Annotated in this window: 47 protein-coding genes and 1 tRNA gene; 22 read left to right on the top strand and 26 right to left on the bottom strand. The window is 71.5% G+C overall.

Translation table 11 applies throughout. From position 1 onward, the window contains the following. Positions 1–67 precede the first annotated feature (67 nt). Positions 68–1,369: a cytochrome P450 gene (locus AB0M30_RS44835; protein ID WP_364597971.1), complete on the bottom strand. Its 1,302-nt coding sequence runs from the start codon at positions 1,367–1,369 to the stop codon at positions 68–70. A 38-nt stretch (positions 1,370–1,407) separates the two neighbouring features. Beyond that, positions 1,408–1,743 (bottom strand): hypothetical protein, encoded by a 336-nt coding sequence (locus tag AB0M30_RS44830; protein WP_364012312.1) that lies wholly within the window; start codon positions 1,741–1,743, stop codon positions 1,408–1,410. Positions 1,744–1,934: 191 nt separating this feature from the next. Between AB0M30_RS44830 and AB0M30_RS44825 the strand changes: the two genes are divergently transcribed. Continuing rightward, positions 1,935–3,200, top strand: a complete 1,266-nt coding sequence (locus tag AB0M30_RS44825; protein ID WP_364597968.1) for a cation:proton antiporter — start codon at positions 1,935–1,937, stop codon at positions 3,198–3,200. A gap of 87 nt (positions 3,201–3,287) precedes the next feature. Further along, a complete protein-coding gene (locus tag AB0M30_RS44820) occupies positions 3,288–3,470 on the top strand; it encodes a CsbD family protein (protein ID WP_364012123.1) in 183 nt (60 codons plus the stop codon). Between the two features lie 82 nt (positions 3,471–3,552). Here AB0M30_RS44820 and AB0M30_RS44815 read toward each other — a convergent pair whose 3' ends face one another. Beyond that, a complete protein-coding gene (locus AB0M30_RS44815; RefSeq protein WP_364597965.1) occupies positions 3,553–4,326 on the bottom strand; it encodes an SDR family NAD(P)-dependent oxidoreductase in 774 nt (257 codons plus the stop codon). 125 nt (positions 4,327–4,451) lie between these two features. Between AB0M30_RS44815 and AB0M30_RS44810 the strand changes: the two genes are divergently transcribed. The 3 genes from AB0M30_RS44810 (at position 4,452) to AB0M30_RS44800 (ending at position 7,190) form a co-directional block, all read left to right on the top strand. Next, positions 4,452–5,288 (top strand): helix-turn-helix transcriptional regulator, encoded by an 837-nt coding sequence (locus AB0M30_RS44810; RefSeq protein ID WP_364597962.1) that lies wholly within the window; start codon positions 4,452–4,454, stop codon positions 5,286–5,288. A gap of 111 nt (positions 5,289–5,399) precedes the next feature. Next, a complete protein-coding gene (locus tag AB0M30_RS44805) occupies positions 5,400–6,203 on the top strand; it encodes an SDR family oxidoreductase (protein ID WP_364597959.1) in 804 nt (267 codons plus the stop codon). Positions 6,204–6,284: 81 nt separating this feature from the next. Further along, positions 6,285–7,190 carry a helix-turn-helix transcriptional regulator gene (locus AB0M30_RS44800; protein WP_364597956.1) on the top strand — a complete coding sequence of 302 codons (906 nt, stop codon included), beginning with the start codon at positions 6,285–6,287 and terminating at the stop codon, positions 7,188–7,190. A gap of 25 nt (positions 7,191–7,215) precedes the next feature. Here the strand turns inward: AB0M30_RS44800 and AB0M30_RS44795 are convergent, their stop codons facing one another. The 3 genes from AB0M30_RS44795 to AB0M30_RS44785 all read right to left on the bottom strand — a co-directional run bounded on the left by AB0M30_RS44795 (position 7,216) and on the right by AB0M30_RS44785 (position 10,308). Beyond that, positions 7,216–8,940 carry a SelB C-terminal domain-containing protein gene (locus tag AB0M30_RS44795; RefSeq protein ID WP_364597953.1) on the bottom strand — a complete coding sequence of 575 codons (1,725 nt, stop codon included), beginning with the start codon at positions 8,938–8,940 and terminating at the stop codon, positions 7,216–7,218. Then, on the bottom strand, positions 8,931–10,214 hold the full coding sequence (gene selA / locus AB0M30_RS44790; protein WP_364597950.1) for an L-seryl-tRNA(Sec) selenium transferase: 1,284 nt from the start codon (positions 10,212–10,214) through the stop codon (positions 8,931–8,933). The genes AB0M30_RS44795 and selA overlap by 10 nt, the downstream gene beginning before the upstream one ends. Further along, a tRNA-Sec gene (locus AB0M30_RS44785) sits at positions 10,214–10,308 on the bottom strand. The genes selA and AB0M30_RS44785 overlap by 1 nt, the downstream gene beginning before the upstream one ends. Before the next feature lie 54 nt (positions 10,309–10,362). Between AB0M30_RS44785 and selD the strand changes: the two genes are divergently transcribed. Further along, positions 10,363–11,355 carry a selenide, water dikinase SelD gene (gene selD, locus AB0M30_RS44780; protein WP_364597947.1) on the top strand — a complete coding sequence of 331 codons (993 nt, stop codon included), beginning with the start codon at positions 10,363–10,365 and terminating at the stop codon, positions 11,353–11,355. Positions 11,356–11,413: 58 nt separating this feature from the next. Then, positions 11,414–11,629 carry a DUF2795 domain-containing protein gene (locus tag AB0M30_RS44775; protein ID WP_103340712.1) on the top strand — a complete coding sequence of 72 codons (216 nt, stop codon included), beginning with the start codon at positions 11,414–11,416 and terminating at the stop codon, positions 11,627–11,629. On the opposite strand, the gene AB0M30_RS44770 is transcribed toward AB0M30_RS44775, so the two are convergent. Further along, positions 11,622–11,912, bottom strand: a complete 291-nt coding sequence (locus AB0M30_RS44770) for a hypothetical protein (protein WP_364597942.1) — start codon at positions 11,910–11,912, stop codon at positions 11,622–11,624. The genes AB0M30_RS44775 and AB0M30_RS44770 overlap by 8 nt on opposite strands. A 53-nt stretch (positions 11,913–11,965) precedes the next feature. Between AB0M30_RS44770 and AB0M30_RS44765 the strand changes: the two genes are divergently transcribed. Next, complete coding sequence (locus AB0M30_RS44765; RefSeq protein WP_103340710.1) at positions 11,966–12,532, top strand: cysteine hydrolase family protein; 567 nt, start codon at positions 11,966–11,968, stop codon at positions 12,530–12,532. A gap of 1,160 nt (positions 12,533–13,692) precedes the next feature. Here AB0M30_RS44765 and AB0M30_RS44760 read toward each other — a convergent pair. Genes AB0M30_RS44760 through AB0M30_RS44750 form a run of 3 tightly spaced genes read right to left on the bottom strand, consistent with a single transcriptional unit; the run spans position 13,693 to position 15,660 of the window. After that, the gene (locus tag AB0M30_RS44760) at positions 13,693–14,763 is read right to left on the bottom strand and encodes a hypothetical protein (protein ID WP_364597938.1); all 1,071 of its coding nucleotides are present in this window, start codon (positions 14,761–14,763) and stop codon (positions 13,693–13,695) included. Positions 14,764–14,768: 5 nt separating this feature from the next. Next, positions 14,769–14,972 carry a DUF1653 domain-containing protein gene (locus AB0M30_RS44755; RefSeq protein WP_364597935.1) on the bottom strand — a complete coding sequence of 68 codons (204 nt, stop codon included), beginning with the start codon at positions 14,970–14,972 and terminating at the stop codon, positions 14,769–14,771. Positions 14,973–15,003: 31 nt separating this feature from the next. After that, entirely contained in the window at positions 15,004–15,660 is a 657-nt protein-coding gene (locus AB0M30_RS44750) for a GTP cyclohydrolase II (RefSeq protein ID WP_364597932.1), read from the bottom strand. Positions 15,661–16,952: 1,292 nt separating this feature from the next. Here AB0M30_RS44750 and AB0M30_RS44745 point away from each other — a divergent pair. Next, the gene (locus AB0M30_RS44745) at positions 16,953–17,381 is read left to right on the top strand and encodes a hypothetical protein (protein ID WP_364597977.1); all 429 of its coding nucleotides are present in this window, start codon (positions 16,953–16,955) and stop codon (positions 17,379–17,381) included. A gap of 26 nt (positions 17,382–17,407) precedes the next feature. Here the strand turns inward: AB0M30_RS44745 and AB0M30_RS44740 are convergent, their stop codons facing one another. Together AB0M30_RS44740 and AB0M30_RS44735 are read right to left on the bottom strand one after the other, a co-directional pair. Next, positions 17,408–18,307, bottom strand: coding sequence for a serine hydrolase (locus tag AB0M30_RS44740; protein WP_364597929.1), 900 nt, complete (start codon positions 18,305–18,307; stop codon positions 17,408–17,410). Beyond that, entirely contained in the window at positions 18,304–19,173 is an 870-nt protein-coding gene (locus tag AB0M30_RS44735; RefSeq protein WP_364597926.1) for a LysR family transcriptional regulator, read from the bottom strand. The genes AB0M30_RS44740 and AB0M30_RS44735 overlap by 4 nt, the downstream gene beginning before the upstream one ends. A 111-nt stretch (positions 19,174–19,284) precedes the next feature. Here AB0M30_RS44735 and bla point away from each other — a divergent pair, with 111 nt between their 5' ends. Further along, positions 19,285–20,184: a class A beta-lactamase gene (gene bla / locus AB0M30_RS44730; protein ID WP_364597924.1), complete on the top strand. Its 900-nt coding sequence runs from the start codon at positions 19,285–19,287 to the stop codon at positions 20,182–20,184. On the opposite strand, the gene AB0M30_RS44725 is transcribed toward bla, so the two are convergent. The 6 genes from AB0M30_RS44725 to AB0M30_RS44700 all read right to left on the bottom strand — a co-directional run bounded on the left by AB0M30_RS44725 (position 20,181) and on the right by AB0M30_RS44700 (position 24,969). Then, a complete protein-coding gene (locus tag AB0M30_RS44725; RefSeq protein ID WP_364597921.1) occupies positions 20,181–20,804 on the bottom strand; it encodes an NAD(P)H-dependent oxidoreductase in 624 nt (207 codons plus the stop codon). The genes bla and AB0M30_RS44725 overlap by 4 nt on opposite strands. Before the next feature lie 48 nt (positions 20,805–20,852). Then, on the bottom strand, positions 20,853–21,083 hold the full coding sequence (locus AB0M30_RS44720) for a hypothetical protein (protein WP_199191481.1): 231 nt from the start codon (positions 21,081–21,083) through the stop codon (positions 20,853–20,855). Between the two features lie 104 nt (positions 21,084–21,187). Further along, positions 21,188–22,453 carry a helix-turn-helix domain-containing protein gene (locus AB0M30_RS44715; protein ID WP_364597918.1) on the bottom strand — a complete coding sequence of 422 codons (1,266 nt, stop codon included), beginning with the start codon at positions 22,451–22,453 and terminating at the stop codon, positions 21,188–21,190. A gap of 29 nt (positions 22,454–22,482) precedes the next feature. Next, positions 22,483–23,145 (bottom strand): alpha/beta hydrolase, encoded by a 663-nt coding sequence (locus tag AB0M30_RS44710; protein WP_364597915.1) that lies wholly within the window; start codon positions 23,143–23,145, stop codon positions 22,483–22,485. Between the two features lie 13 nt (positions 23,146–23,158). Beyond that, a complete protein-coding gene (locus tag AB0M30_RS44705) occupies positions 23,159–24,283 on the bottom strand; it encodes an NAD(P)/FAD-dependent oxidoreductase (protein ID WP_364597912.1) in 1,125 nt (374 codons plus the stop codon). Then, positions 24,280–24,969, bottom strand: a complete 690-nt coding sequence (locus AB0M30_RS44700; RefSeq protein WP_364597909.1) for a TetR/AcrR family transcriptional regulator — start codon at positions 24,967–24,969, stop codon at positions 24,280–24,282. The genes AB0M30_RS44705 and AB0M30_RS44700 overlap by 4 nt, the downstream gene beginning before the upstream one ends. 430 nt (positions 24,970–25,399) lie before the next feature. Here AB0M30_RS44700 and AB0M30_RS44695 point away from each other — a divergent pair, with 430 nt between their 5' ends. After that, positions 25,400–25,843, top strand: coding sequence for a DoxX family protein (locus AB0M30_RS44695; RefSeq protein ID WP_364597906.1), 444 nt, complete (start codon positions 25,400–25,402; stop codon positions 25,841–25,843). Here AB0M30_RS44695 and AB0M30_RS44690 read toward each other — a convergent pair. Next, the gene (locus AB0M30_RS44690; RefSeq protein WP_364597903.1) at positions 25,840–26,358 is read right to left on the bottom strand and encodes a VOC family protein; all 519 of its coding nucleotides are present in this window, start codon (positions 26,356–26,358) and stop codon (positions 25,840–25,842) included. The genes AB0M30_RS44695 and AB0M30_RS44690 overlap by 4 nt on opposite strands. Before the next feature lie 68 nt (positions 26,359–26,426). Further along, positions 26,427–27,062 (bottom strand): helix-turn-helix domain-containing protein, encoded by a 636-nt coding sequence (locus AB0M30_RS44685; RefSeq protein WP_364597900.1) that lies wholly within the window; start codon positions 27,060–27,062, stop codon positions 26,427–26,429. 50 nt (positions 27,063–27,112) lie between these two features. Between AB0M30_RS44685 and AB0M30_RS44680 the strand changes: the two genes are divergently transcribed. Beyond that, positions 27,113–27,559 carry a nuclear transport factor 2 family protein gene (locus AB0M30_RS44680; RefSeq protein ID WP_364597897.1) on the top strand — a complete coding sequence of 149 codons (447 nt, stop codon included), beginning with the start codon at positions 27,113–27,115 and terminating at the stop codon, positions 27,557–27,559. 176 nt (positions 27,560–27,735) lie between these two features. On the opposite strand, the gene AB0M30_RS44675 is transcribed toward AB0M30_RS44680, so the two are convergent. Further along, positions 27,736–27,891 carry a hypothetical protein gene (locus AB0M30_RS44675; protein ID WP_364597894.1) on the bottom strand — a complete coding sequence of 52 codons (156 nt, stop codon included), beginning with the start codon at positions 27,889–27,891 and terminating at the stop codon, positions 27,736–27,738. A gap of 110 nt (positions 27,892–28,001) precedes the next feature. On the opposite strand from AB0M30_RS44675, the gene AB0M30_RS44670 reads away from it, so the two are divergent. Next, positions 28,002–28,871: an alpha/beta fold hydrolase gene (locus AB0M30_RS44670; protein WP_364597891.1), complete on the top strand. Its 870-nt coding sequence runs from the start codon at positions 28,002–28,004 to the stop codon at positions 28,869–28,871. A gap of 4 nt (positions 28,872–28,875) precedes the next feature. Then, positions 28,876–29,466 carry a TetR/AcrR family transcriptional regulator gene (locus AB0M30_RS44665; protein WP_364597888.1) on the top strand — a complete coding sequence of 197 codons (591 nt, stop codon included), beginning with the start codon at positions 28,876–28,878 and terminating at the stop codon, positions 29,464–29,466. On the opposite strand, the gene AB0M30_RS44660 is transcribed toward AB0M30_RS44665, so the two are convergent. From AB0M30_RS44660 to AB0M30_RS44645, 4 genes are all read right to left on the bottom strand, one after another. Beyond that, entirely contained in the window at positions 29,463–30,005 is a 543-nt protein-coding gene (locus AB0M30_RS44660) for a dihydrofolate reductase family protein (RefSeq protein ID WP_364597886.1), read from the bottom strand. The genes AB0M30_RS44665 and AB0M30_RS44660 overlap by 4 nt on opposite strands. A gap of 101 nt (positions 30,006–30,106) precedes the next feature. After that, on the bottom strand, positions 30,107–31,234 hold the full coding sequence (locus AB0M30_RS44655; protein ID WP_364597883.1) for a S1 family peptidase: 1,128 nt from the start codon (positions 31,232–31,234) through the stop codon (positions 30,107–30,109). Positions 31,235–31,651: 417 nt separating this feature from the next. After that, the gene (locus tag AB0M30_RS44650; protein ID WP_364597880.1) at positions 31,652–31,981 is read right to left on the bottom strand and encodes a hypothetical protein; all 330 of its coding nucleotides are present in this window, start codon (positions 31,979–31,981) and stop codon (positions 31,652–31,654) included. Positions 31,982–32,241: 260 nt separating this feature from the next. Beyond that, positions 32,242–33,945 carry a sulfatase-like hydrolase/transferase gene (locus AB0M30_RS44645; RefSeq protein WP_364597877.1) on the bottom strand — a complete coding sequence of 568 codons (1,704 nt, stop codon included), beginning with the start codon at positions 33,943–33,945 and terminating at the stop codon, positions 32,242–32,244. A gap of 321 nt (positions 33,946–34,266) precedes the next feature. On the opposite strand from AB0M30_RS44645, the gene AB0M30_RS44640 reads away from it, so the two are divergent. The 7 genes from AB0M30_RS44640 to AB0M30_RS44610 all read left to right on the top strand — a co-directional run bounded on the left by AB0M30_RS44640 (position 34,267) and on the right by AB0M30_RS44610 (position 39,453). Beyond that, positions 34,267–34,461, top strand: a complete 195-nt coding sequence (locus AB0M30_RS44640) for an antitoxin (protein ID WP_103340695.1) — start codon at positions 34,267–34,269, stop codon at positions 34,459–34,461. 75 nt (positions 34,462–34,536) lie between these two features. Beyond that, positions 34,537–35,700, top strand: coding sequence for a VanZ family protein (locus AB0M30_RS44635; RefSeq protein WP_364597874.1), 1,164 nt, complete (start codon positions 34,537–34,539; stop codon positions 35,698–35,700). 101 nt (positions 35,701–35,801) lie between these two features. Next, positions 35,802–35,924, top strand: a complete 123-nt coding sequence (locus tag AB0M30_RS44630; RefSeq protein WP_364597871.1) for a hypothetical protein — start codon at positions 35,802–35,804, stop codon at positions 35,922–35,924. Positions 35,925–36,016: 92 nt separating this feature from the next. Continuing rightward, positions 36,017–36,415 (top strand): ATP-binding protein, encoded by a 399-nt coding sequence (locus AB0M30_RS44625; protein WP_364597974.1) that lies wholly within the window; start codon positions 36,017–36,019, stop codon positions 36,413–36,415. After that, entirely contained in the window at positions 36,402–38,036 is a 1,635-nt protein-coding gene (locus AB0M30_RS44620; RefSeq protein ID WP_364597868.1) for a PP2C family protein-serine/threonine phosphatase, read from the top strand. The genes AB0M30_RS44625 and AB0M30_RS44620 overlap by 14 nt, the downstream gene beginning before the upstream one ends. Then, the gene (locus AB0M30_RS44615) at positions 38,033–39,103 is read left to right on the top strand and encodes a B12-binding domain-containing protein (protein WP_364597865.1); all 1,071 of its coding nucleotides are present in this window, start codon (positions 38,033–38,035) and stop codon (positions 39,101–39,103) included. Before AB0M30_RS44620 ends, AB0M30_RS44615 begins: the two co-directional genes overlap by 4 nt. Further along, a complete protein-coding gene (locus AB0M30_RS44610) occupies positions 39,100–39,453 on the top strand; it encodes an STAS domain-containing protein (RefSeq protein WP_364597862.1) in 354 nt (117 codons plus the stop codon). Before AB0M30_RS44615 ends, AB0M30_RS44610 begins: the two co-directional genes overlap by 4 nt. Positions 39,454–39,467: 14 nt before the next feature. Here AB0M30_RS44610 and AB0M30_RS44605 read toward each other — a convergent pair whose 3' ends face one another. Continuing rightward, positions 39,468–40,169, bottom strand: a complete 702-nt coding sequence (locus AB0M30_RS44605; RefSeq protein ID WP_364597859.1) for an SDR family oxidoreductase — start codon at positions 40,167–40,169, stop codon at positions 39,468–39,470. Positions 40,170–40,241: 72 nt separating this feature from the next. Here AB0M30_RS44605 and AB0M30_RS44600 point away from each other — a divergent pair, with 72 nt between their 5' ends. Next, entirely contained in the window at positions 40,242–40,961 is a 720-nt protein-coding gene (locus AB0M30_RS44600; protein ID WP_364597856.1) for a sugar isomerase domain-containing protein, read from the top strand. Positions 40,962–41,045: the final 84 nt, after the last annotated feature.

Raw genomic sequence — 41,045 nt, 5'->3', positions numbered from 1 at the left:
GTTGCGTTGAACGCACCCAATGTGGCCTTCGGTGCGTTCAACGCACCGAAGGCCACATTGGGGCGCTTCAGGCCGGGAGGAGGTTGAGCTTCAGGTGGAAGTTGTCCAGGGTCGCCGGCAAGGGGCGGTCCGGGGACAGGACCGGTCCCGACGCCTGCTCGAAGCGGTGGTGGCGCAGCAGGTTCGCCAGCATCGTGCTCGCGCTGAACAGCACCAGGTCGCGGCCCGGGCAGATCGCCGGGCCCGCGCTGAACGGGACCAGGGCCGGGTTCTCCGCCGCGCGGCCGTCGAGCCAGAGGTCCGGCTCGAACCGTTCGGCGTAGGGCAGGTCGGGGTCGCGGTGGAAGAACGGCGTGAAGATCAGCACGGTCGTGCCCGCCGGACCCCAGGACGTCTCCTCCGTCGTCTCGCGCAGGATCATCGGCGTGGTCGGCCACAGCCGGACCGCGTCCAGCACGCACGCGCGCAGGTAGCTCAGCTGAGCCGGCTCGGCGTCCCCGATGTCCGTGCGCGCCCGCTCCTGCTCTGCAGGGTGGCTCGCCAGCAGGGCCAGCGTCCGGTACGTCGCCATGCCCGCCGCGTCGAACGCGAACAGCCAGTGCGCCACCTGATCGGGTGCGGTGTCCTCGCCGACGGCGGCGATCACGGCGGCGAGGCTGCCCGGCTCGGCGCGGTTCAGGTGCCCGCTCAGCCGCCGCCGGAACTCTTCGCGCAGTTGCCGGCGCTTCGGGTGCAGGTACGCCCAGTTCGCGTCGAGCCGCAGGCGTTCGAGCTGGTCGGTCAGCGTCGTGTCGTCGCGGGCACCCGAGCCCAGCACGACGCGCCGGACCAGCCGCCACCAGGCGACGTTGAAGGTGTCCCAGTCGAGTGACCCCGCGCTCGGCAGGAAGGCCGCCTCTTCGGCGATCGCGCGGGCGAACGGCGTCGCGAGCTCGTGCAGCGGACGGCCGGGTTCGAGCACGGCCTCGGTGAACCGGCGCCGGGCGAGCCGGGCGGCCGCGTCCGAAATCAGGACGCCGTGCGGCTGGAAGTGCCCCAGCGCGGCCCGCTTCTCCACTGTGGACGGACTGAACGGCGTCGGCGTGCCGGCCAGCAGCCGCTTCACGTCCGCGCCGGACAGGGCCAGTTCCACCGACCGGCCGGGGACGCGCAGCTTCAGCGGACGGCCGTAGTGGCGCGCACGCAGGCGGCTCAGCAGCCGCACGCCGGCGCGGTCGAACCGCAGTTTCCCGGCCACCGCCATCGCCGCGGGACGGCGCTTGATCACCCCGCCGGCCAGTGTGGGCAGCGCCACCTCGACCGCGACACGCAGGGTTTCGGCCACCGAAGCGGTCTCCGGTCGCGTGCGGCGTTCCCGAGTGGACGTCATGGCGCCCGGCTACCCGCGGTGGCCGCGCCGAAACGCCCTCAGCCGCGCAGGGCGACGTTCAGCACGTCGCCGGCGTGGTCCAGGCAGTCCACGCAGATCACCGCGTCCCGGGCCGCGCAGTCCACGCGCAGCAGCGGACGCCGGAGCCCGAGGAACGTCCGGCGCTCGCGGCGGCCGCAGAAGTCGCAGACCGCGGCCAGCGGCGACGTCACCGCGGCCAGCACGTCACCCGCGCCGCTCTCCCGATCCGCGCCGTCACGCACCACCCGCAGGCCGGCGCGGACGCAGTCCACGCAGATCGGCCCGTTCCGGCCGGGCACCCGGGGGTCGCGCCGCCTGCCGCAGAACCGGCACGGACTGCCCGCCCCGTTCATCGCCGTCACGCGGCCTCCTCGGTTTCGCCGCTCGCACGCCGGGCATCCGGGTCGCGGCGCGCCTCTATCCCGCCACGCTACCCGGCTCCCGGGGGCCTGGCCGATCGCGGTGCGTCCCGGTGGAACCCGGCAGCACGCTCGGCCGGGTCTCCTGGCCGCGGTGGTGCGGGACGAGCGGCAGGAGGAGAGCTTTGGCGTCGTTGACGGTGTTGTTCGGAGTGGCGGGCTTGCTCGCGCTCGCGGCGGCGATCGTGCCCAAGCTGGTCGCCGACCGGCCGTTCTCGGTGCCGCTGGTGATGCTCCTGGCCGGGATCGTGCTCGGGCTGCTCCCGCTGCCCGCCCCCTACGGCAACGGCTGGGGCGACCCGGCCGCCCACCTGGACGGCGTGGAATCCTTCGCCCAGCTGGGCATCCTCGTCGCGCTCGCCGGGGCCGGACTGTCGGTCGACCGGCCGTTCGGCCTGCGCCGGTGGGGGTCCACGTGGCGGCTGCTCGCGATCACCATGCCGGTGTCGATCCTCGCGATCGCCGTGCTCGGGTACTGGTGGCTCGCGCTCGCTCCCGGCGTCGCGCTCCTGCTGGCCGCCGCGCTGGCCCCGACCGACCCGGTGCTGGCCGGCGACATCGGCGTCCCGCACCCCGACGTCGAGCCGGAACTGGCCAGGAACAACGAAATCCGCTTCACGCTGACGACGGAAGCGGGGCTCAACGACGGCCTCACCATGCCGTTCGTCGTCCTCGGCCTGGCCCTGGCGAGCGGCGAGCCGCGCCTGGACCTGTCCTGGGTGCTGGTGGACCTGCTGCTGCCCCTGGTCGTCGGCGTCGTGGCGGGCCTGGTCACCGGGCGGCTGCTCGGCTGGGCGATCTTCCGCACGCCGTCGGACCGGCTGCGGCTGGCCGAGTACGCCGACGGGCTGGTCCTGCTCGCGCTGGCGTTCGTGCCCTACGCGCTGGCGGAAGCCGCCCACGGCAACGGGTTCGTCGCCGTGTTCGTCGCGGCGGTCGCGGTGCGCACCCAGGAGCGCGAGCACGAGTACCACGGCGTCCTGCACGCCTTCGGCCACCAGCTGGAACGGCTGTTCGTCCCGCTCGCCCTGCTGGGGCTGGGCCTGGCGATCGGCGACGGCCTGCTGCGCGGGCTGCAGCCCCTCGAAGTCGTGATCGCCGTCGTCGCCGTGCTGGTGGTGCGGCCCCTGGTGGGCTGGCTCTCCCTGCTCGGCGCGCCGTCACCGGGACGGCCCGCCACCGCGGCGATCGCGTTCTTCGGCGTGCGCGGCATCGGCACGCTCTACTACCTGGCCTACACGCTCAACCGGCTCCCCGTGCCGCAGCAGGACGTGCTGTGGCGGGTGGGCGCGCTCGCCGTCGCGGTGTCGGTGATCGTGCACGGCGTCCTCGCCGAGCCGGCGATCCAGCGGATCGAGCGGATGGGCGGGCATCTGCCCGCCGATGTGTAGCCGCGCGGAGAGTGGGTATCAGTCTGTCAAGGCCCTTTTGGCGACTGGCCGATCCGGAAATGTCGCCGCGACGGAAGGTGCACCCAGATGAACGACAAGCTGGAAAACAAGGGCGAAGAGCTCAAGGGCCGGGCCAAGGAAGCCGTCGGTGACGCCACCGACAACCAGCAGTGGCAGGCCGAGGGCAAGTCCGAGCAGGCCAAGGGCTCGCTCAAGCAGGCCGGCGAGAAGATCAAGGACGCCGTGAAGGGTGTCACGGACAAGAAGTGACGCGTTTCTCCGCTGCCGCGCCCCGGACTCCGGGGTGCGGCAGCGGGCTTGTGTCCGGGGTCGGTGCGTTCTTCGGCGGCATTCACCGGTAGCGCGAGGCGAGCTCCGGGCCCTGCCCGCCGAAGGCCGCGAGATCGGCCCGGAAGACGGCGTCGAGCAGCCCGGCGTCCTCGACACCCGGAGCCGTGACGACTTCACCGAGTTCGAAGCCGCGCAAGGACGCGGTGACGACGTCGGCGGCGGACATCCGCGGCACCGCGCTCAGATCGAGCCCCTGGCGCTCGTGGAACTCGGTGGCGACGACGCCCGGGCACAGCACCTGCACCCCGACCCCGGTGCCCTCGAGCTCGGCGCTCAGGGTCTGGGACAGGGCGACGAGGTAGGCCAGAGACCCCGCGTAGACCGCGCGCCGGGGCATGACCGAGGAGTCGGCGGGACCGCTGAAGGCGATCATCCCGGCCACGTTGACGATCCGCCCCTCACCGCGCTCCCGCATGCCCGCGACCGCGGCGCGGGTCAGCATGGTGGGCGCGGCGACCTTGACGTGGACGAGCTCGGCGGCCTTGTCGGCGGGCAGCTGCGCCAGCGGCATGTAGTGCGCGACACCGGCGTTGTTGACGAGCATGGTCAGCGGCTCGGCGGCGCAGAGGGCGGCGACGGTGGCGACGCCGTCGTCGGTGGACAGGTCGGCGGCCACCGTGCGCACCTTGACTTCCGGGTGGGCGGCGGCGAACTCGGCGAGGCGGTCCTCGCGGCGGCCGGTGACGATCAGGTCGTAGCCGTCGGCGGCGAGGCGCTCGGCGAAGGCCCGGCCGATGCCGGAGGTGGCGCCGGTCACGAGAGCGAGCTGGTTCATGGATTCCGTTCCTTCCTGACGTGCTGCCACCAGGATCGGCCCGGTCCGCGGGCCAGGAAGTGGTCCGGTTTTCCTGGGACGGGCGATACCAGGACAAGCGGCCGGCCGGCTTGCACAATCGACGGATGGCGAACACCGGACTCGGCACGGCCCTGCGCCACTGGCGCGACCGCGTCTCACCCCAGGCCGCCGGCCTGCCCGCGGGCAGCCGCCGCCGCGCCGCCGGGCTGCGCCGCGAGGAACTGGCCCAGCTGGCCGGCATCTCCGCCGACTACGTCATCCGGCTCGAGCAGGGCCGCGCCACCAGCCCGTCGGCCCAGGTCGTGGAGGCACTGGCCCGGGCCCTGCGCCTCACCCAGGACGAACGCACGCACCTGTTCCGGCTGGCCGGCCTCGCGCCCCCGAGCCCCGGCACGGTCCCGCGGCACATCACCCCCGGCGTCCACCGCATGCTGGACCGGCTCGCCGGCACCCCCGTCGCCGTCTTCGACGCGGCCTGGAACCAGCTGCTCGCCAACCCGCTCCACACGGCCCTGATGGGCGAACGCCGCGGCAGCGACCTCAACGGCGTCCGGCGCACCTTCCTCAGCCCGAACACCCGGGTGCGCGACACCCCGGAGGCACGGGACGCGTTGCAGGCGGCCCTGGTCGCCGACCTGCGCCGCACCGCCGGCCGCTACCCCGACGACCCGGACCTCCGCTCGCTCATCGCCGACCTCCGGCGGCAGAGCCCGCGGTTCGCCGCCCTGTGGGAGTCGGGTGCCGTCGGGCAGCACGAGTCCGCCCGAAAGACCATCGACCACCCGGACGTCGGCGCGCTGACCCTGGATTGCGACATCCTCAGCGTCGCGGGCAGCGACCTGCGTCTCATGGTCTACTCGGCCGAACCGGGCACCGAAGCAGCCGACCGGCTGGCGCTGCTCGGCGTCGTCGGCACGCAGTCGCTGGTCGAGGAACGCTGACCAACCCCGGCAAGGGGGTCTCGCAGTACCCGGAACGCCAGGGTCTCCCGCACGTCCTGGACGCCTGTCAACGTGGCCGCACAGGCTCCACGACAAAAGGAACGAAGACCCATGGCGGACAGCCGATTCACCACCCACGCGGACCTTTTCGCTCTGCGGGGGAAGAACGCCCTCGTCACCGGCGGAACCAAGGGCATCGGAATGATGATCGCGCGCGGCCTCCTGCAGGCGGGCGCCCGGGTGATCATCAGCGCACGCAAGGCGGACACGTGCGCGGAGGCCCAGCGGCTCCTGTCCGAATTCGGTGACGTTCAAGCCATCCCCGCCGATCTGTCCACTCACGACGAATGCCGGCGCCTCGCCGATCTCGTCCAAGCCGACTCCGAACGCCTGGACATCCTCGTCAACAACGCGGGAGCGATGTGGCGCGAGCCGCTGGAGACGTTCCCGGACGAGGCCTGGGACACCGTGCTCGACCTCAACCTCAAGTCGCCGTTCTGGCTGGTGCAGGCGCTGCTCCCGGCACTTCGCCGGGCGGGCACCGCCGAGGATCCCGCGCGGGTCATCAACATCGGCAGCATCGCCGCCATCCACGTCGCCGACTCGCCCAATTACTCCTACGCCAGCAGCAAAGCGGGACTCCACCAGCTCACCAGGGTGCTGGCCCGGGAACTGGGCCCCCAGCACGTCACGGTGAACGCGGTGGCGCCAGGACCGTTCCCGTCGCAGATGATGGCGACCACGCTCGAGGCCGTCGGCGAGACGATCGCGGCGAAGGCCCCGCTGCGCCGGCTCGGCCGCGACGACGACATGGCAGGCATCGCCGTGTTCCTCGCCGGCCGGGCCGGCGCGTACCTCACGGGCACCGTCATCCCGGTCGACGGCGGCATCGCCACGACCGCAACGGGTACCTGAGCGGCGTGCGAGGGGTGCGTAGCCGCCGGGGGGTACCAGCAGAACCTCCCTCCGCCCGCGGACAGGGCTTATGGTGAAGGGGTGACCAAGATCGATCTGCGCACCGAGATCAAGGAGTTCCTGAGCTCGCGTCGCGCGCGGATCGCGCCCGAGCGGGCCGGGCTGCCCGCCTACGGCGGCAACCGCCGGGTCAAGGGTCTGCGCCGCGAAGAGGTGGCTCTGCTGGCCGGGATCTCGGTCGACTACTACGTGCGGATGGAGCGCGGCAGCCTCACCGGCGCCTCCGACGGCGTGCTCGACGCGGTGGCCTCCGCCTTGCACCTCGACGAGGCCGAGCGTGATCACCTGTTCCACCTCGCGCGGCAGTCGAGGGCGCCCGGCGGTCCACGCCGCCGGCGGCCCGCCGTGACGGTGCGTCCGGCGCTTCAGCAGGTGCTCGACGCCATCACCGACGCGCCGGCTTGGATCTGCAACGGCCGGTACGACGTCCTGGCCCTGAATCCCCTTGCCCGCGCGCTGTATTCACCGCTGCTGGCCGACCCGCGACGGCCGGCGAACACCGCGCGGTTCGTGTACCTGGAGCCCGAAGCGGCGGAAAAGTTCTTCGTCGACTACGACCGGATAGCCGGCGATGTGGCCGCGAAGCTGCGCATGGAAGCCGGCCGGAATCCGCACGACCAGGAACTGATCGCCCTCGTCGGTGAACTGTCGACCCGCAGCGAACTGTTCCGGCAGCGCTGGGCGTCCCAGGACGTCCGGTTCCACCGGTCCGGACGCAAGCGCGTGCACCATCCGGTGGTGGGCCGGCTCGACCTGGACGTCGAGTCGATGGAGCTGCCCGCCGACCCCGGCCTGCTCCTGAACGTCTACACCGCGGCCGCCGGCACGGCGGCCGCGGACGGTCTGGCCCTGCTGGCGTCGTGGGCGACCGGGGTCCAGGAGATTCCGGCCGGGCACCCGCAGCCGGGGCGCGGGCAAACCCGGTAACCGGCGGCCGTCCGCCGTTGCGGTGCTAGTCCCTCGTGCGGCGGGTGCCGTCGCCGAGTGGCTCGGTCCGCCCGGCGGCGTCGAGGCTTTCCAGCAGCGGGATCATCACCCGGCGGGTGCTGTCGAGGGCCTTGCGCGCCTCGGAAACCGTGAACGGCTGGGGCACCCGGCGCAGCTCCTCCACCGCCCGCTCCGCCACGTCCGGGCCGAGCACGACCCCCTCGGCGAGCGCGGTCAACCGGCCGAGGCGGACCGCCGCCGCCAGCTCGCGCCGGCCGAGGCCCAGTGCGCGCAGCTCGTCCGCCTCGGGCGCGCGGAACGGGTGCTCGGCGAGCCGTTTCGCCACCGTTTCCAGGGCCTTTTCGACGGCGGGGGCGAGCCCGGCGCCGGGACGGCGGACCAGGCCGCCCGCCACCTCGAAGCCGGTGCCCCGCACCACGGGGACGACCAGTTCCGGGGCGGGCAGCCCGAGCCGCTGCCGCAACGCCTCCACCGGTACGCCCGCGGCCGTGCTGTCCCACGCACCCACGATCTCGGCCGCCTGCGTGCGCAACGCCCCGAGCCGCTCCTCGTCCGCGCACCACCCGCCCAGCCGCTCCCCCGTCGCGGGCAGGCCCATCGCCGTGAAGTCCTCGGCACGCACGAAACCCTTGCGGCGCAGGTAAACCCGGGCGAGGTCGGGTTCGGCCAGCTCGCGGCCGCGGGCCCGCGCCGCGCCGCGGCGGGACAGGGCGGGCGGGTCGACGTCGAGGACGTCGAACCCGGCGGCGATCCGGTGCTCGCCGGGATCGCGCACCAGGCCGCGGTCGCCGGTGCGCAGCGGCAGCGCGGTGGCCGTGGTGAGCCGCGCGGTGTCCGTCCCGAGTGGACGGACCCGGACCGGCACGGCCGCCGTGCCCAGGTGCAGCACCAATTCGCGGTGCAGGTCCGCGGCGGCCGCGCCGCGCAGCCGCACGTCGAACTCGGCCGTGGTGCGCCACCGGCCCGGCGTGAGCAGGACGTCGCCGCGGCGGACGTCGCCCCGCGCGGTGCCGCGCAGGTTCACCGCGACCCTGGCCACGGCGCCGACCCGGTCGCGGGGTTCGCCGAGGGCTTGCAGGGTTCGGACCTTCACCCGCGCCGAGCCCAGCAGGAACTCGTCGCCGGCGGCGATCGTGCCGGCGGCCAGCGTGCCCGTGACGACCGTGCCGGCCCCCGAAACCGTGAAGGCACGGTCGATCCACAGCCGCACGTCGGCGTCCGGATCGGGCGTCGGCAGCCCGGCGGTGAGCTCCCCGATCGCCGTCCGCAGGCCGGCCAGCCCCGCGCCCGTGGTGCCGCTGACGGCGACACTCGGGACGGCCCCGAGCGAGGTCGCGGCGATCTCCTCCAGCGCGGCGGCCGTCGCGGCGGCCGGGTCGGCGCGGTCGGCCTTGGTGACGACCAGCAGCCCGCGGCGGACGCCGAACGCGTCCAACGCCGCGAGGTGCTCGGCCGACTGCGGCATCCAGCCCTCGTCCGCGGCGACGACGAACAGCACCGCCGGGGCCGGCCCGGCGCCGGCGAGCATGTTCGGCACGAACCGCTCGTGGCCCGGCACGTCCACGAACGCGACGTCCTCGGCGCCGATCCGGGTCCAGGCGAAGCCGAGGTCGATGGTGAGGCCGCGGCGGCGTTCCTCGGCCCACCGGTCCGGTTCCATCCCGGTCAGCCGCCGCACGAGCGTGGACTTCCCGTGGTCGACGTGCCCGGCGGTGACGATCACCCGCATCGGCGGACGGCTTCCCGCAGCTGGGCGTCCTCTTCCGGCCGCACGGTCCGAAGGTCGAGCAGGCAGCGGTCCTTGACGACCCGGCCGGCGACGGCGGGTTCGCCCGTGCGCAGCGCGGCCGCGTACCGGGCGGGCAGGCTCACCGCGGCGCTGGGCAGCTCGACGCCGGGCGCTCCCCCGCCACCGACGGCCGCCACCGACACGACCACCTGGGCATCGACGTTCTCGAGGGACTTGACCAGCGCTTCGGCGCGTTCCCGCAAGCTCGCGACGGACACGTCGAGCGCGGCACGCACCGGGGGTCGCGGCCCGCGCAGCGTCGCTTCGAGGGCGGCGAGGGTGAGCTTGTCGACGCGCAGGGCCCGCGCGGCCGGGTGCCGCCGCAGCCGTTCGACGACGTCCGCGTCGCCGAGCAGCAGGCCGGCCTGCGGACCGCCGAGCAGCTTGTCCCCGCTCGCGGTGACGATCGTGGCGCCCGCCCGCAGCGCGCTCGCCGCGTCCGGTTCGGCCGGCAGCAGCGGGTGCGGGGCCAGCAGGCCCGAGCCGATGTCGGCGACCAGCGGCACGCCGAGCCCGGCCAGCTCGCCCAGCGCCGCTTCCGTGGTGAACCCGGTGACGCGGTAGTTCGACGGGTGCACCTTGAGCACGAACCCGGTGTCCGGGCCGATCGCCGCGGCGTAGTCCCGCGCCGTCGTCCGGTTCGTGGTGCCGACCTCGCGCAGCCGCGCGCCGGCCGATTCCAGCAGGTCCGGGATCCGGAAGCCGTCGCCGATCTCGACCAGCTCGCCCCGGCTGACGACGATCTCGCGGCCCGGCGCCAGGGCGAGCGCGCAGAGCAGCAGGGCCGCCGCGTTGTTGTTGACCACGTGCACCGCACCGGCGTCCGGCACGGCCGCGCGCAGCGCCGCGAGGGCACCCCGGCCGCGGCGGGCCCGCTCGCCGGTCGGGAGGTCGAATTCGACGTCGGTGGCGCCGGCGGCCGCGAGGACGGCGTCGCGCGCGGCCGCCGAGAGCGGGGCGCGGCCGAGGTTGGTGTGCACGACGACGCCGGTCGCGTTGATCACCGGCCGCAGCGAGGAGGCGCTCGCCGGAAGCCGGGCCAGCACGGCGTCGACGACGTCGGCGGGGGCGATCTCCCCCGCCCGCACCGCGTGCTGGACGTGGTTGACCACCGCTTTGACCAGGTCCCGGCCGAGCGTCCCGGCGGCCTTGGCGATCCGGGGCTCGGCCAGGACCGCGTCGGTCCGCGGGACCGCGCGGCGCGGGTCAGGCATGGCGGAGGCGGACGGGAATCGAACCCGCCAGCGGCAGAACCTGCCGTTCGACGGTTTTGAAGACCGCGCCGGTCACCAGGCCGGATACGCCTCCCTGCACCATGGGGGCCATCCTGCCAAGTTCGCGCCCGGCGGGCACGATGAACCGGTGGGTTACCGACTGACGCAGTACGCGCACGGCGGCGGGTGCGCGTGCAAGATCCCGCCCGGCGAGCTGGAAGCGGCCGTGGCCGGCCTGACCGGCGCCGTACCCGTCGATCCCCCGGGCGAGCTGCTCGTCGGCCTCGACACCGGCGACGACGCGGCCGCGGTCCGGATCTCCGGCGGCACCGCGCTGATCGCCACCACGGACTTCTTCACCCCGGTCGTCGACGACGCCTACGACTGGGGCCGGATCGCGGCCGCCAACGCGCTGTCCGACGTCTACGCCATGGGCGGCACGCCGGTGGTGGCGCTGAACCTGCTCGGCTGGCCACGGGAGACGCTGCCGTTCGAGCTGGCCGCCGAGGTCCTGCGCGGCGGCCTCGACGTCTGCGCCGAGGCGGGGTGTCACCTGGCCGGCGGGCACAGCATCGACGACCCGGAGCCGAAGTACGGGCTCGCGGTGACCGGCATCGCGGACCCCGCGCGGCTGCTGCGCAACGACGCGGGCCGGGCGGGCGTGCCGTTGACGTTGACCAAACCGCTCGGCGTCGGCGTGCTCAATTCGCGGCACAAGGCCACCGGCGAACGGTTCCCGCAGGCCATCGACGCGATGACGACGCTGAACGCGGCCGCGAGCCGGGCCGCGCTGGCCGCCGGGGCCGTGTGCGCCACCGACGTGACGGGATTCGGTCTGCTGGGCCACCTGCACAAGCTGGCGCGCGCGAGCGGCGTGACGGCCCGGCTGGACCCGGCGGCGGTGCCGTACCTCGAGGGCGCGCGGGAGGCACTGCGCGACGGGTACGTCAGCGGCGGCACCCGGCGGAACCTCGACTGGGTCCGCCCGCACGCCGAGCTGTCCCGCATCTCGACGGACGAGGCATTGCTGCTGGCCGACGCGCAGACGTCCGGTGGCCTGCTGGTCGCCGGGGAGCTGCCGGGCCACCCGGTGATCGGGTCCCTGGAGCCGCGGTCGGAGCACACGATCGTCGTAGGCTGAGTTTCCCTTCCCGGCTGCCCGGGTACGCCGGGCAGGAGAAACGATCAGGAGGTGTGCGATGCCCGCTCCGGACCGGACCAGCCTCGAGCAGCACCTGTCCGAGACCGAGTACCCCTGCGGCCGCGACGAGCTCCTGCGCCGCGCGGCCGCGGCGGGCGGCGGCGATTCGGTGCTGGGGTCGCTCGGCGGGTTGCCGGACAGCGACCGGTACGACGACTTCGACGCGGTGTGGGAAGCGGTGTCGGCCAAGCACATCGGCGGGGCACCTAGATGAGCCGCTCCACGGCGTCCCGGGCCTCCTTGAGGTCGGCGCCGGTGCGGTCGCGGTAGGCCTTGATCGCCTGGATCTTCTTGCCCTGCCGCAGCAACGCGCTCACCTCGGCGAGTTCCGGCTCCTCGGTGGACACGCCGAGCCGATCGGCGATCGCGTCGAGCTTCCGCTCCACCCGCGCGAGCCGCCGGTCGACCCGCCCGAGCTTGCGGTTCGTCGAGGACGACGCCAGCCCGACCACGGCGACCAGCACGACGACACCGAACAAGAGCATCCCGTAGTCCATGCCGGGCATGCTACTTCGCGGAAATTGTCGGTACCGGTGGCTAGGGTGACGCCATGACCACACTGACCGGCCGTCGGAACACTGCCCTGCTCGTCATCGACGTGCAGAACGGCGTGATGGAGACGGCACACGAGCGCGAAACCGTCCTGGCCAACATCGTCACGCTGGTGGACCGCGCCCGCGCCGCCGGCACCGAGGTGGTGTGGGTGCAGCACACCAGCGGCGAGCTGCCGCGCGGGAGCCAGACTTGGGAGTACGTACCGGAGCTGGTGCGCGCGGAGAAGGAACCCCTGGTGCACAAGGAGTACGGCGACTCCTTCGAGGACACGGACCTCGAGGAGGTGCTGGCGGACCGGGGCGTGGGATCCCTGGTGGTGGCCGGCGCGCAGACGGACGCCTGCATCCGCTCGACCCTGCATGGCGCGCTTGCCCGGGGTTACGACGTGACGCTGGTGGCGGACGCGCACTCGACGGAGGACCTGACGGCTTACGGAGCGCCGCCGCCCGGGCAGGTCATCGCGCACACGAACCTGTATTGGAAGTACCAGACCGCACCGGGCCGGACGGCCGGAACGGTGGAGACGGCCGAGGTGGAGTTCGGGGTGAAGGCACCCGCCTGAGCGGCGGTTTCCGGTTGGCGGGTTCCGGGGTGCGGTAGGTCGGCGAGGTTGCTCCCGGGGCCGGGTGGTCGGCGGCTTTGGGGCGCGGCCGGGGCGGCTGGGTTGCCCCCGGGCCGGGTGATCGGCGGCTTCGGAGCGCGGCCGGGGCGGCTGGGTTGCCCCCCGGGCCGGGCGATCGGCGGCTTCGGAGCACGGCCGTCGGCGAGGTGTTCCCGGCCGGGCGGCCTACGACTTCGGATCACGGCCGGTCGGCGTGTTGCTCCCAGGCCGGGCGGTCGGCGGCATCACTACCCGGCTCGGGTGGCGAAGCTGGTCCCAGACCGGGGGATCGGCGGCATCGGAGCACGGCTGGAGCAGCTGGGTGGCGCCCGGGCCGGGTCAATGACTCGGACCGCGGCCGGGGCAGCGAAGCTGCGCCCAGACCGGATGGTCGGCGCCTTCGCAACGCGGCCAGGCAGCGAAGTTGCGCCCAAGCCGGGTGATCGGCGGCATCGGAGCACGGCCGGGGCAGCTGGGTTGCGCCCGGGCCCAGTCGATGGCTTCGGACCGCGGTCGGGGCGGCGAAGCTGCTCCCGCGCCGGCGGTCGGCGCAATCGCAGCGCAGCCGGAGCAGCCAAGCTGCGCCCAAGCCAGGTGATCGGCGGGTGAAGGTGCGTCAGGCCCAGCCATGGCGGGGTTGTGCGGTGCGTTCGCGAGCATCCGCCGGGCCGGCCGTTCAACTCGAAGCCGCGATCACCCCGAACGATCCTGCTCACTACCTACGCAGCTACGACTCACACCGTGACCCCCTGCACGCGTCGCAGGTGAACGGAAGGGCAGACGACCAGCCCACCCGAGCGGCTGGATCGGCAACCGCCAAAACGCTGGGCCATCGAACGTACCATGGCTTGCCTCACGGATACCGATGCAGCCCTTCCGCTAAGGACGCAGATAGGGAACTTCCTATTCTAGAAATTCGGCAACTCACCAGATGAGACAAGCATTCAACCGCAAAGAAGCTTGCCGGGGCCCAGAAAACGCCCCGTACACCTGACGCCGGGACGACCACATCTGCGCATTAGGCAGCAAACCTCAGAACCGCCGAGCAGACGGCCTCACCATGCCGAGCAGCGATAGGCCCCACCACGGAGCGCACTGTCGTATATCTAATTATCTCGGCATCACGAATTCTCGAGGTCGCCAGTGTTGTCGTCCGACATCTTCACTCGCGATCGCGTCCTTTGCAGCGCAAAGGTATCGAAATAGTCAGCCTTAGGCAATAAAATCTCCCGAAATGCCGCTAGGGCGAAGACCAGTGTTGCAACCCAGATTATCCAATGCCAGAATGTGTACGGGTGCTGGATTATCGCACCGATAGAACCACCGATCAGAACGCCAGCTCCACCACAAGTTATCCGCCTGATCCACGTTCTCATATTTTGCCTCTTCTCTTCCTCCGCAGAGAAGTTTACAAGCAAGTCGTCTGCACTGGATATCTCATACAACGCACGTCGATCGAAATAGTTCTTGAACCGATATAGTTGATCCGGCGTAAATGCCTCGCTTCTAATTGCCAGATTCAAACGCCTTCTAACGGAATCAGGGACGTTGTCCTCACCATAAGATTGAGCCAACTCTTTTACTATCTCGTCCCGCCACCAATACGATGGACCGCCGTCATCGAGCATATATTTATCCTCGGGCCCTCCATACACTCGATCACTGTATTCGGTTAACTTTACGAAGGAAAGCTGAACAACCGGAAGAAGTGGAGTGACCCGAATCGGAAGTTTAGAAAAGTTCACCAATTGAAGGGGTTGATGACCACGCCAGCCAGGGTTCATGAAATCGCCACCACAGTGCACCGACAAACCCATCCTAGAGTATGAGTTCCGACCCGAAAGCTTACCAGCAAAGCCGACAGGAATGCTATAGCACTCATACGTGCGTCCCATTAGCGAGTCGCCAGGCCAGAGGACGTACGTCTCTCCAGGCTGCAGTACCAATCGTTCCCAATGATAGCGGGGCGCGGCTTCATGCAATGTGTGATTTCGAAGATCGACAATATTGCGTTTCTGCAACCGACGAGTTCGTCCAACCTTCTTTCGCACTCTCCAGAACACAGTGTCGAGACGCAAATCAACCGAACAGGAGCGAATCTGCACCTCCGGCCGAAAAGGCTGATCGCCGATGCGACACTCAAAATTTATTTTTTCTAGGTTGCGTATTATACCCTTGTCGGCCAGATACATTGTTGCTAATCTCTTATTCTCTCAAATCGAGGAACACTTTTCCCGTCGACTTCCACAGTTTCAGCAAACATATCGAGTGGCCTGATCTGAATTTCTTTAATCTCGATATCCCTGTAGATAACGCACACTTCTTCAGCTTCGGTGTGCCAACCGGTCATAAGGACCTCGTACACTCCACCTTTGAAGTGGCGATAGATTCCCGGGCGCACTAATTCCTCCAAATTTCACAGCTCATGACAGCTAAGAATTCAGCTCATAGGTATGGCCAAGGCGATCAATCTTTGTCTGCAGATATTTCCTGTTGATCTCATTAACTCTGGGCGGCAGCGAAATTGATTCTGCGACCTCGATACCTAAGCCAACGAGCCCCGCAGCCTTAGTCGGGTTATTCGTAATCAGCCGCACCTTAGCTACCCCAAGAACTTTAAGGACCATCGCAGCGCCATCATAAGTCCGCTCATCGATTTCGCGCCCAATCTGCAAATTGGCGTCTACCGTGTCCACGCCTGTCATCTGTCGTGCATATGCCCGCATTTTATCCGCAAGGCCGATACCTCGCCCCTCTTGCCACAGATGGATCAAAATACCGGAGCCAGCTTCAACGATCTTGTCAAGTGCATCGTCGCGTTGCCCAGCGCAGTCACAGCTTAGTGACGAGAATACGTGCCCGGTCAGGCACTCTGACTGAATTCTCACCAGTGGAACACCTGTCCGAATGTCACCGAACGTTAACGCAATACTAGGGTGCTCTTCTCCCTGATCAAAGCAATGTATCTCGAACTGCCCTCTGTTCATCTTCAACGTCGCCGTAATTTTTTCCATTTGCCACCCCTTGCTAGCCGGTACTCTCGATGCATCGTACTCGTTGCTGACAATAATGTCGCCGACATCGTACACGTAGCGACAAATGTTACTCGCTACGGGAACACGTAACCAATATTTACCAGACCGTGACAAGCCCAGCAGTCATGCCCGGCGACGTGCCTCAGGCGAATCTGTTCGATCCATTCGTGCCAGCGGCATCGCTCTCGCGATCGACTGCACCAAACCCGGCTATTTGAGCGCGCAAGGTGATCGACAGACCCCCGTTGATCCGCAAGCGGCGCTGTCCACCAGGCAATCCCCGGAGCCGGAGGGCAGGGAACTCGCATTGCCCGACCGCGCCGCGCACTGGCCCGGCGACTCGGAGATTTGACTGGAGTGCGCCGCAGCGGGAACAAGTGGATGACGCGTCCGACTGTACCCACCCATGCCCGGCAGTGGGCGCGCGACCATCAGCCGGGTTTCAGCGTGACGAATCGCGGCGCCGTGACGATTTGAAGCGTCACATAACATGCCATTTCAAATCCGGCACTGAACGTGTGAGCCCTTAACACTAAGCTGCGTACAAGAAAATACGTCGATAACCCGAAGTTATGCACTTCGGGTTATCGGGACTCCCCTCTCCATTCGGGCGTCACTACTCGCACCCAGCGCGACCATTGACAGTTATACATATATCTAACCAGGGTTACGTTACACACCCACTCGCCGTGGGGTTATCTCCACCTCCGTTAACCTCATGCGTCCACCTGGCTCCCAGAGGACTTACTAGAATCGGGCCGCAACGTCGGCAATCTGCTTTGTCGTCGTGGCGCGTACGGTTTGGTCACCCTGCCTCCAGAGCAAGTCTTCCGCACGAATTAAGCAGCTTTCTGATTGGAAATTCGCAACACGATTACACCCAAGCCGAAGCAGTTTTGGTAGTCGAACGGGGATAGTAAGTCAGACTTAAGTTGGTCAGACAGCTTTGAATTTGCGATTCGATCCCTTCGACGTGTTGCATATTTTTCGACAGTCTATTTTAGGATTTCGCTTCCCTGGTCACACCAACAACACTTCCACCCCCAACGTCGTGAGAGAAATTCCATCTAATTCGGCAATGCGTTGAGTGCCGGTCGAAGTCGGCAGGCGGCTTGAAGATGGCACGCAAGGCCGAGCGGGGGCGTCCGAAACACCGCACGGTCATTTCTGCTGCGCGGACTGGTCCGATGCGGAATCTGCGGCCGGAAGATGCAAGGCGCCACTATCAGAAAGGGCGCGTCCTACCGCTGCACCTCGCGGACGATGGCGCCGGGCTCGTTGAAGCTGGAAGACCACGCGAAGACGGTCAACCTGCGCGAAGGCGTGGTGGTTGACGCGCTAAACGGGTGCTTCACGAGCTGTTCCACCCCGACAGCCACGACCGGACGGCGGCCGCGCTGCTTGGGTCGGACGGCAGTCAGGCCGGCGGCGGCCTGCTGGAAGCGGCGCGAAACCGGCTGGCAGACGCGGAAGCAAGGCTTCAGCGGTATCAAGCCGCGATCGCGGCCGACGTCGAGCCCGAAGCACTCGTTGACCCGATCAACCAGGCACAGACGGAACGAGCCGCCGCGAAAGCACAGATCAAGAGCGTTCCGGCCAACACGACGGTGTCCCGCGCGGAGATCTACGCGAGGATCGATGCCCTCGGCGACGTCTGCGGCACTCTGGCCGACGCAACCACGGCAGGCATGAGCCGCCTGTACCGAGCCCTGAACCTGGAGCTACGCTATGAACAAAAGAGCTGGCTGTCTATGCAACGACCAGCCCGGGTGTAGATAGTGCGTGTGTCCGAGGACCTTCCTCAGCCTCCGCGCAGCTCATCGCGCAAGGCGCGCGCCACCCGGCTCATCAAGACATCCGCCTCCGGCTGAACCGCCGCCGGCACCTTCGACTCCGTCAGCGCCACCACCGCGAACACCCCGCCGTCCGCGTGCTCGACCACGCCCATCTCGTGCCGCAAGTTCAGCAACGTTCCCGTCTTCGACGACCACCGGGCCGCGTCGGAAGCGAACTCGGGGGTCATCCGGTGGCGGATCACGTTGTTCGCCATCAGCTCCCGCACGCCGCCGGCCACCGCCGGGTCGATCTTCGACGGGGTCCACAGCGCTTCCAGCAGCGAGAGCAGCGCCCGGGCCGATGCCGAATTCGCGCGCGTCACGTCGAGCTGCGGGAGGCGGTGGCCCTGGCCCGCCGTCGACGCGCCGATGGCCAGCGCGTGGGCCAGGTCCGCCTCGCCCGCGTCGAACCGCTCGGCCGGGGTCTGCACCAGGTCGCGCATGAGGTGGCGCACCGCGATCCCGGGAATGCCCCACTCCGCCAGCATGCGCGTGATCTCCGGGGGCGGCGTCAGTCCGAACAGGACGTCCGCGGCCGTCCCGTCGCTCAGGGACGTGCTCAAGTACACCAAGTCGCCGACAGCCACGCGTGCCGGGTGGCGGAAGCGGGTCAGGCCGGTCGGGCCGGGGGTCGTGACGCCGCCGGGCGGCACCTCCAGCTGGGTGGCCGCGTCGAGCTCGCCCCGGCGGACGCGGTCCAGGGTGACCGCCGCCAGGGGGACCTTGACCAGGGAGGCGATCGGGTAGTCGCGGTCCGGGTCGATGCCGAGTTCGGCGCCCGAGCGCAGGTCGCGGACCAGGAACGAGCCGCGCAGGCCGCCCTCGTCCAGGGCCGCGCGCAGGTCGCGAAGCAGCGAGGCGGTCACCGGCCGGCTCCGAGGCACCGGCCGACCGCCGCGCGCAACGTCGTCCGGAGGCGGTCCGCGTCCTCCGTCAGTGCCGCCGTGACGGCGTAGCCGCGGGCCGGCGCCAGCTCGCCGATCGGGCGCCAGGACAGCCCCAGGTCCTCCGCCTGCGCCACCGAGCACAGCAGCAGGTCCCCGGACGCGAACACCTCCGCGGCCGCCGACGTCAGCGAATCGGCCACCGCCACCTGGGCCGGGGACAGGCCCACCGCGTCCCGCACCCGCAGCACCCGGTCGCGGACGTGCGGGACGTCGTCCTCCGGCTGGATCCAGACCCGCCGCCGCACGCCGGCGGACCGGCCCACCCGCAGCGTCTCCAGGTGCACGACCCGGCTCGGCAAGGGCGCCACGCCGGCGACGCCCAGCGGCACCGACCACACGGCTTCCTCGGCCGGGACCGCGGTGAGCGCGGCCCGCACCTCGTTCGTGCGGACCAGCTCGGCCCGCTCGCCCGGCCCCGCCGCGCGGAACTCGAGGTGGATCTCCCGTGCCCGGGCTTCGGCGGCGAGCCCGGCGAGCTCCCGCACCCCGCACGTCGCCGGCACGGCCACCCGCACCGGCCGCAGCCGGGCCCGCTTCGCGTCGTGCTCCATCGCCTCGGCCAGCTGCACCAGCCGGCGGGCCGAGGGCAGCACGTCCCGGCCGAACGGCGTGAGCCGCGCCCGGCGGGTCGAGCGGTCGAAGAGCCGCTCCCCGAAGTGCCGTTCGAGCGCGGCGATGCGCCGGCTGGCGACCGGCTGCGGGATCCGCGCGAGCGCCGCACCCGCCGTGAAGCTCCCCGTCTCGCTCACGCTCACGAACGCCCTGCAGCCGCCGACCAGGTCCACGACCTCATCTTATGCCGGTTCGGCATCAAACCGCACAGTTCCGTCTTGGACAGCATGAACGAGCGTCGTGAGACTGCGGCGGACGATCAAGAAAACCGGAAGGAAGTCTTCGTGCCGTTCCCCCGAGCCAGGTGGGCCGCGCTCGCCGCGCTGCTCCTCGTCCCGCTGACCGCCTGCACGGCGGAAACGCCGAAGCCGGCACCGACGTCGGCCGCGGCACCGGCAGCAGCACCGCAGCCGGACTTCACCCCGCTCGAACGCAGCTTCGACGCCCGCCTCGGCGTGTACGCCCTCGACACCGGCTCCGGCCGCGAGATCGCCCACCGCGCCGACGAGCGTTTCGGCTACGCCTCGGCGCACAAGGCGTTCTCCGCCGCCGCCGTGCTCCAGCGCACCGACATCGAAGACCTCGCGAAGGTGCTGACCTACCGCCGAGCCGACCTGCAGGAGAACTCCCCCGTCACCGAGAAGCACGTCGACACCGGCATTTCGCTGCACGACGCGATCGACGCGGCGTTGCGCTACAGCGACAACACCGCCGCGAACCTGCTGTTCGAGCAGCTCGGCGGGCCGCCGGGACTCGCCGCCGCACTGCGCGCGATCGGCGACACGACCACCCACGTCGACCGGACCGAACCCGCACTCAACGACCTCGCTCCGGGCGACATCCGCGACACGAGCACCCCGCGCGCGATGGCCGGCACCCTGCGCACCTTCGCCCTCGGCGACGCGCTGCCCCCGGAGAAGCGGACCATGTACACGGACATGATGCGCGCCAACAAGACCGGCGCGACCGTGATCCGGGCGGGCACGCCGGCCGGCTGGGCCGTCGCCGACAAGACCGGCACCGGCGAATACGCCACGCGCAACGACATCGCGGTCGTCTGGCCGCCGGGGCGGGCACCGATCGTCCTCGCGATCATGTCCAGCCGTCAGGCCGAGCACGCCGAGCACGACGACCGGCTCATCGCGCAGGCCGCGAAGCTGGCCCTCGACGCCTTCCGGAGCTAACCGAAGAGGCGCCGCACCTCCGATGAGACGTCGTCGAGCCACGCGGCCCGCTGCGCCGCGCCGGCGTCGGCCACCACCCGCAGCACCAGCCGGTGCACCTCCGGCTCGCCGAGGTAGGGCGCGAGGCAGCGCCGCCAGATCGCGTCCAGCGGGTCGCCGAACAGCGTCCGCTCCCGCTCCTCCGGGGTGTCCGAGGTGTTGATCACCAGCAGCCGCCGCAGGGAAAGCAGCGACTCGGGTGCGCCGCCGGCGTCGTCGAGCCGGTAGGCCACGCCGGGGACGAGGATCCGGTCGAGCCAGCCACTGAGGATCGCCGGCGGCTTGCCCCACCAGTTCGGGTGGATCGCGACGAGCCCGCCCGCGGTCCCCAGTTCTTCCCGGTGCCGCCGCACCAGCGGGTCCGGTTCGGCGGCGAGGAACTCCTCCGCCCGGGTCCCGCTGGTGTAGGCCTCTTCCGCGGTCAGGACCGGGTCGAAGCCTTCGGCGTACAGGTCGTGGAACCGCACCGGCACCCCGGCCCGGTCCAGCGTCGTGACCACTCGCGAAGCGAGCGCGTGGTTGAAGCTGCCGGGTCGCGGGTGGGCGAGCAGCACCACCACCGGCTTGTCGTCGATCCCCATGATCGCGCCATCCTGCCACGGCGGCCCGCGGCCGAGCCCGCGAACAACTCAGCCCGCGTTGGCCAGGAAGCCCTGTCCCGAGGGCGCGCTGCGCACCAGGCACGCGTGGCACGGCATGCCGCACAGCCCGTCGAGCACCTCGGCTTCGCCCGGGAAGATCGCCTCGCCGCACAAGGCCGTCAGGTGCTCCGGCACCGGGCCGGCGGGCACCGGGATCAGGTGGCAGACACGTCTGCTTTCGCCGACGACGCCTCGGCGTAGCCGCACCAACGCGAGCATTCCACCGTTCTCACCCATAGCCGGAAAACTAGGCCAAAAGGCGGATCAAGGCTTCGTGCCCGCGACCCAACGATCTTGGGCACCGGTGGTCCGGGACACCAAAGTCACGCCGGGGAGAGCACCGCCGAGCCCAGCCGGCGGCACAGGGCGAGCGCCAGCTCGACGTCCAGTCGGTCCTCGCCGAGGCCGCGCGGCAGCAGCTCCTGCGCCTTGCGGACGCGGTACTGCACCGAGTTCTTGTGCATCGTCAGCTCCGCGGCCGACGCCGTGTAGCTGCCGCCGGTCGTCAGGAACACCCGCAGCGTCTCGCGCAGCCGGCCGCCGTTCTCGTCGTCGGCGGCCAGCGGCCCGAGCGTGCTCGCGACCCACAGGCGGGCCGCGTTCAGGTCGCTCGTCATCAACGCCACCGTGCCGACCTCCCGGAAGGTCAGCACGCGGTCGCAGTGCTCCCCGGCGGCCAGCGCCAGTGCGTGCACCCGGCGGGCCTGCTGGTGGGTGTCGCGGAAGCCGGCGACCCCGGTGCCCGGGTCGCCGACGGTCACCCGCACGCCCGCTTCGGCTTCGGCGAGCGCCGCGTCGAGGTGGGCCCGGCCGATCGTCGCGCCCGGCACGAGCGGCAGCCACACCCACGCGCTGGCCTCGTCACGCGGCACGAACAGCGGACGGCCCTGCCCGCGGACGCGCTCGAACACCGCGCCCGCGACCGACTCCAGCAACGACAGCGCGTCGTCGACGAAGGCCTCCGAGGCGTGCCAGACGATCATGCCCACGTGCGTGCCGCGCAGTCGGTAGCCGATCACCGCCTCCGCGGCGTCGACGTCGGGCGGCTCGCCGTTCCCGTCGAGCAGGTCCGCCACCTTCGCCGCCCGCGCGGCACTGCGGTTGAGCAGCCAGCGGTCGCGTTCGTCCTGGTAGATGCCGACGAGCTGGCGGACGACCCGGGTGATGAACTCGTAGGCGACCCGCAGCAGCCGGCGCATCATGGCGCCGAGCAGGGCCGCGTCGTCGACCAGCCGGATGCACTCCTGGAACCCGAAGTCGAGCATCGCGGCCTGCCCGAGGTCGTACGCGCGGATCAGGTCGAACACCGGGGTGCCGCGCTGCGCCAGCCGGCGCGCGTACTCGACCGCCGCGGCCGGCGGCTCGACGCCGGCCGGGTCGATGCCGTGCCGGAAGATCTGCAGCGCGGTCTCGATGTTCTGGTACACGCTCGCCGACAGCAGGCTCACCATGCGCTCGTCGTCGTTGACCAGCTGCGGCAGATCGGTGGCGTACAGCTGGACCAGCTCGCCGGTGAGTTCGCCCGCGCGGCCCTCGAGGGTGGCGGCGATCTGCCGGATGCGCTCCGAGACGACTTCTTCGTCCACCATGGAGCCACCTTAGGGGGTGGCACCTCAAGCTAGGCGAGGAACTCGTCGATCAAGTCGAACGTCCGTTCCGGAGCCTGCAGCGCCGGCTGGTGCCCGGCGCCCGCCACCACCTCGAACCGTGCGTCGGCGAACGCGGCCGCGTACGCCTTGCCGAACGCCGGCGGGACGACGACGTCGTCTTCGCCCCAGATCAGCAGGGCCGGGAGCCGGACCCGGGCGAGGCGGCGCAGCAGCTTCGGGTCGGCGAGGTCCGGACCGGCGTAGGTCCGCATCGCGGCCAGGTCGGCCGGGTCCGGGCCCGGCGCACCGGGCGGCGGCTGCGGCAGCCGCACCGGGTGTCCGGCGATCTCCGGGCCGATGGCGTCGAGCAGGACGAGCCGCGCGAGGCGGCGGCCGCGGTCCCGCACCGCCAGTTCGGCCGCGACCCAGCCGCCGAAGGAACTGCCCACCACGACGACGTCGGTCAGGTCTTCGTCGTCGAGGAGGTCGAGGTAGGCCAGGGCGAGGTCGTCGACGCCGGTGAACGCGGCCGGGCGCGGGGTGCCCGACCAGCCCGGGTGCGTCGGCGCCAGCACCCGGGCGCGCGGCGCGAAGTGCTCGACGATCGAGGTGACGCTGCGGGGTCCGGCGCCACCGTGGAGGACCAGCACGGCGCGGTCGCCGCCGCCGGTGTCGAGGAGGTCGAAATCCATGAGTTTCCTTCCGTCAGTCCTGTGTGGCCTGGGTGGCCTGCGTGGCGAAGCGCGTCATCTGCTCGACCATCGCGTCGGGCGCACCGGCGGCGAAGCACGCTTCGAGGTTGTCCGCCGAGTCCCGGGCGGCTGCCTCCGCCCGGGGGAACATCGCGGTTTCGTAAGCCGAGAGAGCGCTTTCGACGTCGTCGTGGTCCGCCAGCGCGAGGGCCAGCTCGGTGGCGTCGAGCATGGCGAGGTTCGCGCCCTCGCCGGCGAAGGGCGACATGACGTGCGCGGCGTCGCCGAGCAGGGTCACCCCCGGCACCCGCGCCCAGCGGTGCCCGACCGGCAGGGCGTGGATCGGCCGCGGGATCAGGGGACCCTCGCTGTCCGCGATGAGCGCCCGCAGGCCGGGGGCGAAGCCGGCGAAGACGTCGAGCAGCCGGTCCCGCTCGGCCAGCCCGGTGGCGGCGTCGGCGTCCTCCGTGCGGACCGCGGCGTACACCCGGATCCGGCCGCCGCCGGTGCGCTGGGCGATCAGCCCCTTCCCTTCGGCGAGCGCGAACATCGACCCCGGCCCGACCAGCACGGCCACCGCCGGGTGCCGGGCGTCCACGCCGGACAGCCGGGCCTCCACGAAGGACAGCCCGGAGTAGCGCGGCACGGCGCCGGACAGCACCGGCCGGACCTTCGACCAGGCCCCGTCCGCGCCGACCACCAGGTCCCCTTCCAGGACGTCGCCGGTGGCCAAGGTGACCTTCCCCGGCGACACGGCCGTCACCTTGGCGCCCCAGCGGACCACACCCTCCGGCAGCGACCCGGCCAGGATCCGCTTGAGCTCGCCGCGGTCGACCTCCGGCCGCGTCCCGCCGCCCTCGCCGGCGCCTTCTTCGAAGCGGACGGCACCATAGCGGTCGAGGATGCGCAGCGCCTCGCCCTCTTCGCGGACGACGGCGCGGAACTCCGCCGTCAGCCCGGCTTCGGCGAGCGCCCGCTGGCCGGACTCCGCGTGGAGGTCGAGCGTGCCGCCCTGGTCGCGGGCGGCCGGTGTGGCTTCGAGTTCGCAGACGGTCGCCGGGATCCCGCGCGTGTGCAGGATCCGGGCCAGCGTGAGGCCGCCCAGGCCGCCGCCGACGATCGTGACGGAGGGAGTCATCGGGTCTCCTCGGGTCCGGGACGCGGGGTGGCGAGCGCGCCGTTCAGCAGCGCGTCGAACGCCCACCTCGAGCGGGCGGGGCCGGGCCCGGACACCAGGTCGGTGCCCAGCGCGGCGATGTGCGGGTGCGTCCGCGGCGAGACGCCCGCCAGGGACTCGGTCATCTCCTCGTGTTCACGGGCCGCGCCGGGTTTCTCCCGGCGGGTGCCGTGTTCGACGGCCGTCGCCGTGGCGGTCAGCAGCAGGACGTCGACCGCCCACGCGGCCTGCCCCGGCGCCATGCCGCCCTCGTCGAGCAGCGCGAGCACGGCCTCGACGAGCGCGAGGTAGTGCGGGCCGCTCAGCCGGGTCATCAGCGCCACCCTGGCCAGGGCAGGGTGCGCGAACAGCACCGCGCGGTAGGAGTCCAGCACCGCCCACAGGCGTTCGCGCCAGTCCCCCTCGCCGGCCGGGCCGACCTCGGCGAGCAGCTCGTCGAGCACCGCGGCGTGCAGTTCCTCGGTGTCCTTGACGTAGACGTAGAGCGACGCCGCTCCGGTGTCGAGCTCCTTGGCCAGCCGGCGCATGGTGACGCGCTCTACGCCTTCGGCGCGCATCACCGCGACCGCGGTCGCCACGATGCCCTCGCGCGTCAACGCGGGTTTCGCCGGGCGCTCCCGGCGGTTGTAGGTGCTTCCCGGAGTCATCCCTCCACCGTAACGAACATGTTCGTTACGAGCAAGTTCGCCACGAACGTGTTCGTCGAACTCGGCACCCCGGAATCAACACATCATTCGGGTGCGTGGAATACGACATTCGGATCCACCATTTTGTTAAGTCGTCCGTTAAGCGGCCGCATCGAAAGACTCGAAAATAATCCCGAAAGAGTGCGCCGGATTATCCGGCGGTCCAGACCACTGGGGGGAAGATCACCCGTACGGCGGCTTTCCGTTGCGCCACAAGGCAGCGGTACCGCGACGACCAGCGAGTTAACATTTCTGAAACTCGCTTACACGACATTTGGCGCTTGTGGCAACTCTCCACGACCGGTATATCTGGGTGACCGGAATTCGACCGCGGCCGGCCGCACCACCGGCCGGTTCGCCGCTGCCCTCTCCCCCGCTCCCCGGAGGCACCATGCACCGCCTGGACCCGGCCCGAGACCACGTCCTCGGGCTCTACCGCATCATCATCGGCTTCCTCTTCGCCTGCCACGGCCTCAAGACGCTCTTCGGCCTGTTCGGCGCGAAGTCCGCCGCCACCGTCGGGTCCTGGCCCGGCTGGTGGGCCGCGGTCATCCAGCTCGTGTGCGGCGTGCTCGTCTGCGTCGGCCTCGGCACCCGGGTCGCCGCCGTGCTCGGCTCCGGGTCGATGGCCTACGCCTACTTCTCCGTCCACCTGCCGACCGGCCTGTTCCCGATCCAGAACGGCGGCGAAGCGGCCGTGCTGTTCTGCTGGTCGCTGCTGCTCATCGCGTTCGTCGGTGCGGGCCGCTTCGCGCTGGGCAACCTTTCGGTCCGGCAGCGGTCTTCCGAGCCGGCGCAGGAGCGCGCCACGGTCCAGAAGGTCCAGAAGGTCTAGGAGGCACGGGAGATCCCGACGCCGCTGCGCGCGTCGGGACCGTACTTCGCCAGTTCCCGCGCGAGGTCCAGCCGCCCGGTCGACGCGCCCCTCGCCCGGTCTTCGTCGGTCAGCAGCTCGCGGGGGATGAGCCACACGACCTCGAACTCCAGCCCACTGGGATCCTTGGCGTACAAGGACTTCGTGGTTCCGTGGTCGGCCGAGCCGACCAGCGCGCCCGCTTCGGTGAGCCGGGCGGCGAGCCGCTCGAGGTCGCCGAGGGTGTCGACCTCCCAGGCGAGGTGGTAGAGCCCGACCGAGGTCCGCCCGGCCCCGGAATCCGCCGCGGCCGCGCCGATCTCGAAGAGGCCGAGGTCGTGGTCGTTGGCCGACCCGGGTGCCCGCAGGAACGCCGCGCCCCGGTGCGCGTCGCCGCCGTCGATGTACCCGAAGCCGAGCACGTCCCGGTAGAACGCCACGCTTTCGGCCAGGTCCCGGACGTAGAGCACGGCGTGGTTGAGGCGGAAGATCGACATCGGGGCTCCGTGCTGCGCGCAGTTCGATTGAAGTTTCAACTTAATGTTAAGCGCGTGTTCAGCACGGGTCAACCCACCAGGACCGAGCCCCACAGCCGGCCGAGCCAAGCCGCGTAGCGCTCGTCGGACCACTCGCGCCGCTCGACGAACTGGTGCCACAGCGTGCCGTCCGTCGTGGACCACAGCACGTCCCGGCACTCGGCTTCGGACACCCCCAGCCCCCCGGTGTCCGCGGCGGCCCTGGCGTGCTCGGCCATCGCCGCCAGCCGCTGGCGGTCGATCTCCTCGAGCATCGCCGCCGCCGCGGGTTCACTCGCCGCCGCGCCGCGCACGGCCAGGTGCAGCTTCGCGGTCCGCCGCATCACGGCCGTGTTGAAGACGGCGAACGCGGCGAACCGGGTCCGCAGGTCGGGCTCGGCGAAGACGGCCCGCAGTTCGGGGCGCTCCAGCAGCGGCACGTCCTGGTCGTCCCCGCCCACGGCCACGTCCCACGCGCGGTGCAGCAGCGCGGGCTTGTTCTTGAACGCCGAGTAGACCGTCTCCGGAGCGACCCCGGCCTCCGCGGCGACGTCCGCGATGGTCGTCCGGCCGTAACCGCGCGTGACGAAGAGGGCGTGCGCCGCGTCCAGGATCCGGCGCCGGTTCTCTTTCGCCTGCTCCCGGCGCCGGCTCGAGTCGTACTGCCGCTTGACGGGCCCGCTCATCCGATACATCCTCACTGTATTGAAAACAGTCTGACTGCATTGGAGTCATCATGCCATCACCCACCGACGCGTTCCTCGCCGACATGCTGCCGCGGCAGACCGCCGCCGAACGGGCCATCCACCAGGGCGACCAGGAACCGCGCGCCGCCCTGTGGTCGCAGGCCGACCCGGTGAGCCTGTTCGGGGCCTGGCTGCCGATCCGCACCGGCTGGGCCGACGTCAGCGCGGCCTTCAAGCGCGTCGCGGCCCAGTTCTCCGACTCGCGCGAATACCGCTTCGAGGTCATCGCGGCCGGCGCGAGCGGCGACCTCGCCTACACCATCGGCTTCGAGCACAACACGGTGTCGCTCAACGGCAAGCCGACGACGTACACCCTGCGCGCCACCCACGTGTACCGGCGCGAGAACGGCGAATGGAAGATCGTCCACCGCCACGCCGACCGGCCCCCGGACGAGCCCGCACCCGAAGCGGGGTTCACCGGGACCCACTCTCGGTAGGCCTGCCGACCGACCGGGCGACAAACCTTCGACACCGCATCGAGGCCCTGGTCAGGGCCCCCGGCGGTTCGTAAGGTGAGTCCACCGCAGGACACCGTGTCAGCTGTCCCGCGGGCGGTGGTGCCCCCGGAGCCGACCTTTCCCCGAAGCCAAGTCCCGGGGCACCACCGCATCACTCAGCGGATCGTGCCGCTATCCCACCACCAGCTCCGCGAGCCGTACGCGTACTCGCAGATCGCCCGGCCGTGCGCGCTGAGCCGCAGCGCTTCCGGCTTGTCCATCAGCCGCCGGGCGTTCTCCTCGACCGTGACCGCACCGGCCTTGCCGCCCACCCGGCGACCAAAGATCCGCCAAGCCCCGTCCCGGACCCGCCGTGGCCGTTCGGCCTTCCGGAATTCGCTGACACATTTACATACATACGCCATGTATGTAACCTGGCCGCATGACGAAGCGCAGTGAGTGCCTGGGTCAGGAGCACCGCGTCCGGCTGCCCGCCGGCGAGGTGCGGTACTCCGAGCGGGGCTCGGGAGCCCCGGTGGTGTTCGTGCACGGGGTGCTGACGAACGCCGAGCTGTGGCGGAAGGTCGTTCCCGACGTCGCCGCGGCCGGGTTCCGGTGCCTGGCGCCGGATCTGCCGCTCGGCTCGCACGAGCTCCCGATGCACCCCGGCGCCGACCTCTCCCCCACCGGCAACGCCGACCTCATCGCCGACTTCCTCGACGCGCTCGACCTGCGGGACGTCACGCTCGTCGCGAACGACACCGGCGGCGCGTTGACGCAGATCCTGCTCAGCCGCCGTCCCGATCGGGTCGGGCGGGTCGTGCTCACGCCGTCCGACTGCTTCGAATACTTCTTCCCGCCGATCTTCAAGGCACTGCCGCCGCTCGCCCGGATCCCCGGGTCGATGGCGGTGCTCGGGCAGCTGCTGCGGATCCGCGCGCTGTACCCGCTGCCGATCCTCTTCGGCTGGGTCGTCAAGCGGCCGCTGCCGGACGCGGTCGCGCAGGCTTACCTCTCGCCGCTGCGGAAGTCCGCCGGGGTGCGGCGCGACCTGCGCAAGCTGCTGCGGGAGGTGCACCCGCGGCACACGCTGGCCGCCGCCGAGGCGCTGCGGACGTTCGACCGGCCGGTGCTGCTCGCGTGGGCACCGGAGGACAAGCTGTTCCCGATCCGGCTGGCCCACCGGCTCGCCGAGCTGCTGCCGGACGCGAAACTCGTCGAGGTGCCGGACTCCTACACCTTCCTGTCCGAGGACCAGCCCGCGGTGCTGGCCCGTCACGTCGTCGAGTTCGCGGGCGCCATGGCAGATTAGGCGGGTGCGACGTACCCAGCAGGACCGTTCCGCCGGCACGAAGGCCGCCCTGGTCGCCGCCGCGCGCGAACTGTTCGCCGCCCGCGGCTACCAGGCCGTGCCGGCCGACGAAATCACCCGCGCCGCCGGGGTGACTCGCGGCGCGCTTTACCACCACTACGCCGACAAGCAGGGCTTGTTCCGCGCCGTGGTCGAGGAACTGGAACGCGAGCTGACCGAAGAGGTGCGGGCCGCGTTCGCCGCCGGCCCGGACCCGCTCGCCGGCATGCTGCAGGGGCTCGGCGTCTTCCTCGACGCCTGCCTGCGCGAGGAGGTCCGCCGGATTTCGCTCACCGACGCGCCCGCCGTGCTCGGCTGGGACGTCTGGCGCGAGATCGAGGCGGAGTACGGTCTCGGCCTGCTCGTCGCCGTGCTGACCCAGGCCAGGGCGGACGGGCTGATCGTCGACATGCCCGTCCCCGCCCTGGCGCAGCTGGTGCTCAGCGCGGTGATGGAGGCGGCCCGGATGATCGCCGCGGCCGACGACCCGGCCCGGACGCGCGCCGAAGTCCAGCAGGTCCTCGGCGGGTGGCTCGGGAGCCTCCTGCGGACCTAGCTCGTCCGGTAGATGCCGAGGTTCGCGGGCCCCACCCGGGTGGTCGAAACCGGATCGAAGTGCACGACGTCGTCGAAGAGCCGCCGGCCCGCGCCCGCCACGCTCGGGAAGACGAGCAGGCGATACTCGTCGACGAGCCCGTGCCGGGCGAGCTGCTTCGCCACCTCGACCGAACCGATGACGATCACATCCCGTTCTTCCCGCTCGACCGCGTCGGTGAGTTCTCCTTGCAGCAGCGCGGAGTTCTGCCACGCGGACACGTCGTGGAGGGTTCGCGATGCCACCAGCTTGGCCGCGTTGTTGAGCCGGTCGGCGAACTCGCCCGTCCGGCCGGGCCAGAGCTTCGCGAACAGCTCCCACGTGGTCCGGCCGAACAGGAGGACGCCGGTGTCGAGCAGGGCGCCGAGCCGGAACTTGTCCCCGGACACCGCCTCCCGCCCGTGCCGGAACGCCCAGCCGCCGCCGGCCGTGCCGCCGGAACCGTCCGGGTCCTCGACGACGCCGTCCAGGGTGATGAACTCGACGACGATCACGCTCATGGTTGCTCCCGGTGCCTGGTCGCCGCGCCCCGGTGGCGCGGCCTCACCGGTACCTACCGGTGGCGGCCGCCGGATTCATCGGCCGCCACCGGAGGAACTTCCTACGCCGTGACGAGGGAGACGCCGAAGGTCTGCAGGATCTCGTTGACCGGCTGGAACCAGGTCTCGCCGCCCGAACCGCAGTTGCCCCAGCCCCCGGAGGTGACGCCCTGGGCCTGGTCACCGGTGATGAACGAGCCACCCGAGTCGCCGGGCTCGGCGCAGACGTTGGTGCGGGTCATCTGGTAGACCGCGCCCTGGGCGTAGTTGACGGTCTCGTTCTGGCCCAGCACCGTGCCGCAGTGCCAGTGCGTGGTCGAGCCCGAGCGGCACACCGACGTGCCGACCGGCGCGACCCAGGACCCGCGGACGAGCGCGTCGCTCACCGTCCCCCAGCCGAGCACGACCGGCGCGGTCCACCAGCCGCCGCCGATGCGGATGAACGAATAGTCGTTGCCCGGGAAGGAGGAGCCGGCGAAGGTGCCCATCCACGAGCCGTCCCAGCCGACGACCGAGCTGCCCGCGCCGCCGCAGTGCCCGGCGCTGACGAACCCGCCCTGCACGGAGAAGCCGATCGAGCAGCGGGTGTTGCCGTTGATGTAGTACGGGTCGCCGCCGACGGTGCCGGCCGAGAAGGGCTCGGCGGCCGGAGCGGTCGCCACCGTGACCGGGCCGGCCTTGGCCGCCCGGGCGAGGAAGGCGTCGACGTCGGCGCCGCGCGCGCCCGGTCGCACGGTGACCACGACGCTGCCGGCGCGCGGGTCGGCGCGCCAGCCGCTGACCGCGGCCGGGGCGGGTGCCGCCTTGGCCGACGCGTCGATCGCGGCCTTCGCGGCGTCGAGCTTGGCCGCGCTGGTCCGGGCGGCCACGGGTTCGGCCCCGGCCTGCCGGACGGCGGCGGCCGCGCCCGGGTCGGTCACCCCGACGACCAGCTTGCCGCGCGCGGGGTCGAACCAGGCACCGCCGAACGCGGCGCCGGCGGCCCGTTGCGCACCGGGCAGTACCCGGGTGGCCGTCATTTCCTGGGTGAGCCGGGCTGACGCCTGGGCGGCGGTGAGCCCGAAGTCCCCCTGCATGGCGGCGATCAGGCCGGGCGAGGCCTGGGCGGCCGCGGGGGTGAGGGAGGCGGAGGCGAGTGACGCGGTGAGGACGGCGGCGCCGCCGAGAGCCAGGGCGATTCTTCGACGCATGGGAACTCCTCCAAGGCCGGGGGAAAGAAACACACCGTCCGCCGAGTGTGCGGTCGCGACCCGGGCCGGGTCCAGATTTGTCCGGTCTTCTGTCCGGAATTCCGCGATGTCCCTCCACTGTGGACTTGTACTCCGTTTGCCGCACAAGGATTTCCCCGCGCACGACCGAGGCGCGGACCGGCCGGCAGGGCCGCCCGCGCCGTGTCACCACCCCTTCATCGCGGCGTTGCAAAAAGGTCTGAACCAAGTACAACACGGCTTCGGGGCGACGAGCCCGGACGGGAGTCTGCCGGGCACCGGACGTGCCCGGCAGACTCCCCTCACGAGCGCGCCCCACCGGCAGAATGCGACGCCGGAATCCGGGCACGACGCCGCCCGGCCACCGGAAAACGGCGGCCGGGCGGTTCCGTGCGCGAATCAGATTTCGGCGACCTGATAGGCGACCACCCGGGCGGGCACGAGAAGCGCACCGGAACACTCGGCGACCGCCGGGCCGAATCCGTAGCGCACCGGAAGACCGGCCGCCAGCCAGAACGCACTGCCGTTCGCGCAGTACGCGATCACCCGGTATCCGTAGCCCTCACCGGGAAAGCAGCTCACGGACACGCCTTGCCCGAACAGGGTCCCGTAGCGCTCGCCGAAGCAGCCGGGTGGCACGGAAGCACCGGTCGCCGCGGCCGCCGGCACGACCGACAGACCGAATAGGGAAAAAACCGCGATCGCAAAAACCGCGCATTTCCTTCGCATGACCACTCCTCAACCGCCGAGAACCCGACATCCCGAGCGTAGAAGTGCGCGAGAATTACCGGCAATTCATCGGGCCAGTGAATTCGCGCAGCGGAAAGTCACCCCGCTGCTCCATCCGGGCTAGCCCGAGCCGCGTCAGCACGTCGCGAATGACTCATTCGGGGCGTCCGAGGTCCCGAATGAGTCATTCGCGACCTTCCGGCGACCGCGAGCCGCCCCGGGGTGCCGCCCGGCGCCGCGGGAGCGTCCGAAGAGGACGGTCAGCGGGCGAAGGCGTTGAGGAAGCGGTCGCGGAAGGAGTCCATCTTCCAGATCGGTGCCTGCGCACCCGGGTGGAGGCCGTCCTGCCAGCCCCAGCCGGCGATCCGGTCGAGGACCTTCGGGTCCTTGGCCACGATGGTGATCGGCACGTCGTGGACCGCGCCCTGCGGGGTGACCACCGGCGGCTGGTGGTCACCGAGGAACACCAGGACCGTGTTTTCGTCGCCGTACTGCTTGACGAACGAGATCATCGTCTTCAGGGAGTAGTCGGTCGCGTCGCGGTAGGCCTCGCGGATCTTCTCCGGGTCCTTCCAGACCGACTCCGGTGCTTCGCCCGCCGCGGGCTGGGGGTTGAAGACCGAGCCGTCGCCGACCTGGTTCCAGTCGACCAGCCAGGGCCGCGGCGACCAGGGCGCGTGGCTGGAGACGAGGTCGACCTCCGCCATCACCGGCTGCTTCGCCGCGTTCGCGAGCTCCTTGCGCTGCAGCATCGAGAGCGAGAACTGGTCGGGCATGGTGGCGTAGGCGTAGCCCGGCCCGTGGTACCCGATGGAACGGGCGTCGTAGTAGGCGTCCGGGTGGTAGAACTTCTGCCCCTCCGGCCAGTCCTTCGTGTGCGCGGGCACGTCCCAGACCGTCCGCCAGCCCGCCCGCTGGAACGCCCCGCCGAGGGTCAGCCGGTCGCTGGCGAGGAGGTCGTTGTACCGCTGCTGGTTGTCGATCCACATCCCCGACTGCACGGTCGAGTGCGCCAGCCAGCTGCCGCCGCCGAACGTCGAGGACGACAGGAACGCGCTCTTCGCGCCGATGCCCGCCGCGCGCAGCTCGGCGGTGCCCGCGTCGAGCGTCGGGCCGATCTTCGCCCCGATGACCGGGTCGTCGAGCGCGACCCGCCCGTAGCTCTCCACGAAGGTCAGCACGACGTTCTTGCCGCGCAGCCCGTTCAGCAGCTGCGCGCCCGGCGTGGCCCGGAACGCGTCGTCGGCGGCCACCTCCCCGAACGGCCGCTGGTCCCGCAGGTCGGCGCCGACCTGGCGCAGGTCGCCGTAGGCCAGCGCGGCGGCGCTCTGCGCGGCGACCGGCTGCCCGGGCGCGAGCTCGACGCCGAACACCGACGCGACGATCCAGACCACGGCGAGGACGGCCACCACCCGGGTCGCGCCGGTCCGCCGTCCGGCGGCGACGCGGCTCAGCCGCAGCATCGCGAGGACCATGAGCACCATGACCGCCACCGCGAGCAGGCCGGCGGCGATCAGCGCGGCGATCGTGGCCGCGTTCCCGATCTGCCCGGCCAGGAACTCGACGCCGGCGTGGAAGAAGCTCCAGTCGTAGATCGGGTCGAACGGCTTCTCGAGGGTGGCGTAGAAGCCGGTGTCGAGCGCCTTCATCAGGGTGAGCAGCCCGAGCCCCAGCCCGGCGAGCACGGCGGCGACGCGCCGCGGCCGCGGCGGCAGGACCAGCAGGAACGCGCCGATGACGAGCCCCTCGACGGGCACGCGCACGAGCGCCGCGGCGGAGAACGAGCTGAGGTCGTCCGGGGCGAGGAGCCCGAACAGCACGAGCAGCGCGGCCAGCACGGTGAGGACCCGGCTCGCGACGACGTGGCGCCGCCGTCCGGGCCGGGGCAGCCCGAAGTCGGGCAGGGCCGCCCCAGGGACCGGGGTGCGGCGCCGCCCCAGCGGCAGACCGATGTTTCCAACCATGGCGAGCCTCACGTCGTGGTACACGGTGACCGCCGGCCCGTGCGGCGGGGCGGCGATCGTCACCGGATATACGAGCCGGAGCGGCGCGCGGTTCACGCGCCCTGGTCACTTCACACCGCCGTCGGCCGGAGGTATTCCTTCGGCGCCGCTCGCGAAAGGGTTTCCCGTTACCCGCGCCCGGAGGCGGCAAACCCCCGCACACCGTCTTTCACCCGCGGAAACACCCGGAATCCCCAGGACGAGGGAAGGAGCGTTGCGGGCCCGCGCCGCCGGTGTTCTCCTCGGGGAGTCCGAAGATCGGCTTACCGATGGAGGCCCACGATGAATCTGTTCGACAAGGCGAAGGACGCACTCGGGAAGCACCCCGACCAGGCCGACCAGGGCGTCGACAAGGCCGCCGAGGCGGCCAAGCAGCGCTTCGGCGACCACGCCGACAAGATCGACCAGGGCTCGGACAAGGTGAAGGATTACCTGCACAACCAGGGCGGCGGGCAGCAGGAGGCGCCTCCGCAGTAAGCCCGGCCCGGTGCACGCCCAGTCGTCCGGGGGAAGCACGCTTCGCTTCCCCCGCGGCTGGGTACCACCGGCTCCGTGGTCGCCACCTATCTCGTCCCCGTCCGGACTGCCCTGCTCCTCTTCCCGCTCCTCGTGCTGGCCGTCATGCTCCCGGCCGCCTTCGTCAGCTACCGTCGCCGCGGCCGCGCCGGCGGCTGGCCGACGTTCGTCTTCTACACGTTCCTGTTCTACCTCCTGGCGATCGCGACGCAGACGGTGCTGCCGCTGCCGGCCGACCCGGCGTACTGCGCGGGTCACACCTACGCGAGTTCTCCGCAGCTGCGGCCGTTCTACTTCGTCGAGGTGGTCTCCCAGCGGGCCCGCGGCCACTGGAGCCCCGGGGCGCTGCTGCACAACCCGGCGGTCTGGACCACCGCGCTCAACGTCGTGATGCTGGCGCCACTGGGGTTCTACGTCCGGTACGCCCAGCGGATGCGGCTGGTGCCCGCCGCCCTGATCGGCTTCGGCGTGTCGCTGTTCTTCGAACTGACGCAGCTGACCGGCCTGTGGTTCCTCTTCCCGTGCCCGTACCGGCTCTTCAGCGTCGACGACCTGATCCTCAACACCGCGGGTGTGGTCGTCGGCTGGCTGCTGGCCGGCCCGCTCGGGCGCCTGCTGCCCTCGGCCGGACCCGAGCACGACCGGCGCTACGCCGCCAGGGTCACCTTCACCCGGCGGCTGTTCGCGCTGGCCACCGACCTTCTCGGGTTCGCCGCGCTGCTCGGGTTCCTCTTCGGCCTGCTGACGCTGTTCGGCGAGGACCTGCGCCACCGTGACACGCCGGTCGTCATCCTCGCCCTCGTGTGGTTCGTGGTGCTCCCCGCCGTGACCGGGTCGACGCCCGGGAAGCGGGCGATGCTCCTGCGGGTGACGCGCCGCGGCGGCCGCCGGGCCGGACCGATCGCGCTGCTGGTCCGCAACGGCGTCCTGCTCTCGCCGCTGTGGCTCACCTGGCTGCTGCTGGACCTGGACCACTGGGACCTGGGCCACCACCAGGAGCGGCTGCTCCTGCCGGTCGCGCTGGCCGCGTCGGTGTTCGTCGTGGGAGTCTGGACGCCGCTGGCGGTGCTGCTGGACAGCGAGCACCGGGCGCCCTACGAGCGGCTGACCCGCACCGTGAACGTCGCCGTCGTACCGCCGGCCGCCGCGGAACCGGTCCCGGCGCCCGCGCCGCCGCAGGAAGTCCTTAAAGGACGGTGAATGGACACCGAGCTGCCCGGGGGCGGCAGCGCTGGTAGATTGCCTCCGGACGGGGTTGAACCGCCAGCCCGGATCCCGGTTCCCCCATCCTGGAGTTGTCGATGACCAGCGACGCAGCGCGGCCCCGGCGGCGTTCCCCGGGCGACGGCCGGTCGCTCGAAACGCGCGACGCGGCGGGCGTCCCCACCGGCGAAGCGGTCGAAACCTCCTGGTGTGCGGCATGACGACCTCGGAAACGCGTGTCGGCGAGCCCGGTTTCGGGCATGAAGAAGGGGAGAGCCTCCCCGCGGAGGCCGGCACGGCGAAGGAGGCCGACGTGAAACTCCGATTTACCCGGCACGAACTCGGCATCTCCCCCGAGCTTTCCGAACTGGCGCGAGTCCGCCACTGGGTCCGCACGGTCCTGCGCGGCTTCCCGGCCCACTTCGTCGGCACGGCGGTCATGGTGGTGGACGAACTGACGTCGAACGCGCTGCGCCACGGCCGCGCGCCCTACCACGTCCGCCTGCTGCCCGGCGCCGCCAAGCTGCGGATCGAGGTCGACGACAGCGGGGGCGAGCCCGCTCGCCGCCGGGCGCCGTCCGACCACGGCGGGCGGGGGCTCCTGCTGGTCGAACGCTGCGCCGCGGCTTGGGGCCAGCTGCGCCGGCCCAGCGGCAAGACCCTGTGGGCGGAACTGCCCACCGACCCGGATCCGGCGGGTGCCCGTGGTTGATCCGGCGCGCACCGCGCCCGCCGTCGCGATCGACGGCACCGGGGGCTGGGCGGCCGCGCCGGCCGCGGCCGTGGTGATCGACCGTTCCGGCACGATCCGCGCCCTCAACGAGGCCGCCTGCCTGCTGTTCCCCGCCGCCGGGGCCGGCTGCCCCGCGGCGGGCGCCGTCGTGGACTGGCTGGCCGACGCCCACGACCGCGGCTCGGCCGAGGTCGTCCGCGGCGAGGTCGGCGAACGTGCCTTCGCCGCGCACCCGGCCCCGCACGGCGAGGCGGTGACCTGGTGGCTCGTCGACGAGACCGACGCCCGCTCGGCGCGCGAGGCGCTGGCCCGCGAGCGGGAGCGCACCACGTTCCTCAGCGACGCCTCCGCCGCGCTGCTGGGCTCGCTCAACCTGGACCGCTGCATGGAGGTCGCCGCCCGGCTGGCCGCGCAGCACCTCGCCGACGCCGCGCTCGTCCTGGCCCCCGCGGCGGGCGTGAGCTTCCCGGCCGTCTCCTGCGTGCGCGGCGGCGAGCCGGCCCGGGCCCGGCTGGACATCGATCCGGACGAGCTGCCCGGGCTCGGCGAAGCGCTGCAGGGCTTCCCGCCGGTGCCGTCGCGCTGGCTCGACCCGGCCTCGGCGCCGTCCTGGGTGCTGCCCGACGGCTTCGGGCCGGTCGGCTCGATCGTCGTGACACCGCTGCCCGGCCACGGCGTCCCCGCCGGCGCCCTGGTCCTGCTGCGCCGCGGCGACCGGGCGTCGTTCACCGAGCAGGAAGAACTCTTCGCCCGGCTGTTCGCGGCGCGCGCCGGGGCGGCCATGTCGGCGGCGCGGGTGTTCGCGCTGCAGGCGTCGATCACCGACACCCTGATGCGCGAACTGCTCCCGCCGGCCCTCGAGCAGCTCGGCGGCGTGGAGTTCGCCGGCCGCTACCGCCCCGCCCGCGACGGCGAACGGATCGGCGGGGACTTCTACGACGTCCACTCGGCGATCACCGTCGAGGGGGAGGAGTCCCTCGCCGTGCTCGGTGACGTCTGCGGCAAGGGGCTCGACGCGGCGGTGCTGACCGGCAAGATCCGCACCACGCTGCGGGCGCTGCTGCCGATGGCCGGCGACCACCACCGGCTGCTGCGCCTGCTGAACCGCACCCTCGGCGGCAACGCCGACGCCCGGTACGTCACCCTCGTGCTGGCCTCCGCGCGGCGCGAAGGCGCCACCGTCCGGCTGCGGCTGACCTGCGCCGGGCACCCGCCGCCGCTGATCGTGCGGGCCGGCGGCCGGGTCGAGGAGGCCGACACCCAGGGCAGCCTGATCGGGGTGCTGCCCGAGATCGAGTCGGTGAGCGCGGACGTCACGCTGGCGCCCGGGGAGACCTGCCTGCTCTACACCGACGGGATCATCGAGGCGAAGGGCGGCCCGCTGGGGGACGCCATGTTCGGCGAAGACCGGCTCAAGCAGGCCGTGGCCGAGTGCGCGAACATGCCGGCCGACGCCGTCGTCGAGCGCGTGCAGATGCTCGCCTCGCAGTGGATCGGGCGCGGCAGCCACGACGACATGGCCGTGCTGGCGATCACCGCGCCGCGCGGCCAGCACCTCGCCGCGGTGGGCGGCCACGGGCGCGGGAGGTACACCGCATGAGCACAGCTACCCGCGGCACCGGGGTGGCCGAGCACGCCGAACGGCTCTGGGACGCCGTCACGACCGGCGACGAACACGCGGCGGGCGACACCGTGGTCCGGGCGCTCGGCGACGGGACCGACCCGGAGAGCGTGCTGCTCGACGTGATCGCCGCGGTGCAGCGGCGGGTCGGCCGGGAGTGGGCGGCGAACCGCCTCACCGTCGCCCAGGAGCACGCGGCGACCGCGATCAACGACCGCGTCATCGCCACCTTCGGCTACCTGGTGAGGCGGCCCGAGCCGCACCTCGGCCGGATCACCGTCGCCTGCGTCGACGGGGAGTGGCACGCGATGCCGGCCCGGCTGCTGGCCGAAGTGCTGCGGCTGCGCGGGTTCGGAGTCGACTACCTCGGCGCGCAGGTGCCAGCCCAGCACCTGGTCGCCCACCTGCACCGGACCGGCCCGGACGCGGTGGCGCTGTCCGGTTCGCTCGCGACCCGGCTGCCGACCGCGCACGCGACGATCACGGCGTGCCAGGCGGCGGCGACCCCGGTCATCGCGGGCGGCGCCGCGTTCGGGCCCGACGGCCGGTACGCCCGGCTGCTGGGCGCCGAAGCGTGGGCGCCGGACGCGCGGGCGGCCGCCGACCGGCTGGCCGAGCCGCTCCCCCGGCCGCAGATCGCCCCCCAGCCGCTCGACGTCCTGCCGCACCTGGCCGACCAGGAGTACACGCTGGTCACCCGCGGCTCGGGCCGGCTCGTGAAGACCGTGCTGGCCGGCCTGGAGGAGCGGATCCCGGCCGTCCGGGCCTACACCGACCTGCAGCGCCAGTACACGGCCGAGGACCTCGCGCACATCGTCGAGTACCTGGCCACCGCCCTCTACGTCGGCGACGGCGAACTGTTCACCGGGTTCCTGAGCTGGACGGCCGGGATCCTCACCGCACGCGGTGTCCCGGCGGCGTCGCTCGGGCCGGCCCTCGAACTGCTCGAAGCGGAGTTGCGCGACTTCCCGCGGGCCACCGGCTTGCTCCGCATCGCACGAACGCACTTGGCGGAGCCGGCCGCCGGATCGGAGCGACCGGCATGACCACCGGCCTGACCTGCACGTGGACCACCCCGGAGGAGGGCACGGCCCACGTGACGATCGCGGGCGACCTCGAGTTCGCCACGACCGGCACGCTCCTGCGGCTGGTCACCGACCGGCTGGCCGGCCACCCCGGCGTCCGCGAAGTGCGCCTGGACTGCGGCGCGATCGGCTTCTGCGACTCGTCCGGGCTGTCGGAGCTGATGAAGGTGCTCCGAGTCGTCGCCGACGCGGGGGCGCGGCTGCACCTGGACAACCGGCAGGCCGCCCTGGAGCGGCTGCTCACCCGCACCGGCACGGCCGCGTACCTCACCGGCGACGCCCTGGACTCCCGGGCCCGCCGCGACTCCTGAGCCGGGCCGGTGCCTCAGCGGTCCTGGCCGACCGGGCGGACGAGGATTTCGTTGACGTCCACCGTGGCGGGCTGGCCGACCGCGTAGAGGACGGCGCGAGCCACGTCGGCGGGGTCGAGCTTGGGGTCCTGGGAGCGTTCGGGCGGAATGCCGCCGGTGTCCACCAGGCCGGGCTGCACCAGGGTGACCCGGACGCCGGTGCCGACGCATTCGGCGCGGATGGACTGGGCCAGCCCGGTGACCGCCCACTTCGTGGCCGAATACAGGTTGCCCGGCCGCACCCCGCGGCCCGCGGCCGAGCCGGTCAGGACCAGGTGACCGCCGGACTCGACCAGCGCCGGGAGGGCGGCACGGGCGGTCAGCGCGGGCCCGTACACGTTGGCGAGCACCATGTCCCGCCACTCCTCCGGCGGCGCGCCGCGGCGGCCGAGGAACGAGGTCACCACGCTGGTGCCGGCGTTGGCGAAGACCACGTCGAGGCGGCCCCAGGCGTCCTGGACCCGGGCGACGAGCCCGCTGAGCCGGGTCCAGTCGGTGACGTCGCAGGCGAGCGACCAGACCCGGTCGGGGTCGCCCAGTTGCGTAGCGAGGGCGGCCAAGCGGGTCTGGTCGCGGGCCACGAGGACCAGGCGGTAGCCGGCGTCGGCGGCGAGCCGGGCGGTCGCGGCGCCGATGCCCCGGGAGGCGCCGGTGATGAGGAACACGGGATCGGTCACGAACGCAGCCTAGCCAGCGAACCCCAGAATGGTCTAGACCATAGGGACCTCAGTCACCCGCAAGGAGATCCCGTGGACTTTTCCGCCGACTTCGGCACCGCCGTGCGCGAGCACCTCCGCCGGACCGAAGACCGCAACGCCGCCACCCTCGAAGAGGTGGCCGCCCGGCTCCTCGACGTCGTCCGCGCCGGCCGCCTGGTGCACACCGCGGCCGCGGGCCACAGCCTGGCCGCGGTGCTGGAGACGTTCTACCGGGCCGGCGGCCTGGCCTGCGTGCGCCCGCTGTTCCACCCCGGCCTGCTGCCCCTGCACGGCGCCCAGGCCAGCACCCAGCTCGAACGCGTCCCCGGACTGGCCGCGACGATGGTCGCCCAGGCCCAGGTCCGCCCCGGTGACGTCGGGGTCATCTTCTCGAACTCCGGCGTCAACGCCTTCCCCGTCGAGCTCGCGGACGAACTCAAGAAGCGGGGCGCCTACGTGGTCGCGTTCTCTTCCCGGCCCCACATGGACGCGGCCCCGGCGCGCTCCTTCGCCAAACTCGGCGAGCTGGCCGACGCCGTCCTGGACACCGGCATCCCACCCGGCGACGCGGTGGTCCCCACCCCCAGCGGAACCACCGCGGCCCTGTCCACCCTCTGCTCGACCTACCTGTGGAACCTCCTGCTGGTCCGCCTGACCACCCTGGCCGGCGACCTCCCGATCCCCCTCTGGCAAAGCTCGAACCTGCCCGGCGGCGACTCCGCCAACGAGCGTTTCCTCGACCAGTACCGAGCCCACGTGCCGATGCTCTAGCCGCGCGTCGCAAGTTGTTTGACGTCCGGGAAGAGCGCCCCAATGTGGCCTTCGGTGCGTTGAACGCACCCAAGGCGGCCTTCG

This window comes from Amycolatopsis sp. NPDC051716 (genome assembly GCF_040681595.1).
Classification (GTDB): domain Bacteria; phylum Actinomycetota; class Actinomycetes; order Mycobacteriales; family Pseudonocardiaceae; genus Amycolatopsis.
Note: the sequence above shows the minus strand (reverse complement) of the source record. Positions and strands in the feature narration are given on the sequence as shown.

Coding starts and splice junctions, on each gene's coding strand:
- AB0M30_RS44690 (WP_364597903.1), bottom strand. CDS start 26,358: ATGTCGATCTTCCGCCTCAACCACGCCGTGCTCTACGTCCGGGACCTG.
- AB0M30_RS44695 (WP_364597906.1), top strand. CDS start 25,400: ATGCACCGCCTGGACCCGGCCCGAGACCACGTCCTCGGGCTCTACCGC.
- AB0M30_RS44765 (WP_103340710.1), top strand. CDS start 11,966: ATGACCACACTGACCGGCCGTCGGAACACTGCCCTGCTCGTCATCGAC.
- AB0M30_RS44805 (WP_364597959.1), top strand. CDS start 5,400: ATGGCGGACAGCCGATTCACCACCCACGCGGACCTTTTCGCTCTGCGG.
- AB0M30_RS44715 (WP_364597918.1), bottom strand. CDS start 22,453: ATGGTGGACGAAGAAGTCGTCTCGGAGCGCATCCGGCAGATCGCCGCC.
- AB0M30_RS44775 (WP_103340712.1), top strand. CDS start 11,414: ATGCCCGCTCCGGACCGGACCAGCCTCGAGCAGCACCTGTCCGAGACC.
- AB0M30_RS44630 (WP_364597871.1), top strand. CDS start 35,802: ATGACCAGCGACGCAGCGCGGCCCCGGCGGCGTTCCCCGGGCGACGGC.
- AB0M30_RS44810 (WP_364597962.1), top strand. CDS start 4,452: ATGGCGAACACCGGACTCGGCACGGCCCTGCGCCACTGGCGCGACCGC.
- AB0M30_RS44655 (WP_364597883.1), bottom strand. CDS start 31,234: ATGCGTCGAAGAATCGCCCTGGCTCTCGGCGGCGCCGCCGTCCTCACC.
- AB0M30_RS44640 (WP_103340695.1), top strand. CDS start 34,267: ATGAATCTGTTCGACAAGGCGAAGGACGCACTCGGGAAGCACCCCGAC.
- AB0M30_RS44815 (WP_364597965.1), bottom strand. CDS start 4,326: ATGAACCAGCTCGCTCTCGTGACCGGCGCCACCTCCGGCATCGGCCGG.
- AB0M30_RS44710 (WP_364597915.1), bottom strand. CDS start 23,145: ATGGATTTCGACCTCCTCGACACCGGCGGCGGCGACCGCGCCGTGCTG.
- AB0M30_RS44770 (WP_364597942.1), bottom strand. CDS start 11,912: ATGGACTACGGGATGCTCTTGTTCGGTGTCGTCGTGCTGGTCGCCGTG.
- AB0M30_RS44615 (WP_364597865.1), top strand. CDS start 38,033: ATGAGCACAGCTACCCGCGGCACCGGGGTGGCCGAGCACGCCGAACGG.
- AB0M30_RS44660 (WP_364597886.1), bottom strand. CDS start 30,005: ATGAGCGTGATCGTCGTCGAGTTCATCACCCTGGACGGCGTCGTCGAG.
- AB0M30_RS44720 (WP_199191481.1), bottom strand. CDS start 21,083: ATGCTCGCGTTGGTGCGGCTACGCCGAGGCGTCGTCGGCGAAAGCAGA.
- AB0M30_RS44680 (WP_364597897.1), top strand. CDS start 27,113: ATGCCATCACCCACCGACGCGTTCCTCGCCGACATGCTGCCGCGGCAG.
- AB0M30_RS44650 (WP_364597880.1), bottom strand. CDS start 31,981: ATGCGAAGGAAATGCGCGGTTTTTGCGATCGCGGTTTTTTCCCTATTC.
- AB0M30_RS44835 (WP_364597971.1), bottom strand. CDS start 1,369: ATGACGTCCACTCGGGAACGCCGCACGCGACCGGAGACCGCTTCGGTG.
- AB0M30_RS44670 (WP_364597891.1), top strand. CDS start 28,002: ATGACGAAGCGCAGTGAGTGCCTGGGTCAGGAGCACCGCGTCCGGCTG.
- AB0M30_RS44725 (WP_364597921.1), bottom strand. CDS start 20,804: ATGGGGATCGACGACAAGCCGGTGGTGGTGCTGCTCGCCCACCCGCGA.
- AB0M30_RS44830 (WP_364012312.1), bottom strand. CDS start 1,743: ATGAACGGGGCGGGCAGTCCGTGCCGGTTCTGCGGCAGGCGGCGCGAC.
- AB0M30_RS44760 (WP_364597938.1), bottom strand. CDS start 14,763: ATGTATCTGGCCGACAAGGGTATAATACGCAACCTAGAAAAAATAAAT.
- AB0M30_RS44795 (WP_364597953.1), bottom strand. CDS start 8,940: ATGCGGGTGATCGTCACCGCCGGGCACGTCGACCACGGGAAGTCCACG.
- selA (WP_364597950.1), bottom strand. CDS start 10,214: ATGCCTGACCCGCGCCGCGCGGTCCCGCGGACCGACGCGGTCCTGGCC.
- AB0M30_RS44700 (WP_364597909.1), bottom strand. CDS start 24,969: ATGACTCCGGGAAGCACCTACAACCGCCGGGAGCGCCCGGCGAAACCC.
- AB0M30_RS44610 (WP_364597862.1), top strand. CDS start 39,100: ATGACCACCGGCCTGACCTGCACGTGGACCACCCCGGAGGAGGGCACG.
- AB0M30_RS44820 (WP_364012123.1), top strand. CDS start 3,288: ATGAACGACAAGCTGGAAAACAAGGGCGAAGAGCTCAAGGGCCGGGCC.
- AB0M30_RS44685 (WP_364597900.1), bottom strand. CDS start 27,062: ATGAGCGGGCCCGTCAAGCGGCAGTACGACTCGAGCCGGCGCCGGGAG.
- AB0M30_RS44645 (WP_364597877.1), bottom strand. CDS start 33,945: ATGGTTGGAAACATCGGTCTGCCGCTGGGGCGGCGCCGCACCCCGGTC.
- AB0M30_RS44705 (WP_364597912.1), bottom strand. CDS start 24,283: ATGACTCCCTCCGTCACGATCGTCGGCGGCGGCCTGGGCGGCCTCACG.